56 protein-coding genes are annotated in these 55,471 nt (G+C 61.9%); 32 read left to right on the top strand and 24 right to left on the bottom strand.

The features are described 5' to 3' along the window. Positions 1–298 precede the first annotated feature (298 nt). The 8 genes from tkt to GVL52_RS22820 all read left to right on the top strand — a co-directional run bounded on the left by tkt (position 299) and on the right by GVL52_RS22820 (position 9,989). Positions 299–2,272 (top strand): transketolase, encoded by a 1,974-nt coding sequence (gene tkt, locus GVL52_RS22855; protein WP_160011323.1) that lies wholly within the window; start codon positions 299–301, stop codon positions 2,270–2,272. Positions 2,273–2,343: 71 nt separating this feature from the next. Next, the gene (gap, locus tag GVL52_RS22850) at positions 2,344–3,354 is read left to right on the top strand and encodes a type I glyceraldehyde-3-phosphate dehydrogenase (protein WP_160011321.1); all 1,011 of its coding nucleotides are present in this window, start codon (positions 2,344–2,346) and stop codon (positions 3,352–3,354) included. A gap of 188 nt (positions 3,355–3,542) precedes the next feature. Beyond that, positions 3,543–3,686 carry a hypothetical protein gene (locus GVL52_RS22845; RefSeq protein WP_160011319.1) on the top strand — a complete coding sequence of 48 codons (144 nt, stop codon included), beginning with the start codon at positions 3,543–3,545 and terminating at the stop codon, positions 3,684–3,686. Positions 3,687–3,780: 94 nt separating this feature from the next. Then, complete coding sequence (locus tag GVL52_RS22840) at positions 3,781–4,095, top strand: hypothetical protein (protein WP_160011317.1); 315 nt, start codon at positions 3,781–3,783, stop codon at positions 4,093–4,095. Between the two features lie 383 nt (positions 4,096–4,478). Beyond that, entirely contained in the window at positions 4,479–6,329 is a 1,851-nt protein-coding gene (locus GVL52_RS22835) for a potassium/proton antiporter (protein ID WP_160011315.1), read from the top strand. Between the two features lie 72 nt (positions 6,330–6,401). Then, a complete protein-coding gene (gene pgk / locus GVL52_RS22830; protein WP_160011313.1) occupies positions 6,402–7,604 on the top strand; it encodes a phosphoglycerate kinase in 1,203 nt (400 codons plus the stop codon). 302 nt (positions 7,605–7,906) lie between these two features. Further along, complete coding sequence (locus tag GVL52_RS22825) at positions 7,907–8,803, top strand: fructose bisphosphate aldolase (protein WP_160011312.1); 897 nt, start codon at positions 7,907–7,909, stop codon at positions 8,801–8,803. A 268-nt stretch (positions 8,804–9,071) separates the two neighbouring features. Continuing rightward, the gene (locus GVL52_RS22820; protein WP_160011310.1) at positions 9,072–9,989 is read left to right on the top strand and encodes a PhzF family phenazine biosynthesis protein; all 918 of its coding nucleotides are present in this window, start codon (positions 9,072–9,074) and stop codon (positions 9,987–9,989) included. A 149-nt stretch (positions 9,990–10,138) separates the two neighbouring features. Here the strand turns inward: GVL52_RS22820 and GVL52_RS30485 are convergent, their stop codons facing one another. Beyond that, positions 10,139–10,303 carry a hypothetical protein gene (locus tag GVL52_RS30485; RefSeq protein WP_200847884.1) on the bottom strand — a complete coding sequence of 55 codons (165 nt, stop codon included), beginning with the start codon at positions 10,301–10,303 and terminating at the stop codon, positions 10,139–10,141. Between the two features lie 174 nt (positions 10,304–10,477). On the opposite strand from GVL52_RS30485, the gene GVL52_RS22815 reads away from it, so the two are divergent. From GVL52_RS22815 to GVL52_RS22805, 3 genes are all read left to right on the top strand, one after another. After that, positions 10,478–11,764 carry an MFS transporter gene (locus GVL52_RS22815; RefSeq protein WP_160011308.1) on the top strand — a complete coding sequence of 429 codons (1,287 nt, stop codon included), beginning with the start codon at positions 10,478–10,480 and terminating at the stop codon, positions 11,762–11,764. Positions 11,765–11,783: 19 nt separating this feature from the next. Then, complete coding sequence (locus tag GVL52_RS22810) at positions 11,784–11,975, top strand: DUF1192 domain-containing protein (RefSeq protein ID WP_160011306.1); 192 nt, start codon at positions 11,784–11,786, stop codon at positions 11,973–11,975. Positions 11,976–12,356: 381 nt separating this feature from the next. After that, positions 12,357–12,872 carry a DUF1465 family protein gene (locus tag GVL52_RS22805; protein ID WP_037069316.1) on the top strand — a complete coding sequence of 172 codons (516 nt, stop codon included), beginning with the start codon at positions 12,357–12,359 and terminating at the stop codon, positions 12,870–12,872. A 179-nt stretch (positions 12,873–13,051) separates the two neighbouring features. On the opposite strand, the gene rpmE is transcribed toward GVL52_RS22805, so the two are convergent. Beyond that, on the bottom strand, positions 13,052–13,273 hold the full coding sequence (gene rpmE, locus GVL52_RS22800) for a 50S ribosomal protein L31 (RefSeq protein WP_160011304.1): 222 nt from the start codon (positions 13,271–13,273) through the stop codon (positions 13,052–13,054). Positions 13,274–13,465: 192 nt separating this feature from the next. On the opposite strand from rpmE, the gene GVL52_RS22795 reads away from it, so the two are divergent. From GVL52_RS22795 to GVL52_RS22780, 4 genes are all read left to right on the top strand, one after another. Beyond that, on the top strand, positions 13,466–15,271 hold the full coding sequence (locus tag GVL52_RS22795; protein WP_160011302.1) for an ABC transporter transmembrane domain-containing protein: 1,806 nt from the start codon (positions 13,466–13,468) through the stop codon (positions 15,269–15,271). A gap of 59 nt (positions 15,272–15,330) precedes the next feature. Then, positions 15,331–15,624, top strand: a complete 294-nt coding sequence (locus GVL52_RS22790) for a BrnT family toxin (protein ID WP_160011300.1) — start codon at positions 15,331–15,333, stop codon at positions 15,622–15,624. Then, positions 15,605–15,946, top strand: a complete 342-nt coding sequence (locus tag GVL52_RS22785) for a CopG family antitoxin (RefSeq protein ID WP_160011298.1) — start codon at positions 15,605–15,607, stop codon at positions 15,944–15,946. The genes GVL52_RS22790 and GVL52_RS22785 overlap by 20 nt, the downstream gene beginning before the upstream one ends. A gap of 121 nt (positions 15,947–16,067) precedes the next feature. Then, positions 16,068–16,259 carry a YegP family protein gene (locus GVL52_RS22780; protein WP_160011296.1) on the top strand — a complete coding sequence of 64 codons (192 nt, stop codon included), beginning with the start codon at positions 16,068–16,070 and terminating at the stop codon, positions 16,257–16,259. Between the two features lie 94 nt (positions 16,260–16,353). Here GVL52_RS22780 and GVL52_RS22775 read toward each other — a convergent pair whose 3' ends face one another. The 12 genes from GVL52_RS22775 to GVL52_RS22720 form a co-directional block, all read right to left on the bottom strand. Beyond that, positions 16,354–17,385 carry a peptidoglycan -binding protein gene (locus tag GVL52_RS22775; protein WP_160011294.1) on the bottom strand — a complete coding sequence of 344 codons (1,032 nt, stop codon included), beginning with the start codon at positions 17,383–17,385 and terminating at the stop codon, positions 16,354–16,356. Between the two features lie 3 nt (positions 17,386–17,388). Next, positions 17,389–18,492 carry a flagellar motor protein MotA gene (locus GVL52_RS22770; RefSeq protein WP_160011292.1) on the bottom strand — a complete coding sequence of 368 codons (1,104 nt, stop codon included), beginning with the start codon at positions 18,490–18,492 and terminating at the stop codon, positions 17,389–17,391. 100 nt (positions 18,493–18,592) lie between these two features. Beyond that, a complete protein-coding gene (locus tag GVL52_RS22765) occupies positions 18,593–19,393 on the bottom strand; it encodes an inositol monophosphatase family protein (RefSeq protein ID WP_160011290.1) in 801 nt (266 codons plus the stop codon). A gap of 209 nt (positions 19,394–19,602) precedes the next feature. Beyond that, on the bottom strand, positions 19,603–20,697 hold the full coding sequence (locus tag GVL52_RS22760) for a chemotaxis response regulator protein-glutamate methylesterase (RefSeq protein WP_160011288.1): 1,095 nt from the start codon (positions 20,695–20,697) through the stop codon (positions 19,603–19,605). A gap of 6 nt (positions 20,698–20,703) precedes the next feature. Then, positions 20,704–21,564: a protein-glutamate O-methyltransferase CheR gene (locus GVL52_RS22755; RefSeq protein WP_160011286.1), complete on the bottom strand. Its 861-nt coding sequence runs from the start codon at positions 21,562–21,564 to the stop codon at positions 20,704–20,706. 26 nt (positions 21,565–21,590) lie between these two features. After that, entirely contained in the window at positions 21,591–22,067 is a 477-nt protein-coding gene (locus GVL52_RS22750; protein WP_160011284.1) for a chemotaxis protein CheW, read from the bottom strand. A gap of 1 nt (position 22,068) precedes the next feature. Next, on the bottom strand, positions 22,069–23,874 hold the full coding sequence (locus GVL52_RS22745; RefSeq protein ID WP_160011282.1) for a methyl-accepting chemotaxis protein: 1,806 nt from the start codon (positions 23,872–23,874) through the stop codon (positions 22,069–22,071). 402 nt (positions 23,875–24,276) lie between these two features. Continuing rightward, a complete protein-coding gene (locus tag GVL52_RS22740) occupies positions 24,277–25,977 on the bottom strand; it encodes a methyl-accepting chemotaxis protein (protein WP_160011280.1) in 1,701 nt (566 codons plus the stop codon). Positions 25,978–26,008: 31 nt separating this feature from the next. Next, a complete protein-coding gene (locus GVL52_RS22735) occupies positions 26,009–26,512 on the bottom strand; it encodes a chemotaxis protein CheW (RefSeq protein WP_160011278.1) in 504 nt (167 codons plus the stop codon). Next, positions 26,509–28,560, bottom strand: a complete 2,052-nt coding sequence (locus tag GVL52_RS22730; RefSeq protein WP_160011276.1) for a chemotaxis protein CheA — start codon at positions 28,558–28,560, stop codon at positions 26,509–26,511. Before GVL52_RS22730 ends, GVL52_RS22735 begins: the two co-directional genes overlap by 4 nt. Continuing rightward, positions 28,557–28,925, bottom strand: a complete 369-nt coding sequence (locus GVL52_RS22725; protein ID WP_160011274.1) for a response regulator — start codon at positions 28,923–28,925, stop codon at positions 28,557–28,559. Before GVL52_RS22725 ends, GVL52_RS22730 begins: the two co-directional genes overlap by 4 nt. Next, positions 28,922–29,251 (bottom strand): STAS domain-containing protein, encoded by a 330-nt coding sequence (locus GVL52_RS22720; protein ID WP_160011272.1) that lies wholly within the window; start codon positions 29,249–29,251, stop codon positions 28,922–28,924. Before GVL52_RS22720 ends, GVL52_RS22725 begins: the two co-directional genes overlap by 4 nt. Before the next feature lie 344 nt (positions 29,252–29,595). On the opposite strand from GVL52_RS22720, the gene GVL52_RS22715 reads away from it, so the two are divergent. Beyond that, positions 29,596–31,332, top strand: a complete 1,737-nt coding sequence (locus GVL52_RS22715; protein ID WP_160011270.1) for a chemotaxis protein — start codon at positions 29,596–29,598, stop codon at positions 31,330–31,332. A gap of 65 nt (positions 31,333–31,397) precedes the next feature. Here GVL52_RS22715 and GVL52_RS22710 read toward each other — a convergent pair whose 3' ends face one another. Together GVL52_RS22710 and GVL52_RS22705 are read right to left on the bottom strand one after the other, a co-directional pair. Further along, the gene (locus GVL52_RS22710) at positions 31,398–32,480 is read right to left on the bottom strand and encodes a tetratricopeptide repeat protein (RefSeq protein ID WP_160011268.1); all 1,083 of its coding nucleotides are present in this window, start codon (positions 32,478–32,480) and stop codon (positions 31,398–31,400) included. Positions 32,481–32,490: 10 nt separating this feature from the next. Continuing rightward, the gene (locus tag GVL52_RS22705; protein ID WP_160011266.1) at positions 32,491–33,144 is read right to left on the bottom strand and encodes a thiamine phosphate synthase; all 654 of its coding nucleotides are present in this window, start codon (positions 33,142–33,144) and stop codon (positions 32,491–32,493) included. A gap of 107 nt (positions 33,145–33,251) precedes the next feature. Here GVL52_RS22705 and GVL52_RS22700 point away from each other — a divergent pair, with 107 nt between their 5' ends. Then, positions 33,252–34,016 (top strand): sulfite exporter TauE/SafE family protein, encoded by a 765-nt coding sequence (locus tag GVL52_RS22700; RefSeq protein WP_160011264.1) that lies wholly within the window; start codon positions 33,252–33,254, stop codon positions 34,014–34,016. 69 nt (positions 34,017–34,085) lie between these two features. Beyond that, positions 34,086–34,346: a helix-turn-helix transcriptional regulator gene (locus GVL52_RS22695; RefSeq protein ID WP_160011262.1), complete on the top strand. Its 261-nt coding sequence runs from the start codon at positions 34,086–34,088 to the stop codon at positions 34,344–34,346. A gap of 157 nt (positions 34,347–34,503) precedes the next feature. Here GVL52_RS22695 and GVL52_RS22690 read toward each other — a convergent pair whose 3' ends face one another. After that, positions 34,504–34,677, bottom strand: coding sequence for a YdcH family protein (locus GVL52_RS22690; protein ID WP_160011260.1), 174 nt, complete (start codon positions 34,675–34,677; stop codon positions 34,504–34,506). A gap of 229 nt (positions 34,678–34,906) precedes the next feature. Between GVL52_RS22690 and GVL52_RS22685 the strand changes: the two genes are divergently transcribed. From GVL52_RS22685 to ggt, 7 genes are all read left to right on the top strand, one after another. After that, entirely contained in the window at positions 34,907–35,110 is a 204-nt protein-coding gene (locus GVL52_RS22685) for a YdcH family protein (RefSeq protein ID WP_160011258.1), read from the top strand. Positions 35,111–35,126: 16 nt separating this feature from the next. Then, positions 35,127–35,621, top strand: coding sequence for a 5-(carboxyamino)imidazole ribonucleotide mutase (gene purE / locus GVL52_RS22680; RefSeq protein WP_160011256.1), 495 nt, complete (start codon positions 35,127–35,129; stop codon positions 35,619–35,621). Next, positions 35,618–36,679, top strand: coding sequence for a 5-(carboxyamino)imidazole ribonucleotide synthase (locus tag GVL52_RS22675; RefSeq protein ID WP_160011254.1), 1,062 nt, complete (start codon positions 35,618–35,620; stop codon positions 36,677–36,679). Before purE ends, GVL52_RS22675 begins: the two co-directional genes overlap by 4 nt. A 177-nt stretch (positions 36,680–36,856) precedes the next feature. Further along, entirely contained in the window at positions 36,857–36,982 is a 126-nt protein-coding gene (gene ykgO, locus GVL52_RS22670; RefSeq protein ID WP_037069952.1) for a type B 50S ribosomal protein L36, read from the top strand. 108 nt (positions 36,983–37,090) lie between these two features. Next, positions 37,091–37,705 (top strand): hypothetical protein, encoded by a 615-nt coding sequence (locus GVL52_RS22665; RefSeq protein WP_160011252.1) that lies wholly within the window; start codon positions 37,091–37,093, stop codon positions 37,703–37,705. A gap of 103 nt (positions 37,706–37,808) precedes the next feature. Continuing rightward, complete coding sequence (locus GVL52_RS22660; protein ID WP_160011250.1) at positions 37,809–38,891, top strand: alpha/beta fold hydrolase; 1,083 nt, start codon at positions 37,809–37,811, stop codon at positions 38,889–38,891. A gap of 71 nt (positions 38,892–38,962) precedes the next feature. Continuing rightward, positions 38,963–40,708 (top strand): gamma-glutamyltransferase, encoded by a 1,746-nt coding sequence (gene ggt, locus GVL52_RS22655; RefSeq protein WP_160011248.1) that lies wholly within the window; start codon positions 38,963–38,965, stop codon positions 40,706–40,708. A gap of 17 nt (positions 40,709–40,725) precedes the next feature. Here the strand turns inward: ggt and GVL52_RS22650 are convergent, their stop codons facing one another. Beyond that, complete coding sequence (locus GVL52_RS22650) at positions 40,726–41,433, bottom strand: hypothetical protein (protein WP_160011246.1); 708 nt, start codon at positions 41,431–41,433, stop codon at positions 40,726–40,728. A gap of 158 nt (positions 41,434–41,591) precedes the next feature. Here GVL52_RS22650 and GVL52_RS22645 point away from each other — a divergent pair, with 158 nt between their 5' ends. Together GVL52_RS22645 and GVL52_RS22640 are read left to right on the top strand one after the other, a co-directional pair. Beyond that, positions 41,592–42,671: an AraC family transcriptional regulator gene (locus GVL52_RS22645; RefSeq protein ID WP_160011244.1), complete on the top strand. Its 1,080-nt coding sequence runs from the start codon at positions 41,592–41,594 to the stop codon at positions 42,669–42,671. Positions 42,672–42,741: 70 nt separating this feature from the next. After that, complete coding sequence (locus GVL52_RS22640) at positions 42,742–43,716, top strand: threonine/serine dehydratase (RefSeq protein ID WP_160011242.1); 975 nt, start codon at positions 42,742–42,744, stop codon at positions 43,714–43,716. A gap of 126 nt (positions 43,717–43,842) precedes the next feature. Here GVL52_RS22640 and pyk read toward each other — a convergent pair whose 3' ends face one another. Together pyk and GVL52_RS22630 are read right to left on the bottom strand one after the other, a co-directional pair. Beyond that, positions 43,843–45,282, bottom strand: coding sequence for a pyruvate kinase (pyk, locus tag GVL52_RS22635; RefSeq protein WP_160011240.1), 1,440 nt, complete (start codon positions 45,280–45,282; stop codon positions 43,843–43,845). After that, positions 45,282–45,767, bottom strand: coding sequence for a DUF1036 domain-containing protein (locus GVL52_RS22630; protein ID WP_111563360.1), 486 nt, complete (start codon positions 45,765–45,767; stop codon positions 45,282–45,284). The genes pyk and GVL52_RS22630 overlap by 1 nt, the downstream gene beginning before the upstream one ends. Before the next feature lie 221 nt (positions 45,768–45,988). Here GVL52_RS22630 and GVL52_RS22625 point away from each other — a divergent pair, with 221 nt between their 5' ends. From GVL52_RS22625 to GVL52_RS22615, 3 genes are all read left to right on the top strand, one after another. After that, positions 45,989–46,777, top strand: coding sequence for an N-formylglutamate amidohydrolase (locus tag GVL52_RS22625; protein WP_160011238.1), 789 nt, complete (start codon positions 45,989–45,991; stop codon positions 46,775–46,777). 20 nt (positions 46,778–46,797) lie between these two features. Continuing rightward, positions 46,798–47,115 (top strand): DUF1244 domain-containing protein, encoded by a 318-nt coding sequence (locus tag GVL52_RS22620; protein WP_160011236.1) that lies wholly within the window; start codon positions 46,798–46,800, stop codon positions 47,113–47,115. An 89-nt stretch (positions 47,116–47,204) separates the two neighbouring features. Further along, entirely contained in the window at positions 47,205–47,468 is a 264-nt protein-coding gene (locus GVL52_RS22615) for a DUF2312 domain-containing protein (protein ID WP_018899724.1), read from the top strand. A 91-nt stretch (positions 47,469–47,559) separates the two neighbouring features. Here GVL52_RS22615 and GVL52_RS22610 read toward each other — a convergent pair whose 3' ends face one another. Then, the gene (locus GVL52_RS22610) at positions 47,560–48,996 is read right to left on the bottom strand and encodes an NAD-dependent succinate-semialdehyde dehydrogenase (RefSeq protein WP_160011234.1); all 1,437 of its coding nucleotides are present in this window, start codon (positions 48,994–48,996) and stop codon (positions 47,560–47,562) included. Positions 48,997–49,352: 356 nt separating this feature from the next. On the opposite strand from GVL52_RS22610, the gene GVL52_RS22605 reads away from it, so the two are divergent. Next, complete coding sequence (locus GVL52_RS22605) at positions 49,353–49,547, top strand: hypothetical protein (RefSeq protein WP_160011232.1); 195 nt, start codon at positions 49,353–49,355, stop codon at positions 49,545–49,547. A 30-nt stretch (positions 49,548–49,577) separates the two neighbouring features. On the opposite strand, the gene GVL52_RS22600 is transcribed toward GVL52_RS22605, so the two are convergent. From GVL52_RS22600 to GVL52_RS22590, 3 genes are all read right to left on the bottom strand, one after another. After that, the gene (locus tag GVL52_RS22600; RefSeq protein ID WP_160011230.1) at positions 49,578–50,366 is read right to left on the bottom strand and encodes a pyrroline-5-carboxylate reductase; all 789 of its coding nucleotides are present in this window, start codon (positions 50,364–50,366) and stop codon (positions 49,578–49,580) included. Between the two features lie 116 nt (positions 50,367–50,482). Then, entirely contained in the window at positions 50,483–52,396 is a 1,914-nt protein-coding gene (locus tag GVL52_RS22595) for a DUF882 domain-containing protein (protein ID WP_160011228.1), read from the bottom strand. Between the two features lie 179 nt (positions 52,397–52,575). Continuing rightward, positions 52,576–54,129 carry a sigma-54 dependent transcriptional regulator gene (locus GVL52_RS22590; RefSeq protein ID WP_160011226.1) on the bottom strand — a complete coding sequence of 518 codons (1,554 nt, stop codon included), beginning with the start codon at positions 54,127–54,129 and terminating at the stop codon, positions 52,576–52,578. Between the two features lie 208 nt (positions 54,130–54,337). Between GVL52_RS22590 and GVL52_RS22585 the strand changes: the two genes are divergently transcribed. Continuing rightward, the coding region (locus GVL52_RS22585) for a M3 family oligoendopeptidase (RefSeq protein ID WP_368735331.1) at positions 54,338–55,471 on the top strand (1,134 nt) is incomplete at its 3' end.

Genomic DNA, 55,471 nt, shown 5'->3' with positions numbered 1-55,471 from the left:
CAAGAACGGCCGACGCGATGTTTTCAAAAGGATAGGCAGCTCGCCAACTGCCCGTCAATAAAGGCCACAGGGCGGCAGGTGACCTATTCTGTGGATGACTGAAATCAATGGGGTCGAGCCCTGCCTTTCAACTTTTGTTAAAATCACTGGTCAAATGTCAAAAATCGTCGTTCGGCGGCTCTAATAGGCCTTCAATTTATTGACTTGGCCGTTCCAACTGGTATGTGTCAGCCGCTCTCATTGATGGTCTCCGCAGGCTTGAGGCCATCCCCCGACACCCGGAACATGCGGAATAGCGATGATCTCTCCTGAACAACACGACCGGATGGCAAATGCGATCCGTTTCCTCGCAATGGATGCTGTCGAAAAGGCGAATTCCGGACATCCGGGCATGCCGATGGGTATGGCCGATGTCGCAACCGTCCTGTTCTCGAAGTATCTGAAGTTTGACCCGAAGAAGCCGCATTGGCCAGACCGCGACCGCTTCGTGCTGTCCGCCGGCCACGGCTCGATGCTGCTTTACTCGCTGCTTTACCTAACCGGCTACCCTGACATGACGGTCGAAGACCTGAAGCAGTTCCGTCAGCTCGGTTCGAAGACCGCCGGCCATCCGGAATACGGTCATGCCACCGGCATCGAAACCACCACCGGCCCACTCGGCCAGGGCATTGCCAATGCCGTCGGCATGGCGATCGCCGAGCGCAAGCTGAACCAGGAGTTCGGTTCCGAGCTGCAGGATCACTACACCTATGCCATCTGCGGCGACGGCTGCCTGATGGAAGGCATCAGCCACGAGGCGATCGCGCTTGCCGGTCACTTGAAGCTGAACAAGCTGGTTCTCTTCTGGGACAACAACTCGATCACCATCGACGGCGCCGTGTCCCTGTCGGATTCGACCGACCAGGTCATGCGCTTCAAGGCTGTTCACTGGAACACCATTGAAGTCGATGGCCACGACCAGGCAGCGATTGCTGCTGCCATCGAAGAAGCCCACAAGTCCGACCGCCCGACCTTCATTGCCTGCAAGACGATCATCGGCTTTGGCGCACCGAACAAACAGGGCACCCACAAGGTCCACGGCAACCCGCTCGGCGCCGACGAAATCGCTGCCGCCCGCAAGTCGCTGAACTGGGAATACGAACCCTTCGTCGTTCCCTCTGACGTTCTCGACGCATGGCGCGTTGCCGGCACCCGTTCGGAAAGCGTCGTCAAGGCCTGGGAAGCAGGTCTCGCCAAGGCATCGGCCAGGGACGAGTTCTCGCGCCGCATGGCCGGCGACCTGCCTGCAGGCTTCGACGCCGCCATCAGCGACTACAAGAAGAAGCTGATCGAAACCAAGCCGACCATTGCCACCCGCAAGGCATCGGAAGATGCGCTTGAGGTCATCAACGGCTTCCTGCCGGAAACGCTGGGCGGCTCCGCCGACCTGACGCCGTCGAACAACACCAAGACCAGCCAGATGCATTCGATCACGCCGACGGATTTCGCCGGCCGCTACATGCACTGGGGCATTCGCGAGCACGGCATGGCATCGGCCATGAACGGCATCACGCTGCACGGCGGCCTGATCCCTTACGGCGGCGGCTTCATGATCTTCTCGGATTATTGCCGCCCTCCGATCCGCCTTGCTTCGCTGATGGGCATCCGCGTCATCCACGTTCTGACGCATGACTCGATCGGCGTCGGCGAAGACGGTCCGACCCACCAGCCGGTCGAACAGATGGCCAGCCTGCGCGCTGTCCCGAACCTGATGATGTTCCGCCCTGCCGACGCCACCGAAACGGCCGAGTGCTGGCAGATCGCCATCAAGACCAAGAACCGCCCGTCCGGCCTGGCGCTCACCCGCCAGAACCTGGCACCGGCCCGCACCGAATACAGCGAGAAGAACCTGTGCGAACAGGGCGCCTACACGCTGGCCGGCAACGCCGACGCCAAGGTGACGATCTTCGCTTCGGGCTCCGAAGTCGAACTCGCAGTGGCAGCCCGTGCGGTTCTCGAAGGCAAGGGCGTTTCCGTCCGCGTCGTCTCGGTTCCATCGACCGAACTGTTCTTCGAACAGCCGGACGCCTACCGCGCCGAAGTCATCGGCACCTCGCCGGTCAAGATCGCCGTCGAAGCCGCCGTTCGCGAAGGCTGGGATGCGTTCATCGGCCCTGAAGGCACCTTCGTCGGCATGAAGGGCTTCGGCGCTTCGGGTCCGGCCAAGGAAGTCTTCAAGCAGTTCGGCATCACCACAGACGCCGTGGTCGCCGCTGCAGAAGCCAAGCTTTGATCTGATTTCGGGAGCGCCCCCGGGCGCTCCTCATTCCATAACGCAAGCCCTACGTATCGGGAGTGAAACATATGACTGTAAAGGTTGCCATTAACGGCTTCGGCCGCATCGGCCGCAACGTTCTCCGCGCCATCGTCGAATCCGGTCGCACCGACATCGAAGTCGTTGCCATCAACGACCTCGGCCCTGTCGAAACCAACGCCCACCTGCTGCGCTACGATTCGATCCACGGCAAGTTCCCGGCATCGGTCAAGGTCGAAGGCGACACCATCATCGTCGGCGGCGGCAAGCCGATCAAGGTTACCGCGATCAAGGATCCGGCCACCCTGCCGCACAAGGAACTCGGCGTCGATATCGCGATGGAATGCACCGGCATTTTCACCACGCGTGACAAGGCTGCTGCCCACCTGACCGCCGGCGCCAAGCGCGTCATCGTTTCGGCACCTGCCGATGGCGCTGACCTGACCGTCGTCTTCGGCGTCAACCACGATCAGCTGACCAAGGACCACCTGGTCATCTCCAACGCCTCCTGCACGACGAACTGCCTCGTGCCGGTCGTCAAGGTTCTCGACGACGCCGTCGGCATCGATCATGGCTTCATGACCACGATCCACTCCTACACGGGTGACCAGCCGACGCTCGACACCATGCACAAGGATCTCTACCGCGCCCGCGCTGCGGCTCTGTCGATGATCCCGACCTCGACCGGCGCTGCCAAGGCCGTCGGCCTCGTGCTGCCGCACCTCAAGGGCAAGCTCGACGGCACCTCGATCCGCGTTCCGACCCCGAACGTCTCGGTCGTCGACTTCAAGTTCGTTGCAAAGCGCGACACGACGGTTGCCGAAATCAACGAAGCCATCAAGGCTGCCGGCGACGGCAAGCTCAAGGGCATCCTCGGCTACACCGACGAGCCGCTGGTCTCCCGCGACTTCAACCATGACAGCCATTCGTCGATCTTCGCCTTCGACCAGACCAAGGTTCTGGAAGGCAAGTTCGTGCGCATCCTGACCTGGTACGACAACGAATGGGGCTTCTCCAGCCGCATGTCGGACACTGCTGTCGCCTACGCCAAGACCATCTAGGATCTTCGCGACTGGAATTCGGAAAGCGGCTCGGGAAACCGGGCCGCTTTTCGTTTGGGCGATCGGCATGGCTACGCTGCCCTGCTCATCTCCTGCTTGCGGGCATACGGCAAAATGCGGTAGATTTGGCCTATACCGCGGCGCTACCGCATGAAAAAAGCCGGATCAACAACTGGCGGACCCACCCCATGAAAATGCTGATGATGGCCCTCATTCTGATCATGATCGCCGGCGTGCTCAGCATGACGCTGGTGGGTGGGCGCGGCTCCAAGCAGATCGCCAAGGGCCAGCCGCTGCTGGCGTCCTCATCGCAGGTGATGGGACCGCGATAATCGGACGGTCAGCGCGATAGGGCTAGCGCCATGCGGCCGATCACCGTACTATTTGAGACGAAGCGCATAAGACTGAGAAGCGAAAGAGAATTTGATGGACTACTTTACGATCGAGATCGGCGGCAGTGCCGTCGCGTGTTTCCGTTCGGAGAACGACGAAGACGCCCAGCACTTCTTCGAGGCCGACGATTTCCGCGAGGATCTGACCGTCCTGCAGACGCAGGGCAAGCCCGTCTGGGATGGCGTCACCGCAATCACCTTGCGCAAGGCGACCGCCGACGAGGCGAGCGAAGTCGAACACGCCTATGAATTCGATGACGACCCCGCGCGCACCATCGATGACGAATTCGTGGTCTTCCTGATCCCGATTTCCGATATGAATGAGGACGATAGCGACGCCGAGGCGTAATGCCGCACCAACCGCTCAAGGCCGAAATCGGCTGAATGGGCGGGCTTTTGGCGGCGCTGCGGGTCCTGTGCCCGTTGCGCCGGAATGAATGTGCAAGAAAAGGACAGGGCAGCGATTTCTTGCCCTGCTCTCGCCTGATTTGACCCTACACTTTACGTGGGATCGTTCTCCAACCGTTCATTCGATTTGCCGTCGGGCAGACCACTCAGCAGCATGATGCCGCGAAGCGCAGGGATAGTCCTTCGGGTCTGCCCTTCCCTTGGATTTTGCCGTTTACCGGCAGGCATCGGACGAGAACCGGAGAGATGGGACGATAATTTAAAGCAGCTGCAATCGACGGGGGGCGACATTGCAGCGATTGATTTTGCATAAGGGGTTTGGGCATGGAAGCATTCTACATCGTCGTACTGGTCTCGACGGCGCTCGTGCTTCTTGCGGCTTTCTCCAGCCTGCTCGCATTCCGCTTCGGTGCACCCCTGCTGCTGCTGTTCCTGGGGATCGGCCTGCTCGCCGGCACCGACGGCCTCGGCATCGAATTCACCAATAACTATCTCGCCTATATCCTCGGCTCGATCGCGCTTGCCGTCGTCCTGTTCGATTCCGGCTTCGGCACGTCGGTGCAGTCCTTCAAGCTCGCCGCCGTCCCGTCGATCACGCTCGCCTCCGTCGGCGTACTGATGACCGCATCGCTGTTTGCCCTCGCCGCCATGTGGCTGCTCAATTTTACCTGGCTCGAAGGCATGCTGCTCGGCTCCATCGTCGCCTCGACGGATGCCGCCGCCGTGTTCTTCCTGTTGCGCATCGGCGGCATCAACATCCGCGACAAGGTGCGCTCGACGCTGGAAGTGGAATCCGGCACCAACGACCCGATGGCGATCTTCCTCACCATCGCCCTGGTTGAGGTACTGGCATCCGGCGAACGCTACCACGGCATCAACATCGGCATGCTCGCCATGTTCGTGCAGCAGATGGGCCTCGGCGTCATTCTCGGCCTGCTTGGCGGCATGATGATCGTGCTGATCGTCGGCCGGCTGGAGACCGACCGCGGCCTCACCCCGATCTTCGTGCTGGCGCTGGCGCTACTGGTCTTCTCGTTCACCGGCGCGGTCGGCGGCAGCGGCTTTCTCGCGGTCTACGTCGCCGGCATCTATGCCGGCAATCGCAAGCTGCCCGGCTATGCCTCGATCAAGCGTTTTCAGGATGGTCTGACCTGGCTGGCGCAGATCATCATGTTCCTGGTCCTCGGTCTCCTGGCGACGCCATCGCAATTCCCCGCCATCGCCATCCCCGCGGTGCTGCTTGCCCTCTTCCTGATCTTCATCGCCCGGCCGCTGGCCGTCTGGCTGTCGCTGCTGCCCTATGATTACACCCAGCAGGAAATCGGCTTCGTCGCCTGGGTCGGCCTGCGCGGCGCAGTCTCCATCCTGCTCGCCATCATGCCGATCCTCGGCGGCCTGGAAAACGGTCAGGTCTATTTCAACACCGCCTTCATCATCGTGCTCGTCTCGCTGCTGGTGCAGGGCTGGACCATCAAGCCGGTCGCCAAGAAACTCGGCCTGATCATTCCGCCGCGCATGGGCGCGGTCGACAAGGTCGAGGTCGATCTGCCCGGTGCCGCCAACCACGAACTCCTCTCCTACCGCGTCATCAAGGACAGCCCGATCCTGCGCGGCGAGCGCATTCCCCGCTGGGCGACCCCGTCGCTGGTCATCCGCGACGGCAAGTCGATGCGCTACCAGTATGCCGGGCGCTTGCGAGAACACGACCTCGTCTATCTCTTCATCGCCCCCTCCTATTCCCGCCTGCTCGACAAGCTTTTCGCCAGCCGTGTGCCGGTCGAGGAGGACGACGCCGATTTCTTCGGTGCCTTCGCGCTCTCGCCAAGCCGCCCCGCCACCGATCTCGATGCCGCTTATGGCCCCGGCTTGCTCAACGAAAACGAGAAAGGCCTGACCATTGCCGAGCTGATGAAGCAGCGCCTCGGCGGCAAGGCCGAATATGCCGACCGCGTGCGCCTGGGCTCGATCATCCTGATCGTCCGCGACCTCGACGATCACGACCACATCCGCTCCGTCGGCATGTCGCTCGAGGCCGTCGAGCCGGCGGTGACGCTGCCGATCTTCATCAATCTACACGACATCATCGACCGCGTGCGGGAGCGCTTCAAGGGCCGCAAGAGCAGGGAAGCGGCGGCCACTGCAGCAGCGACGAAAGCCGATGAAAACCCGCGCTGAACGCCTTGCGTCCGCGATGATCCTTGCTATGGTCCCCGCATCTTTTCAGGTGAAAAACGAACGGATTTTTCCATGCCTTCCTTCAAGACCCTCGATGACCTCAACGACGTTGCCGGAAAGCGCGTTCTCGTCCGCGTCGATCTCAACGTCCCGGTAAAAGATGGCAAGGTGACGGATGTGACCCGCATCGAGCGCGTCGCCCCGACCATTCTGGAACTCTCCAGGAAGGGCGCCAAGGTCATCCTTCTCGCCCATTTCGGCCGCCCCAAGGATGGCCCGTCGCCGGACCTGTCGCTGTCGCTGATCGCCCCTTCCGTCGAAGCGGTGCTGGATCACCCGGTGCAGACGGCAACCGACGCCATCGGTGAGGCTGCGGCAACCGCCGTGTCCGCCATGAAGAACGGCGACATCCTGCTGCTCGAGAACACCCGCTTCCACAAGGGCGAGGAAAAGAACGATCCCGATTTCGTCAAGGCGCTGTCCGCCAACGGCGATATCTACGTCAACGACGCCTTCTCTGCCGCCCACCGCGCACACGCTTCGACCGAGGGCCTGGCCCGTCACCTGCCCGCCTATGCCGGCCGCACCATGCAGGCCGAACTGGAAGCGCTGGAAAAGGGCCTCGGCCAGCCGGTCCGTCCTGTCGTCGCCATCGTCGGCGGCGCCAAGGTGTCCACCAAGATCGACCTGCTCATGAACCTGGTGAAGAAGGTCGATGCGCTGGTTATCGGTGGCGGCATGGCCAACACCTTCATCGCCGCCCGTGGCACCAATGTCGGCAAGTCGCTCTGCGAGCATGACCTGGCAGACACCGCCCGCCAGATCATGATCGAAGCCGCAACCGCCGGCTGCGCCATCGTTCTGCCCGAGGACGGCGTCGTCGCCCGCGAGTTCAAGGCCGGTGCTGCCAACGAAGTGGTCGCCATCGACGCCATCCCTGCCGATGCAATGATGCTCGACGTCGGCCCGAAGTCGATCGAGGCCGTCAAGTCCTGGATCGAGCGCGCCAACACCCTGGTCTGGAACGGCCCGCTCGGCGCCTTCGAAATCGAGCCCTTCGACAAGGCAACCGTCGCCGCGGCACAATTTGCCGCTGAGCGCACCAAGGCTGGCAAGCTGACCTCGGTTGCCGGCGGCGGCGACACGGTCTCTGCCCTCAACCACGCCGGCGTTGCCGATGACTTCACCTACGTCTCGACCGCAGGTGGCGCCTTCCTAGAATGGATGGAAGGCAAAGTCCTTCCGGGCGTCGAAGTCCTCGTCAAGACCGCCTGACGCAATATGTCCGGCGGATGGGCGGAGATGGGTCCACCCATCCGCCGGACGAGACGCTTCTGCATTATTTCAACATTTTAAACGATTGAAATAATTTCAATCGTTTCAGTTAGTTACAGCCATATTTCCCAACAAAAAAACTTCTGCTATCCGCGGATCGTGGCCTCGGGCGAAACTTGACATAAGTTAACGCCTTGAAGATCTCGATCTGGGCATTGATCGATACGGCGCAGCCGGTTGGTCGCGAGATCAAGGAAGACAAATGAGCGCATAACGCGCCATTTTCAGGGATAGGAGCGAATATGGTGGACGCAAAGATGTTGAGCAAGATGAGCTCGGCGCCCGGTTTTATCGCGGCACTGGATCAGAGCGGTGGTTCAACACCCAAAGCGTTGAACCTCTACGGCATTTCCGACAGCGACTACCACGGCGACGACGAAATGTTCCGCCTGATGCACGCCATGCGCGTCCGCATCATGAGCGCGCCTGCCTTTTCGGGCGACAAGGTTGTTGGCACTATCCTGTTCGAACGGACCATGGACGGCGACGTCGACGGCCAGGCAGTTCCCTCCTATCTATGGGAAAAGCGCGGCGTCGTGCCCTTCCTGAAGATCGACAAGGGCCTGAACGGCGAGGAGAACGGCGTTCAGACGATGAAGCCGATGCCCGATCTGGATGCCCTTCTGATCCGCGGTCGCGAGAAGGGAATTTTCGGAACCAAGATGCGCTCAGTGATCGCCAATGCCGACAAGGCCGGGATCGCCGCCGTCGTGCAGCAGCAGTTCGAGGTGGCGCGGCAGATCATCGGCCAGGGCCTGATGCCGATCATCGAGCCCGAAGTTTCCATCGGGAGCCCGACGAAGCAGGAAGCCGAGGCCATTCTTCGTGACGCGATCTTAGACCAGTTGGACAAGCTTCCCGCAGGGGAAACCGTCATGATCAAGCTGACGATCCCGACGGTCGCCGATTTCTACGCTCCCTTGATCGCCCATAAATCGGTCGTCCGGGTCGTCGCTCTTTCCGGCGGCTACAGCACCGCGGAAGCCTGCGAAAAGCTCACCCACAATCATGGCATGATCGCGAGTTTCTCGCGCGCCCTGGCGGAGAACCTGCGCGTCTCGATGAGTGACGCGGAGTTCGACGCGAGCATGGCGAAAACGATCGACCAGATCTACGCCGCGAGCGTGAACAAGGCCTGACAGACACCTGCAATCGTCGCAGCCACCGGCGCACCGCCGGTGCCCGGCGCTGCAGGGAGAGAAAAAACCGCGTCGGAAACGGCGCGGTTTTTCCGTTTTGGTTCGCTGATCGATGCCATCAACAAGATTGACTGGTAAGGCGCCCTCGGCGCGCCTACAGCCTTTCCGGGAGACCGACCTGCGTCAAAACAAGGAGCTGAAGAGCGGCTCGCGGATCTGAAGGATCGCGACGCGCTTTAGCATCGCCTCAACGTATCTGGAGATGCCGATGCCGACCGCCGACTTCACCACAGTGGATGTCTTCACGACCACCCGCTTCGAGGGAAATCCGCTCGCCGTGATGACCGATGCACGCGGCCTCACCGACGCCGACATGCAGAACATCGCCGTAGAATTCGGCTATTCCGAAGTCACCTTCGTGCTGCCTCCTTATGATCCCGACAACACCGCCCGTGTCCGCATCTTCACCCCCACCATGGAAGTGCCGTTCGCCGGCCATCCCAATGTCGGCACCGCCTATGTGCTCGGCGAACGTGGCGAGCTCTTCGGCCGCCCGGTCGGCAATGTCATGCGCTTCGAGGAAAAGGCCGGCATCGTCACTGTCGAACTGAAACGCGATGGCAACCGCGTCCTTTCCGCCGCCATCCGCGCGCCGAAACAACTGGTCACCGGCCGCACCGTTCCCGAAGACACAGTCGCCCGCTGCATCTCGATCGACAGCGCCATGGTCAGCGCCCGCGTCCACCGCCCGCTGCTCGCCTCCGTCGGCCTCAGTTTCGTCGTCGCCGAACTGGCTGACCTTGAAGCACTCGCCAGCGCCCGCCCGAACCTTGCCCATTTCCAGGATGCCGCCGGCCCGACGCCGGAGGGCAACCACGATTTCTCGCTGTTCGTCTATGTCCGCACGCCCGAAGCCCCCTGGACGATCCGCGCCCGCATGTTCGCGCCGCTCGACAACGTCCCCGAAGACCCCGCCACCGGCAGCGCCTCCGCCGCCCTCGGTGCCTATCTCGTCTCGCTGGAACCGGAACCGGACATGAATGTTGCGCTGACAATCGAGCAAGGCGTCGAAATGGGCCGTCGCAGCCTCATCGGCATCGATGTGGTGAAGAAGGATGGGATCGTGACGGACGTGACGATCTCCGGCGCCTGCGCGCCAGTGATGCGCGGCAAGATCGACTGCTGAGACCAACGTTTCCGCCGTAGAATATCACACCCACGACCGGACTGGCTGCCTGCATCGAGCGAGGACTTTTCCCTCTACATCAGATCGCACTGGCCGAAAGCAGCGGTGATGGACGGCTCATGGACGCACCCCGGAGCGGCCCCAAACCCTCACACGAACAGATCCCGCCCCAGCAGTGCCACCGCCCAGATCGCAAAGGCAAACAGGGCGATCTTCCAGAAGTCCCCTCGCTTGCGCAGCCCGGGCACACCGAGCGGTTTGATCACGTGAACAACCATCGCCAGGATGAGCAGCAGCGCGATCAGTTTCGACATGTCTTTGTTGTTCCGTATGTTCTCAATGTCACAGGACCGACATTATTTCGCGTAACCACTGCTTGTAAGCATGCCGTAAAGGCATTTTGGGGCACAATCAACAATCTTGAGACTGGGCGGCGCGGCCTGCTGCCATATGTCTTTCTGAAGTCATTTTGCAGAGTCTGGGAAAACATGAAACGCAATCTGTTGTCCGTCGCCGCACTGTTGTTCGGCACGCTTTTCCTTTTCATGGGCAATGGTCTGCAGGGCATTCTGCTTCCCGTCCGCGGCAATCTGGAAGGTTACGCCACCACGACGCTCGGCCTGCTCGGTACCTCCTGGGCCGCCGGCTTCGTCATCGGCTGCCTGGTGGCGCCGAGGATGGTCAGCCGCGTCGGCCATGTGCGCGCCTTTTCCGGCTTCATCTCGATCATCGCCATCATCGCGCTGGTCAGCGGCATTGCCGTCCATCCGGTCTGGTGGGTGCTTCTGCGCGCCGTCACCGGCTTTTCGACGGCCGGCACCTCGATGATCATCGAAAGCTGGCTGAACGAGCGCGCCACCAACGAAAGCCGCGGCGCGATCTTCTCGCTCTATATCGCCATCACCCTGATCGGCGTCGTCGCCGGCCAGATGATGATCCCGCTCGAAGACGTGCGCGCACCGACGCTGTTCATGATCTGCGGCATCTTCTACTGCATCGCCATGCTGCCGACGACACTGTCGACCGCTGCCTCGCCGCAGCCGCTGAAAGCCGTCAAGCTCGACCTGCGGGCGCTCTACCGCAACTCGCCGGTCTCCTGCCTCGGCATCCTTCTCGTCGGCATCGCCAATGGCGCCTATGGCACGCTTGGCGCCGTCTTCGGCGCCGGCGCCGGGCTGTCGGATACCTCGATCGCCATCATGATGAGCTCGACCATCTTTGCCGGTGCCTTGATGCAGCTTCCGGCCGGCCGCCTCTCCGACCGCATCGACCGACGCTACGTGCTGGCCGCGATGTCGGCGATTGCCGCCTTCGCCGGGCTGATGCTCGCCATCCTGCACCCCTCCTCGCCTGTTTTCATCATCAGCCTCGTCGTGCTCTACGGCGCGGTGGCAAACACGCTCTATCCGATCGCCGTTGCCCATGCCAACGACTTCGCCTCCTCGGACGACTTCGTCAAAGTCTCCGGCGGCCTGCTGCTGCTCTACGGCATCGGTACCATTATCGGCCCGACCATCGGCGGCCCCGTGATGTCGATTGCCAGCCCGCACGCGCTGTTTCTCGTCACCGCCTTTGCCCATGTGTTGATCACCGTCTACGCCATCATGCGCAGCCGCGTGCGCGCCGCCATTCCGGCCAGCGACCGCGACGCCTTCACCAACATCCCGACGGCGACCTCGCAGATGATGACGCCGGAAAGCATGTCGCTCGCCGACCGCAATCCGGCCAGGGCCGCCGAACAGGCCCAGGCAGAAGCGCAGTTGAAATACAACTGACACCCGTGGAGGACGAGACATGAGCATCACTGACGACGACCGGCCGCAGAAGAAGCCGAATCACGAGATCGGCATGGATCTGTCGATGATCTCGGCCGACGAGCTGAAATCGCGCATCGACCTGCTGAAGGCCGAAATTTCCCGTATCGAGGCGGAAATGGCGCGCAAGGCATCGGGAAGGTTGGCTGCAGAAAACCTCTTCAAATCCTGACCCCGGGAAAGGGCGGATTTGATTTATATCGGCAGCGCAAGTGCTAATTCGGGACAGACTTAATGAGGCGTTAAGCTTTATAAGGTATTACTGTAGTCATCCGGACTTGCTCTGGGTCTCAGACAGTTTCCCATGCGGTGAATTGGTCTGATTTTTCTCCCTGTTTTACCTTGAGAGCCGCTTTTGCGGCTCTCCTTTTTTGTCTTGGCTGGGGACGAAATCCACGAAACTGTGGAAGTTAACCCTTTATTAAGAAACGCCTTGCGCAATTGGGCTAAAGCTACCATCTTTAAAGTCATAAAAGCCCGTCGATGAAACCTTTTAGCATCGACAGGCGTTACCTGACCAATAAGTAAGATGCGTGCAACAGGGACTGTTTAAATGTCAGAGCTTGGATTGAATACGATCAGTTTTGCAGGACGCGCTGCCGCATCGTCGCAGTTTAAGACACTGTACTCGGAAGGCATGTCGCTGGTCGAAGAGACCGCCGCCTATCTCGATGGCAACGGCCGCACTGCTTCGAAGGTCTTGCCGCGCATGGCATCTGTGCTTTACGCAGCGGAATCGATGCGCCTCACCACCCGCCTGATGCAGATGGCCTCCTGGCTTCTCCTGCAGCGCGCTGTCAACAATGGCGAAATGTCGCGCGATCAGGTTCTGGCCGAGAAGAACAAGGTTCGCCTCGACGGCTTCAACGTCGACCGCAATGCGCCGGGCTGGGGCGATCTGCCGGAATCCTTCCGCGACCTGATCGAACGCTCGCTGCGCCTGCAGAACCGCGTTGCCCTGCTCGACCGCGAAATCTATCGCCCGAACGAGGCACCGATCGTTCCCGACAACCAGAACAGCGTCCAGGCCCAGCTCAGCCTGCTGCAGACGGCATTCGGCAACAACTGATCCCAATCCAAGTCGAAGTAGACTATCAAACCGGCTGCGTTCCCTGCGCGGCCGGTTTTTTTGTTGCCTTGGATGCTGGCATCCAACGGTCACTGAGCATGTTGGATCAATGCATCAGCCCGAACGCAAAAAAGCCCCGCTTTCGCAGGGCCCTTTCAAAATCTGCCGAACAGCAGCGATTAGAGGCCGAGGCCGCCGAAACGCTTGTTGAACTTGGAAACGCGGCCACCGCGGTCCATGAGCTGCTGGTTGCCGCCGGTCCAGGCCGGGTGGGACTTGGAATCGATTTCGAGGTTCATGACAGCGCCTTCAGCGCCCCAGGTCGAACGGGTCTCGTATTCGGTACCGTCGGTCATGACCACCTTGATCGTGTGGTAGTCGGGATGGATATTCGCCTTCATAACAATCTTCCTGCGATGCAACGTCCAATTTGACGCACCACGTTGCGACAAGAGGACCGATTGAATAAATGAAGCCGCAGTCGCTTCTGGCTACGGCTTCCCATTAGGATGCGGTGCCTATACATGAAGGCCATTAGGATAACAAGAGCCCTCGACCGTGTTGCACGGTGTTGACGGCTGCTGGAGATCGAATTGACAGAAGCATCGCAGACCGAGAAGAAAAAATCACGCTCATTGAAGCCTCTCGGTCGATTGACGCCCTATGTCATGCGCTATCGCGGCATGGTCACCGGCGCGATCATAGCACTGGCGCTGGCCGCCATCACCTCGCTGGCGCTGCCGCTCGCCGTCCGCCGGATGATTGACCACGGCTTCAGCCATTCTGACGGCCGCTTCATCAACAGCTACTTCGTCATGCTGATGGTAATGGCCGTGGTTCTCGCGATATCGAGCGCCATGCGCTACTATTTCGTCATCACCCTTGGCGAGCGCATCGTCTCGGATCTCCGCCGAGATGTCTTCGCCCATGTCACCCGCCTCTCCGCCTCCTTCTTCGACGTCAACCAGTCAGGCGAGATCGTCTCGCGGCTGACGGCCGATACCACGCAGATCAAGTCCGCCGTCGGCGCCACCGCCTCGGTCGCGTTGCGCAACATGATCCTGTGTCTTGGCGCCATCGGCATGATGGTCGTCACCTCGCCGAAGCTCGCCAGCCTCGTGCTCGCCGCCATCCCGCTGATCGTCTTCCCGCTGGTCGCCTTCGGCCGCTCGGTGCGCAAGCGCTCGCGCGCCGCCCAGGACACACTCGCCGAGGCCTCGGCCTTCGCCAACGAGACCATCGCCGCCACCCGCACCGTCCAGGCCTTCGGCGGCGAGACCGCAGCGGCAGACCGCTATGGCGCGGCCGTCGAGACCGCCTATGGCGCCGCCCGCGCCGCCATCCGCTCGCGCTCGCTGCTGACGGGTATCGCCATCACCCTGATCTTCGGCAGCGTCGTCGCCGTGCTCTGGGTCGGCGCCCACAATGTGCTCGAAGGCACGCTGTCGGCAGGCACGCTCGGCCAGTTCCTGCTCTACTCGGTCATTGCCGCCGGTTCGCTCGGGGCACTGTCGGAAGTCTGGGGCGAGCTGTCGCAGGCAGCCGGTGCCGCCGATCGCCTGACCGAACTGCTCGACGAAGTCTCGCCGATTGCAACGCCCGCCAACCCGGCAGCCCTCCCCGATCCGAGCCTTGGCCGCGTCGAGTTCGCGGACGTTCACTTCGCCTATCCCTCGCGCCCCGGCACCTCTGCGCTGCACGGCCTGAGCTTCGCGGTCAAGCCCGGCGAAACCGTCGCCATTGTCGGCCCATCCGGTGCCGGCAAGACCACCATCTTCTCGCTGCTGCTGCGCTTCTACGACCCACAGCAGGGCGCCGTCCTGATCGACGGCATCGACGCCCGCACAACCGATCCTGATGGCCTCAGGGAGCGCATGGCAATCGTCCCGCAGGACGTGACGATCTTTGCCGCCTCGATCCACGAGAACATCGCCTTCGGCCGCCCCAGCGCCAGCCGCGACGAGGTCCGCGCCGCCGCCATCGCCGCCCAGGCCGACGAGTTCATCGCCCGCCTCGACAACGGCTACGACACCGAAGTCGGCGAGCGCGGCATCATGCTCTCAGGCGGCCAGCGCCAGCGCATTGCGATTGCCCGCGCCATCCTCAAGAACGCACCGGTGCTGCTGCTCGACGAGGCCACCTCCGCACTCGATGCCGAGAGCGAAACGCTGGTCCAGCGCGCGCTCGACGGCCTGATGGACGGTCGCACCACGCTGATCATCGCCCACCGCCTGGCAACCGTGCTGAAGGCCGACCGCATCCTGGTGCTGGACCAGGGCCGCGTCGTCGAGGAAGGCACCCACCAGAGCCTCATCCGCCACGGCGGCATCTACGCCAAGCTGGCGCGGCTGCAGTTCGATGCCGGCGCCGAAGAGTTTGTCGCCGCAGCGAACCACTAGCAGTTGCAACGGTGAAAAACCTGCAATAGCGTTGCGCCCAATCGGTTTGGGCGCAGGCGATGCAGTTTCATGGCTTTGAGTGGGACGATGGAAACTGGCCGAAATGCGGCAAGCACGGCCTGTCGAAACACACGATCGAATCCGTGTTTGAACGACCTGTCACCGTTCTGGATGACCCCTTCGATCCTGTACAGGAACCAAGGCTGCGCGCCATCGGCAAGGATGTGGCCGGCCGGTATATCTTCATCGTCTTTTGCCTGCGCGTCCGAAACGATGTAACCTTGCTGCGACCCATCAGCGCCCGACACATGCATGCGAAGGAGGTGAAGCACTATGAAAAGCAAAAGTCCTAAACCACTTCCGACTTTTGCGTCCGATCAGGAGGCCGAGGCTTTCGTCGATCACGCTGACCTGACCGAGTTTGACCTCTCGACCGGCAAGACGATGACTTTCGAACGGTCAGAAGCGAAACCCTTCGCCACCACCGGTTACAGGTTCGTGATCTCACAGGATGCGGAGCATTGCTTCCGTGCGGCCTTCAAGGACCCCAGTGGGAAGATCCTGCTTTCATCCGTTCCATTTGGAACGAGGGAGGCTGCGTTCAAGGCGATCCAGACGTTCAGGGCGGCGATTTCATCTGCCTCGACCCGCGACACCTCGGACGCCGCGGCCTGATCCTCCCCTCCCCGCCACCCCGCAACAAAACACCCAAATATCCAGATGGAATAGTTGAGTTTTTTGTTTTAGGCTGTGCTTGTAGATTTAATCAACGTCCTGATTCCGGGAGAAAAAATCGATGTATAAGTTCGAAGTTTATAAGGACAAGGCAGGCGAGTTTCGTTTTCGTTTCAAGGCATCGAACGGCGAATCGATGTTCGGCTCCGAAGGCTACAAAGCCAAGGCGTCAGCGATGAGCGCGATCGAATCCATCAAGAAGAACGCTCCCGGCGCCACCGTCGAAGACACGACGAAGGCGGCAGACGCCTGATACAAGAAAGGCGGCACCTCCGGGCGCCGCCTTTTTCTTCGCTTGGATCGCAAGCTCTTCGGGATCGCAGGCAAATGCCTCTCCCCTCACCCGATCATTTCTCTGTCAGCTTCAGCTCGATACGGCGATTGGTCGCCCGCGCCTCCGGCGTATCGCCCGGCGCAATCGGCTGGAACTCGCCGAACCCCGCCGCCACCAGCCGGTCGGCCGGCACGCCTTGAGAAATCAGGAATTTGACCACCGAGATCGCACGCGCCGACGATAGCTGCCAGTTGTCGGTATATCGCCCGGTGCCGGCCAGTGGCACGTTGTCGGTATGGCCATCGACACGCAGCACCCAGTTGATCTCCGGCGGAATTTCCTTGGCGACATCGAGCAGCGCGGCGGCAAGCTTGCCCATCTCCGTCTGCCCGTCCGGGTTGAGATCAGTGCCGCCCGAGGGAAACAGCACTTCCGACTGGAACACGAAGCGGTCGCCGACGATGCGGATATTCTCGCGATCCGACAGGATTTCGCGCAGCCGCCCGAAGAAGTCCGAGCGATAGCGGTTGAGCTCCTGCACCCGCTGTGCCAGCGCCACGTTGAGCCGACGGCCGAGATCGGCGATCTTCGTCTGCGAGCTCTGGTCCTTCTGTTCGGACGCCTGCAGCGCCACTTCGACGGCGGCGATCTGGTTGCGAAGCGCTGCGATCTGCTGGTTCAGCAGTTCGACCTGGCTCATCGCCCGGTCGCTCATCTGCTTCTGCTCGTCGAGTTCCTTGGTCAGCCCACCGATCCGCGCCTGCGCCGCATCCTGCCCACCGGAGCCGGCAGACAACAGCGATTGCAGCCGTGAGCGATCGCTCTCCGCCGTTGCCAGCGACGCCTGCAGATTGGCGACATTGTCCTCGAGATCCTGCTTGCTGCCCTTCTCGAGCGCCAGCAGCTGCGTCAGTTCGTTGATCTGGCTGTTCAGCCGGCTCATCACCTCGTCGCGGCCCGATATCTCGCGGCTGAGGATGAACTGGCCGACGACGAACACCGTCAGCAGGAACATCACCGCAATCAGGAGCGTCGACAGCGCATCGACGAAGCCAGGCCAGTAGTCCACCGTGCGTTCGCGGCGGCGGTTGCGGGCAAGAGCCATGGCTTACTTGCCCTCGCTTTTCTCGGTCTGCGGAATGCGCGGCGTGCGCTCGGTCGCCACGTGCTTGTCCTGCGTGCCGATCCGCTCGGCCAAACGGTCGAGCGTGCGGCGCATCGCCTTCGCCTCGTCCTGCTGCGCCTCGATCCAGTCACGCAGCATCTGCTGCTCGTTGCGCATGTTCTTGACGAGGCCCTGAATGCCTTCCGCCAGATTGGCCATGGCCGCAACCGAGCGCTGGCTGCCGGCACCGCCTTCTTCGGAGAGCTTCTGCATGTATTCCGAAAGTGCCCGAATTTCCTCCGGCGAAACCCCGCCCTTGCCATCGATTACAGGGGCAGCCAGATCGGAACCGACATCAGTCACCGACGACAGCCAGTTTTCCAGTTCGGTGTAGAAGCGGTTCTGCGCGCGCCCCGCCTGCAGATCGAGGAAGCCGAGGATCAGCGAACCGGAAAGACCGAGCAGCGATGACGAAAATGCCTGCCCCATGCCGGACAGCGGCGTCGATAGCCCCTCCTTCAGCGAGCTCAGCACATCGGCAGAACCGCCCGTGCCGGCATCGAGCGACTGGATGACGTTGCTGATCGAGGCGATCGTGCCGATCAGACCCCAGAAGGTGCCGAGCAGGCCGAGAAACACCAGCAGGCCGATCAGATAGCGCGAGACATCGCGCGACTCGTCCAGCCGGTTGGCGATCGAGTCGAGAATGGAGCGGAACGCCGTGGTCGATATCCCGCTTGCCGACGCCTTGCGGCTGCCGATCAGCGTGCGCATCGGCGCCAGAAGCTTCGGATCGCGGCTCACCTTGTCGGCGCTGCCGGCAGCGCGGAACGAATTGAACCAGCGCACCTCGGGCCTGAGCGCCAGCACATGGCTGAACACCAGGATCACGCCGATGCCCAGCACGCCGAGAATGAGGCCGTTGAGGCCCGGATTGTGCATGAAAGCCGTTTGCGCCTGCCGGAACAGGATGGCCGCAATGAAGCCGACGATGACGAGGAACAACACCATGGTCCAAAGGAACGGCATCGGGCTGGATAGCTTGTAGCTGTAATTTCCCGTGGTTTTTTCGGTCGAGCCGAACTCCGCCACATTCACATTTTCCATAGATTCCGCAGCCTCCGGCTTCATCGCCGCCGGAGACTAGAACATCATTGTGCCGAATTGAAGTATGCGGAACGGAAAACCGTGTCTTTACAACAGCGATTTACCGGCTGGGAACAGGGCGCTTTGCAACTTCGAGCAAGGCCTTCTGGATATGCTCGTTGCCGGCAACGACGCCACCGGTTTCCAGCATCGACGTGCCGCCGTCAAAATCGCTGACATAACCGCCAGCTTCGCGGATCAGCAGGATACCGGCTGCGATATCCCAGGAGTTCAGACCGGTTTCCCAGAAGCCGTCGAAACGGCCGGCCGCGACGTAGGCCAGATCGAGAGCGGCAGCACCCATGCAACGAACGCCGGCAACTTCGCCCATGACGTGGCGCAGCTCGACCAGAGCCTTGCCGTGATTGCCGCGACCAAGATGCGGCACGCTGCAGGCAACGACCGAGTCCGAAAGCACCCGGCGTCCGCCGACGCGCAGACGGCGATCGTTGAGGAAGGCGCCGCCACCGCGCTCTGCGGTGTAGAGCTCATCGGTCGCCGGGTTGAAGATCACGCCGGCAACGATCTCGTTGTTGCGCTCGAGCGCGATCGACACGGCAAACATCGGAATGCCGTGCAGGAAATTGGTGGTGCCGTCGAGCGGATCGACGATCCAGCGATGCGCGCCGTCGGTGCCCTTGATCTCTTCGCTTTCCTCGCCGAGGAAGCCGTAGGTCGGGCGAACCTTGAGCAGTTCGTCCTTCACCAGCTTTTCAGCCTTGCGATCGGCGATGGTGACGAAGTCGCCCGGTCCCTTGACCGAGACCTGCAGGTTCTGCACTTCGCCGAAATCACGCCCCAGTGATTTTCCTGCCTTGATGGCAGCCTGAACCATGACATTGAGAAGAGCTGAACGGGCCATGTGGGCACTTATCCTTGAACGGTAAACAGAAGGCGCTGTCAGGGCGGGAAAAGTCCCTGATCACTGAAGAAGGCAGCGCTCTATAAAGATTGGCGGCTTCAAGACCACAAAACCGCGGAAATTTCAAGAGCGCTGCAGAACGTCGTGCAGATCGTTTTTCCGACGACGCTTGCATTACGCCCGCAAACACGCCCGACCGGTGCCGCCACTCAGAATTTCTGCTGGGTGATCAGGACCTCGCGGGCGATCTGCTCGAGCGGCAGGATGCGATCGACACCGCCCTTGGCAATCGCCTCCTTCGGCATGCCGAACACCACGGAGGTCGCCTCGTCCTGCGCCACCGTATAGGCACCGGCCTCGTGCATTTCCAGCATCCCCTTGGCACCGTCATCGCCCATGCCGGTCATAATGATGCCCATCGCGTTCGAGCCTGCAGCACGCGCAGCCGAGCGAAACAGCACATCGACGGACGGACGATGGCGCGACACCAGCGGACCGCTCTTGACCGACACATGATAGCGGGCGCCGCGTCGCTCCAACAGCATATGGCTGTCACCGGGCGCGATCAGCACATGGCCGCGCAACACCGGATCGCCGTCCACCGCTTCCTTGACCTCGACCTCGCAAAGGCTGTTCAGCCGCTTGGCAAAGGCCGCGGTGAACTTCTCCGGCATGTGCTGGACAATCACGATACCCGGCGCATTGGCCGGCAGGGCTTCGAGAAATTCGCGCAGCGCCTCGGTCCCGCCGGTCGATGCGCCGACGCAGACGACCATCTCCGTCGTCTTCGCCATGGCCCGGCCCGTCGGTGGCGGCAGCATCACATCCGCCGTCAACTTCTGGGCGGGCGCAGCAGCACCCGGACGCAGGCTGCTGGCAATCCGCCTGGTATTGCCGAGCCGCGCATGCGAGGCGCTCTTTACCGCCTCGCGGATCCGCACCGCATCATCCGCCAGACTGTCCGCCGCACCGATCTTCGACTTCAGGATCACATCGACGGCGCCAGCCTCCAGCGCCTGCATCAGCGTTTCCGATCCGGCCTCCGTCAGCGACGAGCACATCACCACGGGGATAGGCCGCTGTGACATCAGCTTGCGCAGGAAGGTGATGCCATCCATCCGCGGCATCTCCACATCGAGCGTGATGACGTCGGGAATCTCCTCCTGGATCTTCCTGGCCGCCATATAGGGATCGGTGGCGACACCCATGACCTCGATATCGGGGTCCTCCTGCAGCACGCGCACCAGCGTCTGGCGAACGCTGGCTGAATCATCGATGACGAGAACGCGGATCTTCTTGCCCATATGCTGCTATACCTGGATGCGCTGAAAGACGGTGTTGGAGACCTGCTTCAGAGGCAGGTCGATGCCGGCGATGGACTCGGAGTGACCGATGAACATGTATCCGCCCGGCAGCAGCCGCGCGCACAGGCGCTTCAGAACTGCCGATTGCGTCTGCTTGTCGAAGTAGATCAGCACGTTGCGGCAGAAGATCATGTGCATCCCCTCGCCGACAGGATAGCTCTCGTCCATCAGGTTCATCCGCGCAAAGCCCACCCGGCTGCGCAGCGCCGCCGAAATCCGGACTTCGCGACGATCCGCCTTCTTGGCCACCATCACATATTTCCGCTGCAAGTCGTGCGGAACCGGATGGACGAGATCCTCGGAATAAATGCCGCGCCGCGCCGTGTTCAGCACGTCGGTGCTGAGATCGGTTGCCAGAACGCTGTAGTCGAGATCGCGTCGGTCGGCGGTGAACTCTTCCAGCACCATCGCCATCGTGTAGGGCTCGGCGCCTGTCGAGCAGGCCGAACTCCAGGTGCGGATCGTTCGCACGCCGCTCGCAGCAAGGGCGGGAAGCGCCACCTGCTGCATGTATTCGAAGTGCCGTGCCTCGCGAAAGAAGTCGGTCTTGTTGGTCGTCACCGCGTCGATCAGGTAGACGGTCTCCTGATCCAGCCCGTCCTCCTCGAACAGGAATTCGCAGTAATCGTCGAAGGTCGAATGCTGTGTCGCCCGCAGCCGGCGACGAAGCCTGCCTTCCAGCATCGTCAGCTTCGTCGGTGGCATCTTGATGCCGCTATAGTCGTAGATGAACTGCGCAAGCTTCTCGAAATTCCGCTTGCTGATCCTGTCGCCCACCATCTGGGTCTCAACAGCTGCCATACTCATGGATCGCACTCCTCGGGTCTATTCGCTCAGGCCGCCGATTGCAGGGCCGAGGCATCCTCGCGCGACAGAAGCCGCGCGAGATCGACGATGACGACGAAGCCGCTTTCGCGGCGCACCACGCCGGAAATGTAATCGGAGCGCCAGCGCACGCCGATATCGGGTGCGGCCTCGATCTGCTCATGCCGGAACGGCGTGACCTCGAACACCCGGTCGGCGACCAGGCCGAGCGTCAGCACCCGGTCTTCCATCGGAATGTCGAGGACCAGAACCCGTGTATGCGGGGTCGGAACCGTCTTGGTCATGCCGAGCTTCAGCCGCAGGTCGATGGTGGGCACGCCCTGCCCGCGCACGTCGCGCAGCCCAAGCAGGTAGTCCGGACCATTCGGAATCTTGAAGGCCTCCGCATGGTCGAGGATCTCGCGAACCACCTCCACCGGCACGGCAAAGATTTCCTCGCCGAGGCTGAAGGTGACGAACTGCGCTTCCAGAGAGAGAGGTGCCATATTATGCGCTTTCCTTGAAATCGGCGTCGCCGTCATCGGGGCCGCCCATGGCCATGTCGAGTGCGAAGCCCTTGGCGCGTGCCTGCTGTGCCGAAACCGAGTTGGCCGCGGACTTGCCGGAAGGCTTGCGCGCCCCCACCGGAGCCGGGCTGCGAACGCTGACGCGGGCGGCAGGCTTCCGGTTGTCGCGACCGCCGGCCATCTCCACCTTGAAGAAGGCGATCGAGGTCTGCAGTTCTTCGGCCTGGCTGGCCAGCTCTTCCGATGTCGCTGACATCTGTTCGGATGCGCCGGCATTCTGCTGCGTCACCTTGTCGAGCTGCTGGATCGCCTCGTTGATCTGCGAGGCGCCGATGTCCTGCTCGCGGCAGGCCGCGCTGATTTCCGACACCAGTTCCGCCGTCTTGCGAATATCAGGCACCAGGCGGCCGAGCATGTCGCCCGCTTCCTGCGCTGCCTTGACGGTATCACCCGACATCGCGCCGATCTCGGCCGCAGCCGACTGGCTGCGCTCGGCAAGCTTGCGCACTTCGGAGGCGACGACCGCAAAGCCCTTTCCATGCTCGCCGGCGCGCGCAGCCTCGACAGCGGCGTTCAGCGCGAGAAGGTCTGTCTGGCGGGCGATTTCCTGGACGATGCCGATCTTCTGCGCGATGGTGCGCATGGCTTCGACGGCACGCGTCACCGCATCGCCGCTGGCTTCGGCATCCTTGGCCGACTGGCGGGCGATCTTCTCGGTCTGTGCGGCGTTGTCGGCGTTCTGCTTGATGTTGGAGGCCATCTCCTCCATCGAGGCGGATGCCTCTTCGGCCGATGCTGCCTGTTCGCTGGCGCCCTGGGAAACCTGTTCCGAGCTGGCGGACAGCTCCTGGCTGCCGGCAGAGACATTCTCGGCCGCGGCAATGGCATCGGCAACAACGCCGCGCAGGCGCTCGACCATCTGCTCCAGGGCCAGACCAAGCGTATCCTTGTCGGAAAGCGGCTTGGGAGACACGGTCAGGTCGCCATTGGCGATCTGGTTCGCCAGCGAAGCGGTGATGCGCAGGTTTCCGGTCATGACGTTGATGGTATCGACCAGATCCTTGATCTCGTCGTTCGACTTGATTTCGATATTCTGGTTGAGATCGCCGATCGCAACCCCCGACACGACAGTCTTGATCTTGTTGAGACCGCTGCTGATGCCGAGCGCGATCCAGAGGGCGGCGACAATCGCAATCAGCAGGGCAGCCGCAGCAAGGCCGATGATGAAATTGCGCGTCGTGCTGTACTGGACGTCCGTATCGTCATCAGCCTTGGTCATCGCCGTCTTGCTGGCTGTCACGCGGCCATCGATCGCCGCTTCGATATCGTCCACGATCGCCCGGCCATCGGTGGTGGCGACGCGAACGGCTTCAGCACCGTTACCGGCCTTGGCCAGTGCGTGGATGCGATCGTCCACCGTATAGAGGCGCTGTTCCAGCACGCCGATATCGCGCCATGCCTTGCTGACATCCTCAGGCGAATTGGCTTCCAGCCACTGGCGCTCATCGGCGAACTTGGCCCGGTTGGCGTCGCTCGCCTCGATGTTTGCGGCGACATCTTCCGGATTGGTTGCCGTTGCCATGTTCATTTGCGAGCGCACGATCTGCAGCTGCAGGCTGTTCAGGTCCTGCGCCTTCTCCAGCCGCACCGCAGGTCCGGCAATGAGATCGCTGATCGCACTGTTGAGGTTTGAAAGGCTGAATATGCCGTAGCCGGCGGTCAGCGACAGCAGGACGATCATCAGGCCGAACGCCAGGGCCAGCTTCAATTTTATGGTGACGCGCATTTCTCGTTTCCTTCGGACATGCAAGACATGATCTGCCACAGGGCCTGGAAGGAGCCGGCAGCGCATGATGGGTGTTGGCCAGGCGCAAGGGCCGGCAGGTCATGATCAATATCCGCCAACGCATACACACGTTGGGTCATCGGCCGGTCACAGCAGCGCCTTCGATGGCATACCGGGCTGCTGCACTTGGAAGCGTCGGCCTTGCGAACAATCCGCACCGATGCTTCTCCCATGTTCGGGATTGGCTTAGGCTTCAGAAAACGAGTTGGAGACATACAGCGATTGCATTCGCTCTGCTGTAACCGGGCCTCGGCCGGTCACGGCGCCAGCGGCAACATGCGCTGGGCCTTTTGCCGGCCGCGAACGTGCGCGACCGGACATCTCGTAGCGCCGGAGCGCCGACTATGCGCTTTCGCGGAAATCGTCGTCGCCGGCGTCAGGGCCACCCATCGACATGTCGAGTGCGAAACCCTTGGCACGTGCCTGCTGGGCCGAGACCGAGCGAGCATTGAGGTTCTTGTTGCTGGCCACGGCCGGACGAGCCGAGGATGAGCCGACCGACTTGGAGACCAGCTTGGCGGCAGGCTTCCTGGCGCCGGCCTTGCTGCCAGATGTATCGACCTTGAAGAAGGCGATCGAGGTCTGCAGCTCTTCGGCCTGTGCCGCAAGCTCCTCCGACGTCGCCGACATCTGTTCCGATGCACCGGCATTCTGCTGGGTCACCTTGTCGAGCTGCTGGATCGCTTCGTTGATCTGCGCGGCACCGATATCCTGCTCGCGGCAGGCGGCGCTGATTTCCGACACCAGTTCCGCCGTCTTGCGGATATCGGGCACCAGGCGACCGAGCATGTCGCCGGCATTGCTTGCCGCCTTCACGGTATCGCTCGACATCGCGCTGATCTCGGCTGCGGCCGACTGGCTGCGTTCGGCAAGCTTGCGCACTTCGGACGCGACGACCGCAAAGCCCTTGCCATGTTCACCGGCACGTGCGGCTTCGACAGCAGCGTTGAGCGCGAGCAGGTCGGTCTGGCGGGCGATTTCCTGGACGATGCCGATCTTCTCGGCAATCGTGCGCATCGCTTCGACCGCGCGGCTGACGGCAGCGCCGCTTTCTTCCGCATCCTTCGCAGACTGACGGGCGATCTTCTCCGTCTGGGCGGCGTTATCGGCGTTCTGCTTGATGTTCGACGCCATCTCTTCCATCGAGGCGGATGCCTCTTCGGCGGATGCCGCCTGTTCCGTGGCACCCTGCGAGACCTGCTCCGAGCTTGCGGACAGTTCCTGGCTGCCGGCCGACACATTCTCCGAGGCCGAAAGCGCATCGCCGACGACGCCACGTAGGCGCTCGATCATCAGGTTGACGTTGCCGAGCAGTTCGCCGATTTCGTCGCGATTGGTGATCTCGGCGGTCTTCGTCAGGTCACCTTCCGCCACTTCGCGGACAACGCTGTTGGCGCGGCGAAGACCCTTGGAAATCGTGCTGGCAATCCAGAAGGCAGTGACGGCAGCGATCAGCGTGGCGATGGCCGCTGCGACGACCAGCGTCAGACGCGTCGATGCATATTGCTGATCGGCGCTGTCATCGGCAGCCTTCATTCTTGCCTTTTCGATCGCAAGCATCTGATCGAGCTCCTTGTCGAGCTGGCCGGCCAGCTGGCGAGCTTCACCGACGGAAACCGCCGTGGCAGCCTCGTGATTGCCTGCCTGCAGGAATTGCCTGATCTGTTCATCGGCTGCGACGAACTTCTTCGACATCGCCTCGATCTCGTTCCAGCGGGCCAGATTTTCCGGGTCGGCAATGGCGATGATCGCCGTCAGGCCCGACGTCAGGTCATTGCGGGCAATGTCGCCGTTGTCGGTGGCACTCTTGATTTCCTGCGCGTTGGTCGCAGCCACCAGGTTCTTCTGCTGGCGAATGACCTCCAGCTCGGCAATGTTGATTGCCTGCGTCAGCTCCAGGCGGCGAACCGGTCCCTCGAGCAAAGAGCCCAGCGTATCGTTGATGGTGCTCAGGCTGAAGGTGCCGTAGCCGGCAGTGCCAACCAGCATCAGTATGATGAGGGTGAACGCAGTCACCAGTTTGGTTTTGATCGTAAATCGCATCTCTTTAACCCCTAACCCTGAATGACGCTGCCTAAGCGGCCGCGGCCGACGTCTCGTGTCTTGATGAAAACAGTGCCTGCAGATTGGGCAGGATGATGAACTCACCGCCGCGCTTCACCAGGCAGTTGATGTAGTCGGCGCGCCAGCGCATGCCGACGCTCGGCGGTGGCTCGCTGGCGCTCCTGGCCAGCGTCGTCACCTCGTTGACCTTGTCCGTGCGCAGACCGACCAGTGTAGCTTCCCCATCGAGATCGATCTCGATGACGATGATGCGGCTGTCGATCGTCGCTTCCGTTCCGTCCATGCCGAAGGCAAGGCGCAGATCGGCGAGCGGAATGACCTTGCCGCGGAAATTGATGACGCTGGCAACGAAGGGCTGCGCGCCCGGCACCGCGGTCTCCGGCAGCAGATCCAGGATTTCCTGGACGATGACGGCCTCGAGCGCGAAGGTCTCGCCGTTCATGTCGAACGTCAGAACCTCGACTTCGTCGGCGTAATTCCAGTGATGGTCGATCTTTTCGGCTAACGCGCTCATCCTGCCACCCGCATCTGTGTTTCCTGTTGCTGACCGGCGATGACCAGGTGGCCGACGTCGAGAATGAGGGCGACGCTGCCGTCGCCCAGAATGGTGGCGCCCGAGAAGGTCGAGACGTCGTTGTGCAGCTTCGACATCGACTTGATCACCGTCTGGTGGTCGCCGATGATCTGGTCGACGACGAGGCCGACGCGCTCGGTGCCGGTCGAGATCACCACGACCTTCTGGTGCACGTCGGGCTTGGTGCCGGTGCGGAACAGGTCGCGGAGCCGGAGGAACGGAACGAGGCTGTCACGCAGCGAGATGAAGCTGCGGCCGCGCGAGCGCAGGTCCTCTTCCAGCGACAGCTCCAGGCATTCCTCCACCGCCGAAAGCGGGATGACGTAGCTGCCGGTACCGACCCGCACGAGCAGGCCGTCGATGATGGCAAGCGTCAGCGGAATGCGCAGCGACACTTCCGAACCCTGGCCGTTGTGGCTGGTGACGTCGATCGTGCCACGCAGCGCCTCGACCGTCTTCTTGACCACATCCATGCCAACGCCGCGGCCGGACAGATTGGTGATCGCAGCCGCCGTCGAGAAGCCCGGCGCAAAGATCAGCTGCAGCAGTTCGGGATCTGTGAGCGGCTGGCCGGGTGCAATCAGACCCGACGATTCCGCCTTGGCGCGAACCCGTTCGCGGTTGATCCCGCGGCCGTCATCCTTGATCGAGATGATCACCTCGCCACCGGCCTGGCGCGCCGACAGCGTCACCGTACCGGCTTCGCTCTTGCCGGCTGCCAGACGGTCGGCCGGCGTTTCCAGCCCGTGGTCGATCGAGTTGCGCACCAGATGCACCAGCGGATCGGCAAGGCGCTCGATCACGGTCTTGTCGACCTCGGTGCTTTCGCCCTCGGTCACCAGCTCGATCGCCTTGCCCGTTTCGCGGGCGAGATCGTGGACGAGGCGGCGGAAGCGGGAAAACAGCGTCGCCACCGGCACCATGCGCAGCACCATCATCGTGTCGCGCAGCTCGCCCGACAGGCGCTCGATCTCTTCGGAAACCGAACGAAGCGCGATGTCGGAACTGGCGCTGGCCAGCTGGCTGAGACGCGACTGGGCGATCACAAGTTCGCCGACGCGATCCATCAGCTCGTCGAGGCGTTCGGCCGGAACGCGGACATTCTCGGCGGCCTTGGCCTGGCGCTGTTCGGGCTGGCCGGCAGCATCACGCCTGGCGGGCACGGCTTCGACCGGCTTGAATTCGGGCACGACCGCCGGCAGTGCCGCGGCAACCACCGGCAGGGCGGCAACAGCAGCAACCGGTTGCGGCACAGGCGCCGGCATCACCTCGGCAGCAGCGGCGATCTCCTCAACCTCGAGCTCCATATCGTCCATGACGAAAATGAACACGTCGTCGATCGCCGAGCGATCCTGCTCGCTGGTGAGGATCACCTCCCAGGTCACATACAGGTCCGTCGGTACGATCTCCTCGAGCGGGGGAATGGCGGCGAGGTTGGCCTTGACACTGCATTCGCCGAGATCGCGAAGCTCATCGAGCAGGCCGAGTGGATTGGTGCCGTTCGCCATCGAGTTAGACGGCAGGCTGAAGCGGAGCCGCCATGTCGTCGTCCTGGCGGCAGCAGGTGCTGCGGCAGCAACCGGAGCGACGACGGCAGCGGTTTCGCCGCCAGCCTTCTCGCCGACAGCGGCCTGCAGCTGTGCCAGCAATCTCGGTCCGGTATCGCCATGATCGGCATCCGGCTGATCGACCAGCGCCCGCATATGATCCTGAGCGGCCAGAACTGCAGCAACGAGTTCCGCCGTCGCCGGCACCTCACCCTTGCGCACCCGGTCGAACGCCGTTTCGCAATGGTGGGTGAAGCCCGCCAGCGCGTCGAAGCCGAACATCGAGCCCGAGCCCTTCAGCGTGTGAAGGCCGCGGAAAACGGCATCGACGACATCCTTGTCGTCGAGCTTGTGCGTCAGGTCGAGAAGACCGGCTTCGATGGCTTCGAGGCATTCGGCAGCCTCGGTGCGAAACACCGCTACAGGATCGAGGGAACTCATTTGCCCAGCACCTTCCTAGCGATCTTCACAAGGTTTTCAGGATCGAAAGGTTTGGTCAGCCAGCCGGTGGCGCCGGCAGCCTTGGCGCGGGCCTTGAGGTCGGCGTCGGATTCGGTGGTCAGGAAGATGATCGGCACGCCGGTATGGGTCGGCAGCTTGCGCAGCTCCTCGATCATCGTCAGGCCGTCCATCACGGGCATGTTGAGATCGGTGATGATCAGATCGTAGTGCCCGGCCTTTGCCGCCGCCAGCCCCTGGGCGCCGTCGGCCGCTTCGGTGACGGTGTAGCCGGCATTGGTCAGCGTCATCTTGGTCGTCAGCCGGATGCTCGCGGAATCGTCGACGGTGAGAATATTGGCGCTCATGGCTTTACCTCTTCATGCAACCAGAATTTTGTATCTTCGCCGCTGAAGGCCTCGAGAAAGCCGGCGCGCTCGAGCACTTTCAGCACATGACCGTTGGCCGGAGCAGCGAGCGCGAGCACTTTGTCGTTGGCTTCAGCATGTCGACGAACGGCTTCGATCAGTTGCACGAAGCTGAGATCGGCTTCGGCACGATCAGGGATATCAAGAACAACTGAATCGTTATTCTCAAATAATGCTGTAATTTTCGAGTGTATATCGGAGATATTCCTAATACTCAGGACATCAGGAAGCAAAATAGACTCTGAATACTGTTCACGCACACTCAATCTGGCCTCCTAGGGCGGAGAAATACTTTTTCAACCCATAGAGGAATCTCACGACAGGCTTAACAACGCGTAAAATTGGGTTGCAGCGAAATGCAATTATGGAGAGTCGTGACTCCCTGATTTCTCACCCGGTAGAAATAATATTTAGCCACCGACGATACGAGAAAAAGACATAAAAAGCATAATGTTAACTATGTAAAACCGATGACGCATCGAATTGTCGCCATTCAATTCATGCGACATTAAGCACAACGCTGACGAGTCCAGGATGTTTACCCGAAGTTTCCACGATGCCCGTAAAACTGGTCCCGAACCTTACTAGGGTTATAAGTAAAGGGAAGAAAATGACGAACGGGGCGACATTGGCTTTGGCTGCATTCCAGACATCGGGATCGGCCATCAGCCAGACATTGGAAGCGGCACGCAGCAAGGTCGAAGAGCGCTTTCTCGAAGGCGGCACGGTGCTGCTGTCGGTGATGGACGTTCTCAACCGCTTGTTGAGCTCGCTCGACAACATCACCAAGGCACTGGACAGCGGCGAAAACGGCGATGCCGGTGCCGATCTGCGCTCCACGGTCAAGAGCCTCAGCGATCTGCCGTCCGCCGAAAAGGCCCGCCGCGATGCACTGTCGTCGCTTGCCGAGAACGGCTATTCGCTGCGCAAGCACGTCAGCGACATGCAGGAGACCATGCGCTACCTGCGCACCTTCGCGGTCACGGTAAAGATCACCGGCGCCGGCCTTGCCGAGTTCACCGGATTTGCCCAGGAAATCCTTGAGCGCATCTATTCCGGCACCGACGAGGTCAATCGTTTCGCCGGCCAGATCGAAAGCCTGGAAAAGGAAGTGAAGCTTGCGCTGACCTTCGGCGCAAACGTCTCCAGGAGCCATGCCGACACGATCCCGGCAGTGGCGAACGCCCTTGACAACGATGCCCGCAAGATCGCCGAGCACCGCCAGAAACTCGGCATCATCGCCCGCGACGTCGCGGCTGTCGCCAGAGGCGTGCAGAGCAAGGTGGCCTCGACGCTATCGGCGCTGCAGATCGGCGACATCACCCGCCAGCGCATCGAGCATGTGCAGAGCACCTTCACGCTGCTGGAAGAGTTCCTCGACGGCGACGAAGGCCGCAGCCTGAACGCCGACGCCCGCCGCCGCCTGCAGAATGTCATCCAGCATCTCACCGCCGCCCAGATGAACGACATGTGCCGCGACTTCCACCGGGACTCGCAGAACGTCGTCAAGACCATCGCCAGCTTCGGCCACGACACCCAGGAAATCATGCGGCTACGCGACCAGATGAGCGACGGCGGCCAGGGCAATTTCATGCGCGCGCTGGAATCCAGCGTCTCGGCCGCCCACGAGATCGTCAAGCAGGTCGATGCCGCCACCCAGCAGGCCGATCAGGTCAGCCAGTCGACACTCGGCACCACAGCCAAGCTGCTCGAGGCGATCGGCCATATCAAGTCGGTGAAGACAGACATCCACTATATGGCGCTGAACACCAACCTGCGCTGCAGCCGCCTCGGCGAAGCCGGAAAGTCGATCAACGTCGTCACCGCCGAACTGCGCATCTTCGCAGGCAAGCTGGATGATTCCGCCGACGCCGTGGTCGATGGTCTGCCTGCACTCGAAGCCGCCGCTGGCCGGGTCGCGCCGGCCGGCGACAAGCAGCCCGGTGGTCTTGCAGAAAACCTGACGACAGCCGTTTCCGATATCCGCACGGCAGCCGATACGATGGAAGCCGAACTGAAGATTCTGTCCGAACATGGCCGCGAAGTTGCCGGCAAGATCAACCTCCTGATCGGCAAGCTCGATTTCCAGAAGGATCTCGGCGAAGTGCTGGCCGGTTGCGCCGACGCCCTGGAAGAGGTGGCCGGCGCCGAGATCGAGGATATTTCGGACATCGCCGAAGCCATCGCCCCGCTCGATCGCAAGATCTTCAAGCTCTACACGATGGTGCAGGAACGCAATGTCCACCGCGACATCATCGCCGCCACGGAACAGACGGCTCCAGCAGCCGCCGCGCCTGCAAGTGCGGTGTCGAGCGACGAAGATCTGTTCGAAGACGCGCTGTTCTAGGGCAACTCAAGGAAAGCCGCGACGCGGCTTTCCTGAACGACGGCTACCAGGCCAGGAGAGCGGCCTCAGCGCAGGCGGCGGAACTTGTTGGCGGCTTCGATCGCCGCCTTCTGCTGGTCTTCCTCGATGCCGAGGTAGAAATCCTCGAGCGCCGGATCGGGCAGACCGGCACGGCGCGACAGCACATACCACTTGGCAGCCTCGATCGGATCCGCCTTGGTGCCGAGCGCGTTGATATAGAGATGCGCCAGCTTGTTCTGCGCCACCACATTGCCGTCATTGGCGGCAATCTTCATCCACTGGAAGCCTTTTTCGAAATCCCGCGGCCCATTCGTACCATTGACGAACCAGACGCCGAGATCGACCTGCGCGGTATCGAAACCGGCATGCGCCGCGCGGGCCATCCATTCGCGCGCCAGCTGCTTCTTTTCAGCCGGCAGATCCTGAAGCGACGAATAGATCTGGGCCACCGCATACTGCGCGTCGGCGACGCCCTTTTCCGCCGATTTCTCGTAGAACGGCAGAGCCAGTTTCAGCCCCTTCTCGCCGGGATTGTCGGCAATCAGGATCTGGCCCCAGTTGAACTCAGCCGAAGAATTTCCGCCTTCCGCCGACTTGCGCATGTACTCGTCAGCCAGCGTCTTGTCGCGCTTGACGATACGGCCTTCCATCAGGATCAGCGCGTATTTGAACATCGCCGCCGGATCGCCGCCTTCGGCCGCCTTGCCATACCAGAAAGCCGCATTCTTCGCATCGCGCTTGACGCCGAGACCATCGGCCAGCATCTCCGCCACCAGCGTCTGCGCTGCCGGATCGCCAAGCTGCGCGCGCGGCAGAGCCCGCCCCATAGCCGTCAGGTAATAGCCCATCTGATAGGCGCCATAGGCCTCGTCGACAACGCCAGTATATTTTTTCTCCGGCGGCAGGTCGGGCAGCTTCGCCCCCATGCGATCGAACACGCCGACGCCTGTCGACGGCGTGATCCCGCTTGGCTGCGGCCGGTTGGCCTTCAGCGTGTCAGGCGCGCCCGAAAGCGGCCGCGTCAACAGATTATCGACGGTCTGCGCCGATGCGCCATGGCAAAGCAGCCCCGCAATAGCGGCAGCAGCAAGGAAGGAAAGGCGCAATTGGCGTGTCAGCATGGGCATGAAGGCGATATCAACCCTCAAACCGTGGCGCTTTTTCGTCAAGAAGTGCGTTGATTTCGGCAACGATAGCAGGCGCACGCGCAGGCTCGGCAAAAACGGCCAGCCGCATCGCCACGAATTCGGCGCCGCTCTCGGCCACAGCAAGCGCCGAAGCCGGGTCTGTGCCACCCATGACGATGCAGGGAATCTCGATCATCGACGCCCACCATTCGGCCAGCGCCAGGTTCTTCGGATGCGCCTCCGGCTTGATATCGCCTTCGAGCTTGCCGAAGAAGATATACTCCGGACGCTGCTCGCCGATCTCCAGCGCATGATGCCGATCGGCGGCATTGCCACCGCCGACGATCAGCTTGTCGGCGTATTTCTCGATCGCATCAGACATCACTTCGGCATTGCCGGTGATGTGCAGGCCATCGGCCTTGGTGCGGCCGACGACGCGGCTGTCACCGGCGAGCAATGCTGCGGCACCGGCATTCTGGGCCAGCGGCACGATCTTTTCGGCGTGCTTCTGGAACTCGCTGTCGTTCAGCGCGTATTGCGGCAGGATCACCGAGGCGACGTCGCCGCCCTTCAGCGCATCGCCGATGATCTTGGCCTGCTCGTCGGCGTCGGCGATATCGGGCACGATCAGCACCAGGCGGCAGCGGTTTTGCGGTTCTGTCATGAACTCTTTCCATTTCCAGCGGATTTCGCCGTTTGCCGGCCGATCCACACTCGTTTTGTGTGAGTAATTCCGTTAGACCGGGCTGGCAAGGGGAGGACTAAAAAAGCATGCCGATGGACATGTCATTTTACTACGCCGCCATTCCTGCCGTCATCCTCGTCGGCCTCGCGAAAGGCGGTATGGGCGACGCCTTGTCATTGATCGGCCTGCCCTTTTTGGCCCTCGTCGTCTCGCCCGTCCAGGCCGCTGCCATCCTGCTCCCGATCCTCGTCTTCATGGACGTGATTTCGCTGGTGATCTGGCGCAAGCACGGCGACTGGGCAACGCTGAAGATCATGCTGCCCGGTGCCCTCTTCGGCATCGCGCTAGGCTGGGCCACCTCGGCGCTGGTTCCGGGCAATGTCCTGCGCCTCGTGATCGGCGTCGTGACCGTGCTTTTCTGCCTGCGTTATTTCTGGAACAATTTCGGCCCCGGCACCGGCAAGGTGATCCCGGCGCACGGCCAGCGCCCGCTTCTGGCAACCTTATGGGGCACGTTTTCCGGCTATGGCAGCTTCGTGGCACATGCCGGCGGGGCGCCGTTCCAGATCTATGCGCTGCCGCTGCAGCTGCCGCCGCGCGAATATATCGGCACCAGCGCCCGCTTCTTCGCCATCCTCAACGCCGTCAAGCTGATCCCCTATTTCGCGCTTGGCCAGCTCGACACCCAGAACCTCGCGGCCTCGGCGACGCTTCTCCCCTTTGCGCCGCTGGCGACCATGGCCGGCGCCTGGTGCGTCAAGCGGATGCAGCCGAAGATTTTCTATCCATTCATGTATGGGATGGCGCTGATCGCCGCCGTGCTGATTGCCCGCGAAGGCCTTGGTTACTAGGCCTATTTGAGGTTCGCCGCAGTGCACAATCTCCTTGCCCCACTGCCCCATTTGACGTAGCTTTCCGCCATGTCGAACGTGGACCCTTTCACTGCGATTGCCGACCCTCACCGGCGCTTCCTGCTGGAGGAATTGCGACGCGCGCCACGCACCGTAAACCAGCTCGCCGAAGGCCTTCCCATCAGCCGCCCGGCAGTCTCGCAACACCTCAAGGCACTGCTCGATTGCAACCTTGTCTCGGTCACGTCAGAAGGCACGAAGCGCATCTACGCGGTCAACAATCGCGGCTTCGACAGGCTCAATCTATGGCTTGATCAGTTCTGGGCGTAGGCTCATCCGGACATGAAAACGCGCCGGGTGCGATTTTGATGCAACCGGCGCGTTGAAATTTCTTAACCTAGCACGAACTATCGCTAAACAATTGATTGCCTTGCGATTTTCATCATCACTGTCGCGATGGACGCGCCAGGTGTTCGATACTCCCGCTTCAATGAACGGGTGTTTTGAGACGCTCAATCTCGTCTTTGATGCGCAGTTTTCTGCGCTTGCACTCGGCAACCTCACGGTCGTCTCTCGAGGGGGATACCATTAGCGTATGAAGCTCCTCCTCAAGAGCGCCATGCTTCTTCTGGAGTGATTCAAGATGAGCTTGAACAGTCATATGACCCTTCCTTCCTCTTACCTTTCTCCAGCCAACACCGCCGGAGATCCAAGGCGTCAACCTTCAAACTGTGACACATTTTTGACGGCTTGTCGAAGGCGAAAACAAGGAGACTCCGTGGCAAATTCATGATCGAGACTAACTAGCCGTTACCGCTAATTGGTGATAGGAGCTTGCAAAAATTAGCAGCAGACCGGACAAAGTCTGAAGACGATCGTGGGGAATGCATATGCCGGATCAGGAACAGGCGGAAGTCAGGCTCATCGTGGCGCGCCTGCGCCAGGAGCATGAAGACTATGATGTCGCCATCAATGCCATGATTGCCACTGGCTGTGATGCGCTCCGCGTCCAGCGCATGAAGAAGAAGAAGCTTGTCATCAAGGACAAGCTGACCAAACTCGAAGACCAGATCATCCCGAATATCATCGCCTGAGGGAAGTGTCGTGACGATGACAGACAGACCACCCGTTGCCATCATCATGGGAAGCCAGTCCGATTGGGAGACCATGAAGAACGCCGCCGATACGCTGGAGGCGCTCGAGATCACCTATGACGCGCGGATCATCTCTGCGCACCGCACGCCCGACCGCATGGTCACTTTCGCCAAGGGTGCGCGCGCCGAAGGCTTCAAGGTGATCATCGCCGGTGCCGGCGGCGCTGCCCATCTGCCCGGCATGACCGCCTCGATGACGCCGCTGCCGGTCTTTGGCGTGCCGGTCCAGTCGAAAACCATGTCCGGCCAGGACAGTCTTCTCTCCATCGTCCAGATGCCCGGGGGCATTCCTGTTGGCACGCTGGCGATCGGCAAGGCCGGCGCCATCAATGCAGCCCTGCTGGCCGCAGCCGTTCTTGCCCTGTCGGATGAGGACATCGCCGAGCGCCTTGACGAGTGGCGCGAGCGCCAGAGTGCGGCGATCGCCGAATACCCGATGGACGACCTATGACAATGACAACGATCGGCATCATCGGCGGCGGCCAGCTCGGCCGCATGCTGGCCATGGCTGCCGCACGCCTGAATTACCGCACCATCATTCTGGAACCGCAGCTGGATTGCCCGGCAGCCCAGGTGGCCAACAGCCAGATCGTCGCCGCCTATGACGACCCGACTGCGCTGGAACGACTGGCAGCCGAATGCGATGTCGTCACCTACGAATTCGAAAACGTCCCCGTTTCCGCAGCCGAGGCACTCGCCCTGACCGTTCCTGTCTATCCGCCGCCGAAAGCGCTGGAGGCAGCCCAGGATCGCCTCGTCGAAAAGCGCTTCATCAATGAGTGCGGCATTCCGACGGCAAAATTCCACACCGTCGACAGCCAGGCCGACCTCGATGCTGCCTTGAAGGACTTCGGCGGACAGGGCGTGCTCAAGACCCGCCGCCTCGGTTACGACGGCAAGGGCCAGAAGGTCTTCCGCTCCAGCGCCGACAGTGCCGATGGCGCTTATGCCGAGCTCGGCAGCGTCCCCTTGATCCTCGAATCCTTCGTCGCATTCGAGCGCGAGATCTCGATCATTGCGGCACGCGGCACCGATGGCAGCATCGCCTGCTACGATCCAGCCGAGAATGTCCACCGCGACGGCATTCTGCACACCTCGACTGTTCCGGCCACCATCAGCGACGCCACGGCCACTGCTGCCCGCAAGGCCGCCGAACAGATCCTCTCGACGCTCGGCTATGTCGGCGTCATCGGCATCGAGTTCTTCGCGCTCGCCGACGGCAGCCTGATCGCCAACGAGATGGCCCCGCGCGTCCACAATTCCGGTCACTGGACGGAAGCGGCCTGCGTTATCTCGCAGTTCGAGCAGCACATCCGGGCCGTCGCCGGCCTGCCGCTCGGCAATGCCGACCGCCATTCCGACTGCGTGATGCAGAACCTGATCGGCGACGATATCCTGGCGCTTCCAGACTGGTTCAAGCGCCGCAACACGCTCGTTCACCTCTATGGAAAGACCGAATCGAGACCCGGTCGCAAGATGGGTCACGTCACCACACTCACGGCAAAATAAGGGGTTTTCCCCTGACAAAACCGGCCTCCGCCATGGGAAAAACACCTTCACATGGTTGACACAGACAAGAGGCCGGGTTATCTGCACGCCCAACCTGAAGAGCGCGCCTTGAGCGCGCTTTTGAATGTAATTGATACGGGCGAATGTGAATTCCCCCCAACATCGCGGATCAAAACAATGAAGATCAAGAATTCGCTCAAGTCGCTCAAGGCTCGTCACCGTGACAACCGCCTGGTTCGCCGCAAGGGCCGTGTTTACATCATCAACAAGCTGAACCCACGCTTCAAGGCTCGTCAGGGCTGATTTGGCTGGCCGGATGGCTCGGCAGCGTTTTCGCGCCTGAGCCTGTCCGGAGGGATCGCATTGCATATCCCGTTAAAGTGTTTTGATCTTTCGCGTTGGCGGGCTATTATGCCCGCCATGCGTTTTTTAGCCATGACCTGCGCGGCACTGCCGCTCTCCCTCGCCCTGCTCTCCGCTGCCTTGCCTGCCCATGCGCAGGAAAAGGAAAAGATCGTCGAGCAGCAGGATGCGAACCTCTCTCCGAAACAGCACCTCGACCAGCTGTACAGCCAGTTGAAGCGCGAGCGCGACGCCGACAAGGCGGGCAGCATCGCCAACGATATCCGCACCGAGTGGAACGATTCCGGCAGCGCCACGGTCAACCTGCTGATGCAGTGGGCCGACAAGGCGATCGAGGAGAAGCGCGGCGCCGCAGCGCTTGATTTCCTCGACCAGGCAATCGCGCTGAAGCCCGACTATGCCGAGAGCTGGAACCGCCGCGCCACGCTGAACTACGCCAATGGCAGCATGCGCAAGTCGATGTCCGATATCGAGCACGTCCTCGACATCGAGCCGCGCCACTTCGGCGCCCTCTCCGGCATGGCATCCATTCTCGGCGACAGCGGCAACGACCAGTTGGCTCTGAAGGCCTGGGAACGCTTCCTGGAAATCTATCCCGCCAACCGCAATGCGCAGGAGCAGATGAACACGCTTGCCGAAAAGCTTGCCGGCAGCCGCACCTGACGGTGCAGCGCGGGCTCGCATGATCTCTTTGCTGCGCTCTTGACGCTGAACCGGCGAGACCAATTTTACGTATGGTCTGAAGTGTCTTGCCGCAGGTGAAACCATGCTTGCCGAAGTATCCGCCCTCCTCGCCCCTGTTGCTGCCGCGATCGGCTATTCCTCCTATAAAGCCCGCCAGTTCGAGCAGGCCTTCCCCAATGTCGGCGAACTGACCGATATCGGCGGCTACCGCATGAACGCCGTCCACGTCGCCCGCCCGGACACCGCGAACCTGCCGGCGCTGGTCTTCATCCACGGCGCCAGCGGCAACCTGCTCGACCAGATCGGCGCCTTCCTCGAACCGTTGAGCGGGCGAGCCGAAATGTTGTTCGTCGATCGCCCCGGCCACGGCTATTCGGAACGCGGCGGCCCGCAAAACGCGCTCCCCTCCGGCCAGGCCGATGCCGTGGCGCAGCTGATGGAAAAGCGCGGCATCGACAAGGCGATCATCATCGGCCACTCCTTCGGCGGGGCGATTGCCGCCGCCTTCGGCGTCCGCCATCCGGAAAAGACCCTCGGCCTGCTGTTCCTGGCGCCCGCCACCCATCCCTGGCCGGGCGGCGTCGATTGGTATTATCATGTCGCCGCAGCGCCGGTGATCGGCTGGCTGTTCAACCACGCCATCGTCGTGCCGCTGGGTCTGAGACGTCTGGAACGCGGCACCCTCAACGTCTTCCGCCCCAACCCGCTGCCGGAGGATTACATCCGCAAGACCGGCCCTTCGCTCGTCCTGCGCCCCGCCACCTTCTACAACAACGCCTCCGATTTCATCCGGCTGCTCGACTATCTCAAGGCCCAGTCGCACCTCTATGCCGGCATCACCGCACCCACGGTGATCATCACCGGCGACAGCGACGACATCGTCTGGGAACACCTGCACTCGCAGGGCCTTGCCCGCGACATCAAGGGCTCCGAGCTGGTGAAGATATCGGGCGTCGGCCATAAGCCCGACTACCTCGCCACCGACGTCGCCATTGCGGCACTCGAAAAGATCGCCGGAGCGAACCGCGACCTGCAGGCGGCGGCGAGGGCTGCCGAGCGGCGGCTGGCGCAGGGCAAAACGCCAACCGACGACACGCCGACCGCCCCACAATCAATGCCCATGCCGCACGCCGCATACGCGACAGACGTGCAAGCCGGCACTTAACGCACGCCGCGCATTGCCTGCAGCGCCCGACACCCCATATCTTCCCTATCGCCGTCCTTCGAGGGGAAATCATGGACCGCTTCTGCCAGACATCCGTCACCCTGTTCGCCGCGCTCTCGCTGGCAATCACCCCGCTGGCACCCGCCTTCGCCGCCTCGCCGCCCCCCGTCGAAGCGGAGCACGGCATGGTCGTCAGCGCCCAGCATCTGGCCACCGATGTCGGCGTCGAGGTGCTGAAGAGCGGCGGCAATGCCGTCGATGCGGCGGTTGCCGTCGGCTATGCGCTGGCAGTGGTCTATCCGACCGCCGGCAATATCGGCGGCGGCGGCTTCATGACCATCCGCCTGAAGGACGGCCGCTCGACCTTCCTCGATTTCCGTGAGCGCGCCCCTGTCGCCGCCACCAAGACCATGTATCTCGATGCCAAGGGCGACATCGTCCCGCGCGCCAGTCTCGACGGCTATCTCGCGGTCGGCGTCCCCGGTTCCGTCATGGGCTTCGAGACCGCTCGCGAAAAGTACGGCACTAAGTCGCGCCAGGACCTGCTGGCCCCCGCCATCCGCTACGCCAAAGACGGCTTTACGCTGGAACAGGGCGACGCCGCCAGCATCGAAGGCAGCGCCAAGCGTCTGGCCAGGGACGAGGCCGCAGCAAAGATCTTTCTGAAACCGGATGGTAAGCTGTTCTCGCCGGGCGACAAGCTTGTGCAGCCCGAACTCGCAGCCGTTCTGACGAGCATTGCCGACAAGGGCACCGACGCCTTCTACAAGGGCATGCCGGCCGAGGCGATCGTCAAGGCCAGCCAGGCGAAGGGCGGCATCCTGGCGAAGGAAGACTTCGACCAATACGCCGTGCGCGAACTGAAGCCGGTCGAGTGCAATTACCGCGGCTACGACATCGTCTCCTCGCCGCCGCCATCCTCCGGCGGCGTCATCATCTGCGAGATCCTCAACGTGCTGGAAGGCTATCCCCTCTCCTTCCTCGGCTACGGCTCGGCCGAAACCGTGCACCTGATGGTGGAGGCGATGCGCTACGCCTATGTCGATCGCAACGCGGCGCTGGGCGATCCCGATTTCGTCGAGAACCCGGTCTCGACCTTGCTCGACAAGAACTACGCCAAGGCCATCCGCGCCAGGATCGATATCAACAAGGCGGGCACCTCCGCCAACCTGAAGCCGCTCGGCGCCAAGGAAAGCGTCGAGACCACGCATTATTCGATCATCGACGACGAGGGCAACGCCGTTGCCGTCACCTACACGCTGAACGGCTCCTTCGGCGCCGGCGTGGTGGCGCCCGGCACCGGCATCCTGCTCAACAACGAGATGGACGACTTCACCTCCAAACCCGGCGTGGCGAACCTCTACGGCCTCGTTCAGGGCGAGGCCAACGCCATCGCCCCGAAGAAGACGCCGCTCTCCTCGATGAGCCCTACCATCGTCACCAAGGATGGCAAGCCGTTCATGGTGATCGGCAGCCCCGGCGGCTCGCGCATCATCACCATCACCCTCGAAGCCATCCTGAATGTCGTCGATTTCGGCATGGACATCAGCCAGGCGGTCAACGCCCCGCGCATTCACCACCAGTGGCAGCCGGACAAGATCTACCTCGAGCCGTATACGCTATCGCCCGACACCGTCAGGGCACTGATCGCAATGGGCCACACGATGGACGACGGCAGCGGCCCGCCGCAATGGGGCCAGGCCGCCGGCATCCTCGTCGGCGGCAAGAGCCTTGCCGATATCGCCAAAGGCGGCGGCGCCCGCTACAACGGCGCCATGGACAGCCGCGCGGCCGAAGGCTCGGCCGGCGGCTACTGAGGCGATCAGCGGCCCGATCAGCGAATCGTCGTGCGGGCATAGTCGGCCCGGATGGTGACAACTGGCTTGGCACCCGCCACGCTCGACCGGGCGCTGTCGATCAGCGATGCCTTGGCGCTGACGGTGTAATCGACAGGCACGTCCTTGCCGAAGCCGAGATAGCTGTCCACCGCGCGCGCGTTGACATCGATCGTCTCGTCGTCTGCAAGCGTGTCGTAGACCAGATGCGCCCGCACCGCCGTTCCATCGATCTTGACCTTGGAAGCATGCCCCTGCAGCGTCACATCGGCCGCCCTGGTGGACAGTCCAAGGCTGGCAAACTCGCCGTCGAACCGCGCCATCACCGCCTGCTGGTCCACCTGCACCGAACCGCCCGGCGGAATATTGGCCAGCACTTCGGGCGTGCAATCGGAAAGGTCGAACCATCTCGACGAGGCGACGGCGATGGTCAGCGTCGTGCCGTCGATCTGCATCCGGCTCTCGTCCTCGCAGCCATTGAAGAACCAGCTCGAATACCAGCCGGTGAACCAGCCATCGCGCCGCCCCTGCGTCTCCGCCCGATAAGGCTCGTCCCTGTTGGCGCTGATCTTGATCGAACTGGCATCGCCGCGGATGACGATCGAGCGTATGCTCGACACATCGAGCACCTCGCCGCTCTTCCAGTCATCGGCAAAGGCTGAAACCAGCGTCATCAGCAGCATCGGTATCACGATGAAGATTGTCATTGCATCTCTCCTTGATAAAGCCGTTCCCCTTGAACGGCGGAACCAGGGTGTCTTGAGAGGCGCAAAATCGAGACCTTGATCGCAATCCGGGTCGCCCACGATTGCGATCAAGGTCATTGTCGTGCTGATATCTCCCCGTCTGTTTCGGAACCCGACCCATGATCTTCGTGCCGCTGCCCTTCGTCGTCACACTGCTGCTCTCCATCCTGCTTGTCCGCATGGTGAGACAGAGCGACGGCATGGCGCCGGAAAAACGTCCCTTCCTGATCCTGACGGTGCTCTATGCGCTGCAATCGGTGTTGCTTGGCCTGCGCTGGGGTTACGGCATCAGCGCCCTCTTGCCCGCTCAGGCCGTTTTCGCCACCCTGATCGCCGCCTTCGCCTGGATCGGCTTTAGCAATCTCGCACGGGAAACCCCGGCTTCCTGGCGCACCCTGTCGGTCCACCTGCTCCCCGCCGCCCTGATGATGATCCTGATGGCAGCCTGGCGCGAACCTGTCGGCATCGTCATCACCGCCACCTTTGCCGCCTATAGCGCAGGCCTCTTCTGGCTTGCCCGCCATGGACCGGATGGGCTGATCTCCTCGCGGCTCGACGGCGCCCTGCTCTCCTACCGCTCGCTGCTGATCACCGGCTTTGCCATGATCGCCTCGGTGATCGCCGACATCGTCATCAGCTTCGATTTCTACCAGACCGGCGGCGCCCATGCGGGTGCTGTCGTCGCCGTCGGCAATGTCATCTCGCTACTGGCGCTCGGCACGGCGGCGGCGGTCGCCAGCAGCAGCCAGTCAGCGGAACCGGCCGCGTCCGCATCGCCGCCTAGCCTGGTCGCGGCAACAGGACCGACAGAGGAAGACGGTGCCATCGCCCGACAGCTGGACGACCTCATGCAATCGCGCCAGCTCCACCGCGACCCGGACCTCAATCTCGGCCGCATCGCCCGCAAGATGAACCTGCCGGCACGCCGCGTCTCGGTCGCCGTCAACCGCGTGCATGGCGTCAGCGTCTTGCAATACGTCAATGATTTCCGCATCCGCGCCGCCTGCGAGATGCTCACGGACAGCAACGAGCCGGTGACGCGGCTGATGTTCGATTGCGGCTTCATCAGCAAGTCGAATTTCAACCGCGAGTTCCTGCGCATGACCGGCACCAGCCCGACGGAATACCGCCGCCGCAGCCAGAACAAGGTGGTGCCGCTGGCCCCGCCGGCCGGCAAGACGCTTTTCGTGTCACCGTGACAAAGTCACCGTTCACAACGGCTGGATGTCATCCTATGCATGTCGGCATTATCATCTGAAAGAGCTTTCCATGGTCAGCATTGAAATGATCGTTGCCGCCCGCGCCCGCCTGCGTGGACACGCCCGCCGCACCCCGCTTCTTTCCTCCCCCTTCCTCGACGAGATCGCCGGACGCCGCCTGTTCGTCAAGGCCGAGTGCCTGCAGCACACCGGCTCCTTCAAGTTCCGCGGCGGCTGGGCGGCCGTCTCCGCACTTGATCCAGCCGTGCGCTCGCGCGGCGTCATCGCCTTTTCCTCCGGCAACCACGCACAGGGCGTTGCCCTTGCCGCCCGGCTGCACGGCGTCCCCTCGGTCATCATCATGCCGTCTGACGCCCCGAAGCTGAAGATCGCCAACACCCGCGCGCTTGGCGCAGACGTCGTGCTCTACGACCGCGCGAGAGAAGACCGCGACGCCATCGGCGCAAGGCTTTCCGAGGAACGCAAGCTCACCCTGATCAAGCCCTTCGACGAACCGCAGGTCATCGCCGGCCAGGGCACCACAGGGCTGGAGATCGCCGAACAGGCCGAGGAAGAAGGCCTGAAATCGGCCGAAGTGCTGGTCCCCTGCGGCGGCGGCGGCCTGACCTCGGGCATAGCACTCGCGCTTGAAGCCAGCGCCCCCTCCTTCCGCGTCCGCCCCTGCGAACCCGAAAACTTCGACGACACCACCCGCTCGCTCGCCTCAGGCAGGATCGAACGCAACGCCACTCTATCAGGTTCGATCTGCGACGCCATCATCACCCCGCAGCCGGGCAACATCACCTTCCCGATCCTCCAGCGTCTCGCAGGATCAGGCATCGTCGTCACCGACGAGGAAGCCCTGCGCGCCATGGCGCTCGCCTTCACCCGCCTGAAGATCGTCGTCGAACCCGGTGGCGCCGTGGCACTCGCGGCAGCCCTCTTCCACGGCGACCAGCTGGAAGACGACGCCGCCATCATCGTCACCTCGGGCGGCAACGTCGACGCCGACGTTTTTGCCCGGGCGCTGGAACTGCAGGGCTGAAACGCATCGGTTTGGCGGGGCTCGAGCGTCGCGGCCCCCCAACGCACAACGTCAACAACACCCCCGAAACAGAAAAAGGCGCCCCGTCAGGAGCGCCTTTTCCAAAATCATTCAAACCAGAACCGATCAGAAGCCGCTCTGGCCGTCCGAACCGATATAGGCGATGCGGATCATGTTGGTCGCACCAGGGGTGCCGAGTGGCACGCCGGCCGAGATGATGATGCGGTCGCCGGGCTTGCCGAAGCCTTCGTCGGCGACGATGCGGCAGGCGCGGTTGACCATGTCGTCGAGGTCGGTGGCGTCATGGGTGACGACGCAGTGCAGTCCCCAGACGATGGCCAGACGACGTGCGGTCTGGATGACCGGCGACAGCGCCAGGATCGGAACCTGCGGACGCTCGCGCGAGGCACGAAGGCCCGTCGTGCCCGAAGACGTATAACAGACAATCGCCGACAGACGCAGCGTTTCGGCGATCTGGCGGGCCGCCAGCGAAATCGCATCGGCGCCGGTCGCTTCAGCCTGCGCGCGCTGTGCGTAGATGATGCCGGGATAGTGCGGCTCGCGCTCGATGGTGCTGGCGATGGAGGCCATCGTCGTTACCGCTTCGACAGGATAATCGCCGGAAGCGGATTCTGCGGACAGCATCACGGCGTCGGCGCCTTCGAACACGGCGGTCGCAACGTCGGAGACTTCAGCGCGGGTCGGCACCGGCGAGGTGATCATCGATTCCAGCATCTGCGTGGCAACGACAACCGGCTTGCCCGAACGGCGGCAGGCGCGGATCAGCTGCTTCTGGATGCCGGGAACGGCTTCGAGCGGCATTTCGACGCCGAGGTCGCCACGGGCAACCATCAGTGCGTCGGAAAGCTCGATGATCTCTTCGATATGCTCGATTGCCTGCGGCTTTTCGATCTTCGCCATCAGGCCAACGCGGCCGCGGGCGATCTTGCGCACTTCGACCAGATCTTCAGGGCGCTGAACGAAGGACAGCGCCACCCAGTCGACGTCGTCGGTGGCCAGAACCGCATCGAGATCGGCCCGGTCCTTTTCCGTCAGCACGCCGGCGGTGAGGATCGAGTCCGGCAGGCTGACGCCCTTGCGGTCGGAAATCTTGGTGCCGGAAACCACCGTCGTGACGATGCTCTTGCCGTCGCACTTTTCAGCGCGCAAGGCGAGCTTGCCGTCGTCGATCAACAGGCGGTCGCCCGGCTTGACGGCTTCGAGAATTTCCGGATGCGGCAGGAACACGCGGGTGTTGTCGCCGGGCGTGTCGTTGCTGTCGAGCGTGAACGTCTGGCCCGGCTGCAGATCGACCTTGACGTCGGCGAACTTGCCGACGCGCAGCTTCGGACCCTGCAGGTCGGCGAGGATGCCGATCGGGCGGCCGCAGCGTGCCTCGACGGCGCGGATGCGTTGGATCAGCGTGCGCATCATGTCATGGCTTGCATGGCTCATGTTGATGCGGAAAACGTCTGCACCGGCCTGGTGCAGCTTCTCGATCATCGATTCCTCGGAGGAGGCTGGGCCAAGCGTGGCGAGGATTTTAACTTTGCGGTTGCGCTTCATCAGTTCGGACTTTCTTGAGTGCCTGGGGTATCGGAAAGTTGAACCATCCAGCTGCCCTGGCGGCCGGTGTCATATTCCTTGAAACCCATCTTCTGATAGCCACGGGCGTAGCAATCGTTGACACCCGTGATCTTGAACTCGTTTTCTGCCACGCACATCTGGACGTCACCCGTCCATCGGCCACCGCGAGCGGCGTCTTCGGCATAGAGATAGTAATAGCGGGACTGCAGCTCGCCTTCGATCAGCGTCGCGCAGGTCGTTGCCGGCACCTGCCACCAGCCCTCCGTCATCCAGCCATCCTTGGCTCGATAACCGATTGCCACGCCCACCAGGTTCTGCGTCCCGTTGCACACGCGAAAATCCGCGCGCGCCACATCGGCAATGAAGAACGGCGAGAACGCCGCAAGAACAAAAAGGGCAAAACGGGCAAGCGGCCCGGAACGCGTAAGGAAACATGGCGCGGTCTGGATCAACACGACTTCCAATTGGCTCCCGGTTATTCGTTGTCGTGCCTTCTTGCGCTGCCTCCCGGCGAAAGTCAACGCAATGCTAATCGATTATATTTCTGACCTCAGGCAAGTCTGCCACCATCGCTGGCAGGATTGGCCGAGGTTTGAGCGAGGAATGATTGCACCGCGCGCTTGAACCGCCCCTTTGCCCGTGCGATCAGGGACATGCTTGCAAACATGGAACGGCATTTCCCTTCATGAACGCCTTCAAACCCTTCGAAATCCTGGACGGACATCATGACAGCGGCATGGTGCTTCTCGGCGACCATGCGATGAACCTTTTGCCGGACCGCTATGCCGGACTGGGATTGCCGGAAAGCGCCTTCGCCCGCCACATCGCCTATGACATCGGTATCGAGGGCCTCGTGCGGTCGCTATCGCGAAAGCTCGGCGTGCCGGCCGTCCTCGGCGGCTTCTCACGATTGCTGATCGACCCGAACCGCGGCGAGGACGATCCGACGCTGATCATGAAGATATCGGACGGCGCCATCATCCCGGGCAACCACCCGATGACCGAAGACGAATGGAACGGCCGCATCGCCAGCTTCCATCGCCCCTATCACAATGCCGTCAGCGAGACCATTTCCACGGTCGCGGCCGCGACCGGCAAGGCGCCGTTGGTGCTGTCGCTGCATTCCTATACGCCGGCCTGGAAAAATGTGCCCCGCCCCTGGCACGCGGCCGTCCTCTGGGATAGCGATCACCGTGCCGTCGCTCCGCTGCTTGACTTGTTGCGCGCCGATCCCGATCTGGTGGTCGGCGACAACGAGCCTTATGATGGCGCGCTGAAGGGCGACACCATGTACCGGCACTGCATGATCCCGGGCATTCCGCACACCCTGCTCGAAGTGCGCCAAGACCTGATCGGCGACGAAGCCGGCATTGCCGCCTGGGCGGATCGGCTGGCACCGATCTTCGAAACCATGAACGCCGATCCGGCTTTGCACCAGTACCAGGTGCATCCGTCGCGCACCGGCCCCTATTGATAGAGATTAAGGAGAGCGAAATGACCGCACTCGACCCCGCACTGACGAAAGAACAGCAAACCGAGTTCGAGGCCGCCGCCTTCCGCCGCCTCGTTTCCCATCTGCGCGAGCGCAGCGACGTCCAGAACATCGACATGATGAATCTGGCTGGCTTCTGTCGCAACTGCCTGTCGAACTGGTATCGCGATGCAGCTGGAGCCGAGGGCGTCGAGATCTCCAAGGAGCAATCGCGCGAAATCGTCTACGGCATGCCGTTCGAGGAGTGGAAGTCGCTTCACCAGAACGAAGCCTCCGCCCAGCAAAAAGCCGCATTCGAGATCAACAACCCGCACAAATAAGCCTCGGCTTGTCGAATAGGCTTGACCCCGGGAGCACTTCGCGGCAGTCAACGCCATCCGAATTTTTATCCCCCTATCAGGAGAACACGATGTCTGATGCCCACGGCGTTGCCCGCGACCAGCTTCGCGCTTTCATCGAGCGCATTGAACGGTTGGAAGAAGAAAAGAAGACCATCGCCGACGATATCAAAGACGTCTATGGCGAAGCCAAGGGGACCGGCTTCGACACCAAGATCCTCAAGAAGGTGATTGCGCTGCGCAAGAAGGACGAACAGGAGCGCCTCGAGGAAGAAGCGATCCTCGACACCTACCTGGCAGCGCTGGGCATGATCGAAGGTCCGGCAGAAGCCTGATCCTTCCGATCCCGGTCATCGGGATCGAAGAAACAAAGAAAGCCGCCGGTCATCCCGGCGGCTTTCTTTTTGTTCAGGGCAACCGGGTTGATCAGCCGAGCTGCGTCACGAAGCGAACGTCCATGTAGGCGTTGATCGCTTCCGAGCCGCCTTCGGTGCCGTAGCCCGAATCCTTCATGCCGCCGAACGGCACCTCAGGCAGGGCCAGACCATTGTGGTTGATCGACAGCATGCCGGCTTCCACCCTGCGGCCGAGCGCCTGCGCGGTCGTGGTCGAGCTGGTGAAGGCAAACGACGCCAGGCCGAACGGCAGCCGGTTTGCTTCGGTGATGGCATCCTCGAGCGTCGAGAAGCGGTTGATGATGGCGAGCGGGCCGAAGGGCTCCTCGTTCATCACCCGTGCCGAAAGCGGCACGTTGGCCAGAACCGTCGGCTCGAAGAAGTTGCCGGTGTTGCCGATGCGGCGGCCACCGGTCCTGAGCTCGGCACCCTTGGACACGGCATCGTTGATCAGCTCTTCAAGCGCCGGAATGCGGCGCTCATTGGCAAGCGGGCCCATCTCGGTGCCGGCTTCCAGACCGTTGCCGACCTTGACCGCCTTGGCAGCCTTGACGAAGCCATCGGTGAACTGGTCCATCACGCCGTCCTGCACCAGGAAGCGCGTCGGCGCGACGCAGACCTGGCCGGCATTGCGATACTTGGAGCCTGCCATGATCGACACGGCCTGATCGATATTGGCGTCGTCGAACACCATGACCGGCGCATGACCGCCAAGTTCCATCGTCGCCCGCTTCATGTGCAGGCCGGCAAGGGCTGCCAGCTGCTTGCCCACAGGCGTCGAGCCGGTGAACGAGATCTTGCGAATGACCGGATGGGAGATCAGGTATTCGGAAATCTCGGCCGGAACGCCATAGACGAGATTGACCACGCCAGCCGGAATACCGGCATCGGCGAACACGCGGATCAGCTCGGCTGGCGATGCCGGGGTCTCTTCAGGCGCCTTGACGATGATCGAGCAACCGGCAGCAACGGCTGCCGACAGCTTGCGCACCACCTGATTGATCGGGAAGTTCCACGGCGTGAAGGCCGCAACCGGTCCGACCGGCGACTTGACCGCCAGCTGGGTGACGCCCGGTACCCGCGACGGGATGACCTGACCATAGGTACGGCGCGCCTCTTCGGCGAACCAGTCGATCACGTCGGCGGCACCGGCGATTTCGACCAGCGACTGGGCAAGTGGCTTGCCCTGCTCGCGGGTCATCATCCAGGCGATCTTGTCCTTGCGCTCACGCAAAAGATCGGCGGCGCGGCGCATCATCTTCGAGCGGTCGAAGGGCGAGGTATCGCGCCAGATGCGAAAGCCCTTGTCGGCCGCAGCCACGGCTGCGTCGAGGTCCTCGCGCGTGGCATGCGGAATTTTGCCAATGGTCTCGCCGGTGGCGGGATCGGTGACCGGGAGTGTCTTGCCGTGAACGGCATCTTTCCACTCACCGTCGATGAACAGCTTCACATCGGGATAGGTCTGCATGATTATTCCTTGTCGTCTTCATCAATCAATGTATCGGGCAGCAGAAACGGGAACCAGAAAAGCAACGGTTCGCTCCGCACACCCTGCATATAGGCCAAGTGCTTGCCCTTTCTCAGGGCATGCGACCTTATAGACCGAAAATGGCCTGCGTCAGCCCCCATAAACGAGCCGGTTCACAGACCCCGAAGCGCCAGGATTGCCGCAGAGTGATCATCAGGCCGCTTGCCGTGCCGGAAAAAGAGAAGTCTCGCGATGAGATGGGCGTGCCGTGCCGCATGCGACGATCGGATAGTGGCTTGCCGGTTGAATGCGCGATAGATTGCACGTGGCAGCGGAACAATATCGGGAGCGCTTGCGTGAAAACGATCACCGACAAGGAATTGGCCGAACGCCTGCGCCAGGCATTGCAGATCCTCGACCATGGCATGCCCGCGAGCAAGCGCGGTCTCAACATCTACGAGATGGTGATCCGCGTGCTCGACACAGGGGTGCGCGTGCTCGACGATCAGGAATTTCGCACAACCGCCAACGACAATCCCGACAGCCGTTGAGCGCCCGGGCAACTGCAATGGGACTTGCGCCTATCGCTTGATCCGCAACATGACGCGATCGAGCGCCGCAGTGAGCGCCTGCGTGCCGCCCTTCTGGTCGAAATCTTCGAACACCTGCTCGTTCAACCCGCCCTTGGTCGAAAACTCCTGCCTGAGCCCTGCCAGCGGCATCCCGCCATGCTTGACGGCGGTTTGCGCCAGGCTGAGAAACAGCGGCGCCAGATAGGCCCGCGCCTTGTCCTCCGGCATGCCCTGGCCTGCAAGCCAGCCGGTGGTACGATCGAGAATGCCGAAATAGGTGCCCATCAGCGCGCTGGCCGCTGCCAGCAGATCATACTCCTCGCGCGTCTCGCATTCGACCGCACTGCCGAGCGCCGAAAAGATCGCCGCGACATCTGGATTTGGCGGAAAGATCGCCGTCACGCCAGCGCGATCGGCAACGAAGGGCAGTGGTATGGCCTGGGTGATTTCGACAGGCGCATCGATCCAGTCCTTGAGCTTCGCGCGGTCCGTGGCGGCGATGACGCTGACGACGGATTGACCGGGTCGAAACCGAAGAGCCCTGATGACCTCTTCGGCGATCTGCGGCCGGATGGCGAGAAACAGCACATCCGATGCATCGGCGACCGCCTGATTGTCGGCCCCGATCCGAACCCGCGGCGAAAGCCCGGCAAGCCGCGCCGCGATCTCGCCATTGCGCGGCGAAACGGTAATCTCGGAGACATCAAAAGATGTCTCGGAGACATCAAGGGACGAACCCAGCATCCCCGTCACCATCGCCTCGGCGATCGTGCCTGTTCCGACAAACCCTATCTTCATGCATCGCTCCCCCTTGTACCGCGCCTTATGCGATGCATGACGCCTGCCCAACGTGTCTGCAACAAAAAACCGCCGGATCGCTCCGACGGTTCTGATCTCCTGGCGTTCTGGAAAGCTCAGTTCGAGTCGAACTTGCGCACTTCCATGAAGTTGACCGCCGTGCCACTGAAGCGACCGGTGTCGATCGATGCCGTCTTGGTAAAGCCCTCGGCATAGACAGCCTTCGGCTGCGCCCGCAGCGTCTGGCTGACGAAGCGTGGTGCCTTGACCGGCTTGGTGACCATTTCCATACGCGCATTGGTCAGCGCCCACTGCGAAATGATCTTTTGCGTCAGCTTCGGCTCGGTCGTCACGGTCGAGCGGCTGGCATCGGCTTCGGCTGCCTCATGCTTGGTCGGGCGACCGCCCTTGGCAGGCAGTCCCTGCGCCACGCCGGCATCCGCTGCTGCGGTCTTCGGCGCATCGAAAGCATCGCCGAAGCTCACAGGCCGCGTGGCCGGTGCGAGCGCGGCAAGCTGGACCGGTGGCTTCTGCGCCGGAACCTTTTGCGGCATTGCTGCGTTAATAGCCTGTTCGACACTCATGACCGACGGCTGGTTGGCTGCAAGCTGGCTGTCATCGGCATTGTTCTGCTGGTTCAGAGCGTCGGCAACGGCAGGAGACAGCGTATCCTGCTGATCTGCCACGTCGTCATCAGCTTCCGGATCGGCATTCGCCGCAGCGAGAAGCTTTTCAGCCAGAGCCGGACGTTCAGCCGGCGTCGGCACAGCCGCGAGATCCCCCGTCATCGCAGCAGCCGGATCGGCAGAAGCGACTTCCGCGTCTCCAGGTGAGCGACGCGCACCGAGCAGGGAAGGAACAGGAACGCTGTAGGCGCTGAGATCGGCAAACTGCTGCTGGCCCTGATCGGTCACAGCAGAAAGGGCGTCCTGCGCTGCATTTCCGGACTGCGGAGCGACAAGGGCGCTCGCCACTTCGCTGCCGGCAGGATCATTGGCAAACGCTGGCCGCACCTGCGGAATCGGCGCGTTGACGCTTGCGACTTCCGTCTGCGGAACCTGAGCAGGAACACCCTGGCTCGGGTCTGCTGCATTCGGCATGTCGGCAGCCTTAGGCGGCGTTGCCTTGGCAACGGCGACGGACGCTGCAGGCGTGCTGTCTTCGGAATTGTCTTCGTCTTCGTCGGCACCGCCGCCGAACAGCGCGGCGAACAGCGTCTTGTGCTTCTTCGGCTCTTCGTCCGAGGACGAACCGCTATAGGCACCGGAGCTGGCCATCTGAACGTTGCTGGAGCTGACGCGACGCTTGTAATCGGCAACCGCCTGCTCGTACCCAGGCAGAGGCTTGCCGTCGGCTGGAATGTGCATCGTATTGCCGTTCGGGAACAGCCGCACCAGTTCGTCGCGGTTCATGCGCGGCCAGGCGCGAACACCGCCGACGTCCATGTGCACGAAGGGAGAACCGGATTTCGGATAGAAACCGACGCCGCCGACCTGCATTTTCATGCCGATTCCGCGCAAAGTCGCGAGTTTCACGTCAGGAATGAAGAAATCCATCGCCTTGCCAAGCATGTGCTGGCTCTTTTCGGCAACGCCGGAATTGCGCGAACGGCCCTTCAGCATGGCGTTTGTACCGGGCGAACGGAAGCCGCAAACGACGTTGATATAGTCGCGCGAGCCGCTCTGGCGGTAGACTTCCCAGATCAGGTCGAAAAGGCGCGGGTCCATTTTCGTCGGCTGGTTCTTGCGCCAGTCGCGAAGAAAACGGTTCAGCTGCTCAAGACCCTTCGGGTCGAACCTGCCGTTGCGCTTGTAGGTGATGACCGCTTTTTCACCCGTGTGGATGAAGTAAAGCTTGAGGCTACGCGTTTCGCCAGCCGCCTGCGAGGGCGTGCTCACCAGAACAGGCGACGAAACAGCAACTGCGAGAAGGGCGGCCATAGCCGTCCTTGCCACCTTTCCGCAAAGGTCTGCGCACCTGTTGCGCCATGTCGGGCGCGAAGGCTTCGTGTTCCAGTTCAGATCCGGCAAACTAAATCCCCGTCAGACAGTCTTAGTCCCTCAAACTGACCCTTGACTGTTAAATGCGGTCACACGATGGCAAAAATGCCACACATGTTCAACCTTTTATTTACAGAGTGAACAGGCCACTAACAAGTGGTTTATGATTGGTAACAAAAGATGATTGCCGGAACCTTAACTGAAACGCCTTACGCTGCGTCCTTCTGCGGGTTATCAGGATCGATGCCGTAGTCCTTCAGTTTTCTGTAAAGTGTCGAGCGTCCGATGCCGAGTTTGCGGGCAACCTGGCTCATTTGACCACGATAGAATTTCAGCGCGAATCGGATCAGTTCTTCTTCGACATCTGCAAGTTTGCGCACATCGCCCGAAGGATTGGTGCTGGAAATCGCGTTGTCGGGCGATTCGGTAATCCGCGCCACGACATGATCCGCCACCGACTGCGACACGCCGAACTCCGCTGCCGCAAGCTCGCCGAGGCGGGCATTGCTGGTGTTGTCGGCAACCAGCGCCAGGTGATCGACCACATCATATTCAGGCAGCTGTGCCGCGATCTGCGGGAAGTCCGCCTCGGTCAATTCTGGACCGTCGGCCAGAACCACGGCGCGGAAGATCGCATTTTCCAGCTGGCGAATATTGCCCGGCCAGTCATAGGCGGTCAGCAGCGCCATCGTGCCTGCGTTCACCGTCATCCGATTGCCGTTCTTCTGCTCGCTCGAAAACCGCTCGGTAAACACCCGCACCAGATGGGGAATATCCTCCTTGCGCTTGCGCAGCGCCGGAATGGTGATCGGGAACACGTTCAGGCGATAGTAAAGGTCTTCGCGGAAGTGGCCGTTCTTGACCTCTTCGATCAGGTCCTTGTTGGTCGCCGAGATCAGCCGGACGTTGACCTTGTGCGCAGTGCGCGCACCGACGGTCTCGATCTCGCCCTGCTGCACGGCGCGCAACAGCTTCACCTGCACGTCGAGCGGCAAATCGCCGATCTCGTCGAGGAAGATGGTGCCGCCATCGGCTTCCATGAACTTGCCGATGTGCCGTTCCGTGGCGCCGGTAAACGCACCCTTCTCGTGGCCGAACAGAATGCTTTCGACCAGATTGTGCGGAATGGCGCCACAGTTGACCGTGATGAACGGCTTGCCCGAGCGGTCGCTGCCGGACTGGATGGCGCGCGCCACCAACTCCTTGCCGACGCCCGATTCACCTTCGAGCACGACGGGAATGTTCGACTGCGCGGCGCGCTGGGCGAGATCCAGCACCCGGATCATTGCCGGGCTGGCGGAGACGATATCGTCGAAGCCGACCGAACCGGAGCGCGAACGCTTGCCGGCACGCGCCTTGACCTCGCGCTGATCGAGCTTCAGCGCATTCGCGATCGAATTGGAAATCCGCTCCGGCGAGACCGGCTTGACGACGAAATCGAAGGCACCGGCACGCATCGCCTGCACCACGGTTTCGATACCGCCCTGCCCGGTCTGCACGATCACGGGAATTTGTGTGCCGAATTCATGCACCGCCTCGAGAAATTCGAGACCTGTCATTTCAGGCATCATCAGGTCCAGGACGATGACATTGTAGAGGCCACTGGCTCTCTTCACCATCTCCAGACCGATCCGGCCATTCTCTGCCTGATGGACGACGTGCCCGTGACGCTCGATGGCGTTCTTCAGCAGTCGGCGCTGTACTGGATCGTCCTCGACGACAAGTATCTGCGCTGCACCCTTGAGCTCATTGTAACCGGTCATTGCTGCCTCACTTCATGCGAAACCTTGAACGCAATGTCGCATGAAGGCTTGAACATCCAGTTTTGAGAAACAATCGCATTTTAACGGTTGCAACAAAGGTGGATTCGCCTCGAAACGACGCTTCCGGGCAACGGAAAAGCCCTTGATGCCAAGGCCTTGGGCGCTTAGACAGTCAGACCTGTCGTAAAATAGGAAGAGGACCCCGCTCATGAAAAACACGCTCTTCGGCGCCGAATGCAACTTTTCGGCAAGTGCATCAGGCTCGGCGAACGCATCGGGGCTCGGCGATCTTCCCACCTGGAAACTGCAGGACCTCTACCCCTCCGCCACCTCCGATGCCTTCAAGGCCGACATGGACAAGGCGCAGAAGGGTTCGCTCGCCTTCGAGGAAAAGTGGAAAGGCAAGCTTGCCACCGCAGCCACCAAGGCTGGTGATCAGGGCATCGGCCAGGCACTGAAGGAATATGAAGCGCTCGACGAGATCATCGGCCGCCTCGGCTCGTTTGCCGGCCTTACCTATTTCTCCGATACGTCGAGCCCTGCCAACGGCAAGCTCTATGGCGATGTCCAGGCGAAAATCACCGATTTCTCCGGCCACCTGCTGTTCTTCGGCCTCGAGCTCAACCGCATCGACGACGCCGTGATCGACACCTGCATGAAAAACGACCCCGCCGCTGGCCGCTACCGCCCCTGGCTGGTCGACCTGCGCAAGGACAAGCCCTACCAGCTCGACGACAAGCTGGAACAGCTGTTCCTCGAAAAGTCGATGACCTCGGCCGCCGCCTTCAACCGCCTGTTCGACGAGACCATGGCCGAGCTGCGCTTCGAGGTCGATGGCGAGAGCCTGTCGATCGAGGTGACGCTGAACATGCTGCAGGACCGCGACCCCGAAGTCCGCCACAAGGGCGCCATGGCGCTCGCCAAGACCTTCAAGGACAACCTGCGCACCTTCACGCTGATCACCAACACGCTCGCCAAGGACAAGGACATTTCCGACCGCTGGCGCGGCTTCGAGGACATCGCCGACAGCAGGCATCTGGCCAACCGCGTCGAGCGCGAAGTCGTCGATGCGCTGGCCGCCGCCGTCAAGGACGCCTATCCCCGCCTGTCGCACCGCTACTACAAGATGAAGGCGAAGTGGCTCGGCATGGAGCAGATGGAGTTCTGGGACCGCAACGCGCCGCTGCCGGAAACCTCCAACGCGCTGATCTCCTGGGATGAAGCCAGGGACACCGTGCTGTCCGCCTATGGCGGCTTCGCCCCTGAAATGGCAACGATCGCCAAGCGCTTCTTCGACGAGGAGTGGATCGACGCCCCCGTCCGCCCCGGCAAGGCCCCCGGC

It is taken from the genome of Rhizobium sp. 18055 (assembly GCF_902706285.1).
Lineage (GTDB): Bacteria > Pseudomonadota > Alphaproteobacteria > Rhizobiales > Rhizobiaceae > Rhizobium.
This window is presented reverse-complemented; position numbering and strand designations above follow the sequence as displayed.

Bases quoted from the DNA above. Each gene is read 5' to 3' on its own strand.
- tkt (WP_160011323.1), top strand. From the start codon at position 299: ATGATCTCTCCTGAACAACACGACCGGATGGCAAATGCGATCCGTTTC.
- gap (WP_160011321.1), top strand. From the start codon at position 2,344: ATGACTGTAAAGGTTGCCATTAACGGCTTCGGCCGCATCGGCCGCAAC.
- GVL52_RS22845 (WP_160011319.1), top strand. From the start codon at position 3,543: ATGAAAATGCTGATGATGGCCCTCATTCTGATCATGATCGCCGGCGTG.
- GVL52_RS22840 (WP_160011317.1), top strand. From the start codon at position 3,781: ATGGACTACTTTACGATCGAGATCGGCGGCAGTGCCGTCGCGTGTTTC.
- GVL52_RS22835 (WP_160011315.1), top strand. From the start codon at position 4,479: ATGGAAGCATTCTACATCGTCGTACTGGTCTCGACGGCGCTCGTGCTT.
- pgk (WP_160011313.1), top strand. From the start codon at position 6,402: ATGCCTTCCTTCAAGACCCTCGATGACCTCAACGACGTTGCCGGAAAG.
- GVL52_RS22825 (WP_160011312.1), top strand. From the start codon at position 7,907: ATGGTGGACGCAAAGATGTTGAGCAAGATGAGCTCGGCGCCCGGTTTT.
- GVL52_RS22820 (WP_160011310.1), top strand. From the start codon at position 9,072: ATGCCGACCGCCGACTTCACCACAGTGGATGTCTTCACGACCACCCGC.
- GVL52_RS30485 (WP_200847884.1), bottom strand. From the start codon at position 10,303: ATGTCGAAACTGATCGCGCTGCTGCTCATCCTGGCGATGGTTGTTCAC.
- GVL52_RS22815 (WP_160011308.1), top strand. From the start codon at position 10,478: ATGAAACGCAATCTGTTGTCCGTCGCCGCACTGTTGTTCGGCACGCTT.
- GVL52_RS22810 (WP_160011306.1), top strand. From the start codon at position 11,784: ATGAGCATCACTGACGACGACCGGCCGCAGAAGAAGCCGAATCACGAG.
- GVL52_RS22805 (WP_037069316.1), top strand. From the start codon at position 12,357: ATGTCAGAGCTTGGATTGAATACGATCAGTTTTGCAGGACGCGCTGCC.
- rpmE (WP_160011304.1), bottom strand. From the start codon at position 13,273: ATGAAGGCGAATATCCATCCCGACTACCACACGATCAAGGTGGTCATG.
- GVL52_RS22790 (WP_160011300.1), top strand. From the start codon at position 15,331: ATGCAGTTTCATGGCTTTGAGTGGGACGATGGAAACTGGCCGAAATGC.
- GVL52_RS22785 (WP_160011298.1), top strand. From the start codon at position 15,605: ATGAAAAGCAAAAGTCCTAAACCACTTCCGACTTTTGCGTCCGATCAG.
- GVL52_RS22780 (WP_160011296.1), top strand. From the start codon at position 16,068: ATGTATAAGTTCGAAGTTTATAAGGACAAGGCAGGCGAGTTTCGTTTT.
- GVL52_RS22775 (WP_160011294.1), bottom strand. From the start codon at position 17,385: ATGGCTCTTGCCCGCAACCGCCGCCGCGAACGCACGGTGGACTACTGG.
- GVL52_RS22770 (WP_160011292.1), bottom strand. From the start codon at position 18,492: ATGGAAAATGTGAATGTGGCGGAGTTCGGCTCGACCGAAAAAACCACG.
- GVL52_RS22765 (WP_160011290.1), bottom strand. From the start codon at position 19,393: ATGGCCCGTTCAGCTCTTCTCAATGTCATGGTTCAGGCTGCCATCAAG.
- GVL52_RS22760 (WP_160011288.1), bottom strand. From the start codon at position 20,697: ATGGGCAAGAAGATCCGCGTTCTCGTCATCGATGATTCAGCCAGCGTT.
- GVL52_RS22755 (WP_160011286.1), bottom strand. From the start codon at position 21,564: ATGAGTATGGCAGCTGTTGAGACCCAGATGGTGGGCGACAGGATCAGC.
- GVL52_RS22750 (WP_160011284.1), bottom strand. From the start codon at position 22,067: ATGGCACCTCTCTCTCTGGAAGCGCAGTTCGTCACCTTCAGCCTCGGC.
- GVL52_RS22745 (WP_160011282.1), bottom strand. From the start codon at position 23,874: ATGCGCGTCACCATAAAATTGAAGCTGGCCCTGGCGTTCGGCCTGATG.
- GVL52_RS22740 (WP_160011280.1), bottom strand. From the start codon at position 25,977: ATGCGATTTACGATCAAAACCAAACTGGTGACTGCGTTCACCCTCATC.
- GVL52_RS22735 (WP_160011278.1), bottom strand. From the start codon at position 26,512: ATGAGCGCGTTAGCCGAAAAGATCGACCATCACTGGAATTACGCCGAC.
- GVL52_RS22730 (WP_160011276.1), bottom strand. From the start codon at position 28,560: ATGAGTTCCCTCGATCCTGTAGCGGTGTTTCGCACCGAGGCTGCCGAA.
- GVL52_RS22725 (WP_160011274.1), bottom strand. From the start codon at position 28,925: ATGAGCGCCAATATTCTCACCGTCGACGATTCCGCGAGCATCCGGCTG.
- GVL52_RS22715 (WP_160011270.1), top strand. From the start codon at position 29,596: ATGACGAACGGGGCGACATTGGCTTTGGCTGCATTCCAGACATCGGGA.
- GVL52_RS22710 (WP_160011268.1), bottom strand. From the start codon at position 32,480: ATGCCCATGCTGACACGCCAATTGCGCCTTTCCTTCCTTGCTGCTGCC.
- GVL52_RS22705 (WP_160011266.1), bottom strand. From the start codon at position 33,144: ATGACAGAACCGCAAAACCGCTGCCGCCTGGTGCTGATCGTGCCCGAT.
- GVL52_RS22700 (WP_160011264.1), top strand. From the start codon at position 33,252: ATGCCGATGGACATGTCATTTTACTACGCCGCCATTCCTGCCGTCATC.
- GVL52_RS22695 (WP_160011262.1), top strand. From the start codon at position 34,086: ATGTCGAACGTGGACCCTTTCACTGCGATTGCCGACCCTCACCGGCGC.
- GVL52_RS22690 (WP_160011260.1), bottom strand. From the start codon at position 34,677: ATGACTGTTCAAGCTCATCTTGAATCACTCCAGAAGAAGCATGGCGCT.
- GVL52_RS22685 (WP_160011258.1), top strand. From the start codon at position 34,907: ATGCCGGATCAGGAACAGGCGGAAGTCAGGCTCATCGTGGCGCGCCTG.
- purE (WP_160011256.1), top strand. From the start codon at position 35,127: ATGACAGACAGACCACCCGTTGCCATCATCATGGGAAGCCAGTCCGAT.
- GVL52_RS22675 (WP_160011254.1), top strand. From the start codon at position 35,618: ATGACAATGACAACGATCGGCATCATCGGCGGCGGCCAGCTCGGCCGC.
- ykgO (WP_037069952.1), top strand. From the start codon at position 36,857: ATGAAGATCAAGAATTCGCTCAAGTCGCTCAAGGCTCGTCACCGTGAC.
- GVL52_RS22665 (WP_160011252.1), top strand. From the start codon at position 37,091: ATGCCCGCCATGCGTTTTTTAGCCATGACCTGCGCGGCACTGCCGCTC.
- GVL52_RS22660 (WP_160011250.1), top strand. From the start codon at position 37,809: ATGCTTGCCGAAGTATCCGCCCTCCTCGCCCCTGTTGCTGCCGCGATC.
- ggt (WP_160011248.1), top strand. From the start codon at position 38,963: ATGGACCGCTTCTGCCAGACATCCGTCACCCTGTTCGCCGCGCTCTCG.
- GVL52_RS22650 (WP_160011246.1), bottom strand. From the start codon at position 41,433: ATGACAATCTTCATCGTGATACCGATGCTGCTGATGACGCTGGTTTCA.
- GVL52_RS22645 (WP_160011244.1), top strand. From the start codon at position 41,592: ATGATCTTCGTGCCGCTGCCCTTCGTCGTCACACTGCTGCTCTCCATC.
- GVL52_RS22640 (WP_160011242.1), top strand. From the start codon at position 42,742: ATGGTCAGCATTGAAATGATCGTTGCCGCCCGCGCCCGCCTGCGTGGA.
- pyk (WP_160011240.1), bottom strand. From the start codon at position 45,282: ATGAAGCGCAACCGCAAAGTTAAAATCCTCGCCACGCTTGGCCCAGCC.
- GVL52_RS22625 (WP_160011238.1), top strand. From the start codon at position 45,989: ATGAACGCCTTCAAACCCTTCGAAATCCTGGACGGACATCATGACAGC.
- GVL52_RS22620 (WP_160011236.1), top strand. From the start codon at position 46,798: ATGACCGCACTCGACCCCGCACTGACGAAAGAACAGCAAACCGAGTTC.
- GVL52_RS22615 (WP_018899724.1), top strand. From the start codon at position 47,205: ATGTCTGATGCCCACGGCGTTGCCCGCGACCAGCTTCGCGCTTTCATC.
- GVL52_RS22610 (WP_160011234.1), bottom strand. From the start codon at position 48,996: ATGCAGACCTATCCCGATGTGAAGCTGTTCATCGACGGTGAGTGGAAA.
- GVL52_RS22600 (WP_160011230.1), bottom strand. From the start codon at position 50,366: ATGAAGATAGGGTTTGTCGGAACAGGCACGATCGCCGAGGCGATGGTG.
- GVL52_RS22590 (WP_160011226.1), bottom strand. From the start codon at position 54,129: ATGACCGGTTACAATGAGCTCAAGGGTGCAGCGCAGATACTTGTCGTC.